Origin of the sequence: Microbacterium sp. bgisy203 (assembly GCF_965345155.1) — a bacterium.
In the GTDB taxonomy this organism is placed as follows: Bacteria; Actinomycetota; Actinomycetes; order Actinomycetales; family Microbacteriaceae; genus Microbacterium.
The window spans coordinates 1-54,915 of the sequence record NZ_CBDRLZ010000003.1; the positions used below are offsets into that span (position 1 = coordinate 1).

At 69.2% G+C, this 54,915-nt stretch carries 56 protein-coding genes and 7 pseudogenes (1 of these 63 only partly in view); 33 read left to right on the forward strand and 30 right to left on the reverse strand.

The window, feature by feature from the left end:
- Positions 1-46 precede the first annotated feature (46 nt).
- Positions 47-655, forward strand: coding sequence for an RNA polymerase sigma factor (locus tag ACRVYW_RS05770; RefSeq protein WP_431802620.1), 609 nt, complete (start codon positions 47-49; stop codon positions 653-655).
- Positions 621-1,712 carry a CU044_5270 family protein gene (locus tag ACRVYW_RS05775; protein WP_431802622.1) on the forward strand — a complete coding sequence of 364 codons (1,092 nt, stop codon included), beginning with the start codon at positions 621-623 and terminating at the stop codon, positions 1,710-1,712. The genes ACRVYW_RS05770 and ACRVYW_RS05775 overlap by 35 nt, the downstream gene beginning before the upstream one ends.
- 173 nt (positions 1,713-1,885) lie before the next feature.
- On the opposite strand, the gene ACRVYW_RS05780 is transcribed toward ACRVYW_RS05775, so the two are convergent.
- Both ACRVYW_RS05780 and ACRVYW_RS05785 read right to left on the reverse strand, forming a co-directional pair.
- Entirely contained in the window at positions 1,886-2,878 is a 993-nt protein-coding gene (locus ACRVYW_RS05780) for a Fic family protein (protein ID WP_431802624.1), read from the reverse strand.
- A 513-nt stretch (positions 2,879-3,391) separates the two neighbouring features.
- On the reverse strand, positions 3,392-3,529 hold the full coding sequence (locus ACRVYW_RS05785; RefSeq protein WP_431802626.1) for a hypothetical protein: 138 nt from the start codon (positions 3,527-3,529) through the stop codon (positions 3,392-3,394).
- A gap of 83 nt (positions 3,530-3,612) precedes the next feature.
- On the opposite strand from ACRVYW_RS05785, the gene ACRVYW_RS05790 reads away from it, so the two are divergent.
- Positions 3,613-3,825, forward strand: a complete 213-nt coding sequence (locus ACRVYW_RS05790) for a hypothetical protein (protein ID WP_431802627.1) — start codon at positions 3,613-3,615, stop codon at positions 3,823-3,825.
- A gap of 200 nt (positions 3,826-4,025) precedes the next feature.
- Here ACRVYW_RS05790 and ACRVYW_RS05795 read toward each other — a convergent pair whose 3' ends face one another.
- The 4 genes from ACRVYW_RS05795 to ACRVYW_RS05810 form a co-directional block, all read right to left on the reverse strand.
- Positions 4,026-5,255 (reverse strand): Dyp-type peroxidase, encoded by a 1,230-nt coding sequence (locus ACRVYW_RS05795; protein WP_431802629.1) that lies wholly within the window; start codon positions 5,253-5,255, stop codon positions 4,026-4,028.
- Positions 5,255-5,794 carry a copper chaperone PCu(A)C gene (locus tag ACRVYW_RS05800; RefSeq protein ID WP_247961560.1) on the reverse strand — a complete coding sequence of 180 codons (540 nt, stop codon included), beginning with the start codon at positions 5,792-5,794 and terminating at the stop codon, positions 5,255-5,257. The genes ACRVYW_RS05795 and ACRVYW_RS05800 overlap by 1 nt, the downstream gene beginning before the upstream one ends.
- Before the next feature lie 41 nt (positions 5,795-5,835).
- A complete protein-coding gene (locus ACRVYW_RS05805; RefSeq protein ID WP_431802631.1) occupies positions 5,836-6,441 on the reverse strand; it encodes a copper resistance CopC family protein in 606 nt (201 codons plus the stop codon).
- A 167-nt stretch (positions 6,442-6,608) separates the two neighbouring features.
- Entirely contained in the window at positions 6,609-7,310 is a 702-nt protein-coding gene (locus tag ACRVYW_RS05810) for a hypothetical protein (protein WP_431802633.1), read from the reverse strand.
- 105 nt (positions 7,311-7,415) lie between these two features.
- On the opposite strand from ACRVYW_RS05810, the gene ACRVYW_RS05815 reads away from it, so the two are divergent.
- From ACRVYW_RS05815 to ACRVYW_RS05860, 10 genes are all read left to right on the forward strand, one after another.
- The gene (locus tag ACRVYW_RS05815; protein ID WP_431802635.1) at positions 7,416-8,699 is read left to right on the forward strand and encodes an MFS transporter; all 1,284 of its coding nucleotides are present in this window, start codon (positions 7,416-7,418) and stop codon (positions 8,697-8,699) included.
- A complete protein-coding gene (locus ACRVYW_RS05820; RefSeq protein ID WP_247961556.1) occupies positions 8,696-8,920 on the forward strand; it encodes a YgaP-like transmembrane domain in 225 nt (74 codons plus the stop codon). The genes ACRVYW_RS05815 and ACRVYW_RS05820 overlap by 4 nt, the downstream gene beginning before the upstream one ends.
- 26 nt (positions 8,921-8,946) lie before the next feature.
- Positions 8,947-9,309 (forward strand): rhodanese-like domain-containing protein, encoded by a 363-nt coding sequence (locus ACRVYW_RS05825; RefSeq protein WP_247961555.1) that lies wholly within the window; start codon positions 8,947-8,949, stop codon positions 9,307-9,309.
- Between the two features lie 61 nt (positions 9,310-9,370).
- Positions 9,371-9,757 carry a thioredoxin family protein gene (locus tag ACRVYW_RS05830; RefSeq protein ID WP_247961554.1) on the forward strand — a complete coding sequence of 129 codons (387 nt, stop codon included), beginning with the start codon at positions 9,371-9,373 and terminating at the stop codon, positions 9,755-9,757.
- Positions 9,754-11,445, forward strand: a complete 1,692-nt coding sequence (locus ACRVYW_RS05835; RefSeq protein WP_431802638.1) for an FAD-dependent oxidoreductase — start codon at positions 9,754-9,756, stop codon at positions 11,443-11,445. The genes ACRVYW_RS05830 and ACRVYW_RS05835 overlap by 4 nt, the downstream gene beginning before the upstream one ends.
- Complete coding sequence (locus tag ACRVYW_RS05840) at positions 11,438-11,710, forward strand: YgaP family membrane protein (RefSeq protein ID WP_247961552.1); 273 nt, start codon at positions 11,438-11,440, stop codon at positions 11,708-11,710. The genes ACRVYW_RS05835 and ACRVYW_RS05840 overlap by 8 nt, the downstream gene beginning before the upstream one ends.
- 24 nt (positions 11,711-11,734) lie before the next feature.
- Positions 11,735-12,010, forward strand: a complete 276-nt coding sequence (locus ACRVYW_RS05845) for a metal-sensitive transcriptional regulator (RefSeq protein WP_247961551.1) — start codon at positions 11,735-11,737, stop codon at positions 12,008-12,010.
- A gap of 769 nt (positions 12,011-12,779) precedes the next feature.
- The gene (locus ACRVYW_RS05850; protein WP_431802641.1) at positions 12,780-13,160 is read left to right on the forward strand and encodes a hypothetical protein; all 381 of its coding nucleotides are present in this window, start codon (positions 12,780-12,782) and stop codon (positions 13,158-13,160) included.
- Positions 13,161-13,405: 245 nt separating this feature from the next.
- On the forward strand, positions 13,406-13,930 hold the full coding sequence (locus tag ACRVYW_RS05855) for a helix-turn-helix domain-containing protein (protein ID WP_431802643.1): 525 nt from the start codon (positions 13,406-13,408) through the stop codon (positions 13,928-13,930).
- Positions 13,931-13,955: 25 nt separating this feature from the next.
- Entirely contained in the window at positions 13,956-14,540 is a 585-nt protein-coding gene (locus tag ACRVYW_RS05860) for a PIN domain-containing protein (protein WP_431802644.1), read from the forward strand.
- Between the two features lie 174 nt (positions 14,541-14,714).
- Here the strand turns inward: ACRVYW_RS05860 and ACRVYW_RS05865 are convergent, their stop codons facing one another.
- The 6 genes from ACRVYW_RS05865 to ACRVYW_RS05890 form a co-directional block, all read right to left on the reverse strand.
- Positions 14,715-15,815, reverse strand: a complete 1,101-nt coding sequence (locus tag ACRVYW_RS05865; protein WP_431802646.1) for a tyrosine-type recombinase/integrase — start codon at positions 15,813-15,815, stop codon at positions 14,715-14,717.
- A 61-nt stretch (positions 15,816-15,876) separates the two neighbouring features.
- The gene (locus ACRVYW_RS05870; protein ID WP_431802648.1) at positions 15,877-16,071 is read right to left on the reverse strand and encodes a helix-turn-helix transcriptional regulator; all 195 of its coding nucleotides are present in this window, start codon (positions 16,069-16,071) and stop codon (positions 15,877-15,879) included.
- Between the two features lie 152 nt (positions 16,072-16,223).
- A complete protein-coding gene (locus ACRVYW_RS05875; RefSeq protein WP_431802650.1) occupies positions 16,224-17,045 on the reverse strand; it encodes an FtsK/SpoIIIE domain-containing protein in 822 nt (273 codons plus the stop codon).
- Positions 17,046-17,148: 103 nt separating this feature from the next.
- Positions 17,149-17,805 carry a hypothetical protein gene (locus ACRVYW_RS05880; protein WP_431802652.1) on the reverse strand — a complete coding sequence of 219 codons (657 nt, stop codon included), beginning with the start codon at positions 17,803-17,805 and terminating at the stop codon, positions 17,149-17,151.
- Positions 17,802-18,368 carry a hypothetical protein gene (locus tag ACRVYW_RS05885; protein WP_431802654.1) on the reverse strand — a complete coding sequence of 189 codons (567 nt, stop codon included), beginning with the start codon at positions 18,366-18,368 and terminating at the stop codon, positions 17,802-17,804. Before ACRVYW_RS05885 ends, ACRVYW_RS05880 begins: the two co-directional genes overlap by 4 nt.
- A 1-nt stretch (position 18,369) precedes the next feature.
- The gene (locus ACRVYW_RS05890; protein WP_431802655.1) at positions 18,370-18,768 is read right to left on the reverse strand and encodes a hypothetical protein; all 399 of its coding nucleotides are present in this window, start codon (positions 18,766-18,768) and stop codon (positions 18,370-18,372) included.
- Positions 18,769-18,876: 108 nt separating this feature from the next.
- On the opposite strand from ACRVYW_RS05890, the gene ACRVYW_RS05895 reads away from it, so the two are divergent.
- The 3 genes from ACRVYW_RS05895 (at position 18,877) to ACRVYW_RS05905 (ending at position 20,992) form a co-directional block, all read left to right on the forward strand.
- Entirely contained in the window at positions 18,877-19,281 is a 405-nt protein-coding gene (locus tag ACRVYW_RS05895; RefSeq protein ID WP_431802657.1) for a hypothetical protein, read from the forward strand.
- Between the two features lie 182 nt (positions 19,282-19,463).
- Positions 19,464-20,384, forward strand: a complete 921-nt coding sequence (locus tag ACRVYW_RS05900; RefSeq protein ID WP_431802659.1) for a hypothetical protein — start codon at positions 19,464-19,466, stop codon at positions 20,382-20,384.
- 209 nt (positions 20,385-20,593) lie between these two features.
- The gene (locus ACRVYW_RS05905; protein ID WP_431802660.1) at positions 20,594-20,992 is read left to right on the forward strand and encodes a hypothetical protein; all 399 of its coding nucleotides are present in this window, start codon (positions 20,594-20,596) and stop codon (positions 20,990-20,992) included.
- Between the two features lie 10 nt (positions 20,993-21,002).
- Here the strand turns inward: ACRVYW_RS05905 and ACRVYW_RS05910 are convergent, their stop codons facing one another.
- Together ACRVYW_RS05910 and ACRVYW_RS05915 are read right to left on the reverse strand one after the other, a co-directional pair.
- Entirely contained in the window at positions 21,003-22,322 is a 1,320-nt protein-coding gene (locus tag ACRVYW_RS05910; RefSeq protein ID WP_431802662.1) for a protein rep, read from the reverse strand.
- A 243-nt stretch (positions 22,323-22,565) separates the two neighbouring features.
- Positions 22,566-23,207 carry a TetR/AcrR family transcriptional regulator gene (locus tag ACRVYW_RS05915; RefSeq protein ID WP_431802664.1) on the reverse strand — a complete coding sequence of 214 codons (642 nt, stop codon included), beginning with the start codon at positions 23,205-23,207 and terminating at the stop codon, positions 22,566-22,568.
- Between the two features lie 128 nt (positions 23,208-23,335).
- Between ACRVYW_RS05915 and ACRVYW_RS05920 the strand changes: the two are divergent.
- Positions 23,336-23,626, forward strand: a pseudogene (locus ACRVYW_RS05920) (beta-galactosidase); the annotation flags it as partial.
- Positions 23,627-23,686: 60 nt separating this feature from the next.
- Here ACRVYW_RS05920 and ACRVYW_RS05925 read toward each other — a convergent pair.
- A pseudogene (locus ACRVYW_RS05925) lies at positions 23,687-23,857 on the reverse strand (hypothetical protein); the annotation flags it as partial.
- Between ACRVYW_RS05925 and ACRVYW_RS05930 the strand changes: the two are divergent.
- Positions 23,850-24,848, forward strand: a complete 999-nt coding sequence (locus ACRVYW_RS05930; RefSeq protein WP_431802666.1) for a LacI family DNA-binding transcriptional regulator — start codon at positions 23,850-23,852, stop codon at positions 24,846-24,848. The pseudogene ACRVYW_RS05925 and the gene ACRVYW_RS05930 overlap by 8 nt on opposite strands.
- Here ACRVYW_RS05930 and ACRVYW_RS05935 read toward each other — a convergent pair.
- Positions 24,797-26,527: a beta-galactosidase gene (locus ACRVYW_RS05935; RefSeq protein ID WP_431802668.1), complete on the reverse strand. Its 1,731-nt coding sequence runs from the start codon at positions 26,525-26,527 to the stop codon at positions 24,797-24,799. The two genes, ACRVYW_RS05930 and ACRVYW_RS05935, sit on opposite strands and share 52 nt — an antisense overlap.
- Positions 26,528-26,652: 125 nt before the next feature.
- On the opposite strand from ACRVYW_RS05935, the pseudogene ACRVYW_RS05940 reads away from it, so the two are divergent.
- The 6 genes and pseudogenes from ACRVYW_RS05940 to ACRVYW_RS05965 form a co-directional block, all read left to right on the forward strand.
- Positions 26,653-27,576 (forward strand): annotated as a pseudogene (locus ACRVYW_RS05940) (FGGY-family carbohydrate kinase); the annotation flags it as partial.
- Between the two features lie 71 nt (positions 27,577-27,647).
- A pseudogene (araA, locus tag ACRVYW_RS05945) lies at positions 27,648-29,150 on the forward strand (L-arabinose isomerase).
- Between the two features lie 137 nt (positions 29,151-29,287).
- Positions 29,288-29,857: pseudogene (locus tag ACRVYW_RS05950) on the forward strand (fatty acid desaturase); the annotation flags it as partial.
- Positions 29,858-30,046: 189 nt separating this feature from the next.
- Positions 30,047-30,589 (forward strand): Dps family protein, encoded by a 543-nt coding sequence (locus ACRVYW_RS05955; protein ID WP_431802670.1) that lies wholly within the window; start codon positions 30,047-30,049, stop codon positions 30,587-30,589.
- On the forward strand, positions 30,586-31,476 hold the full coding sequence (locus ACRVYW_RS05960) for an SDR family oxidoreductase (protein WP_431802672.1): 891 nt from the start codon (positions 30,586-30,588) through the stop codon (positions 31,474-31,476). The genes ACRVYW_RS05955 and ACRVYW_RS05960 overlap by 4 nt, the downstream gene beginning before the upstream one ends.
- A 15-nt stretch (positions 31,477-31,491) precedes the next feature.
- Positions 31,492-33,336 (forward strand): glycoside hydrolase family 15 protein, encoded by a 1,845-nt coding sequence (locus tag ACRVYW_RS05965; protein ID WP_431802674.1) that lies wholly within the window; start codon positions 31,492-31,494, stop codon positions 33,334-33,336.
- A 194-nt stretch (positions 33,337-33,530) separates the two neighbouring features.
- Here the strand turns inward: ACRVYW_RS05965 and ACRVYW_RS05970 are convergent, their stop codons facing one another.
- From ACRVYW_RS05970 to ACRVYW_RS05985, 4 genes are read right to left on the reverse strand one after another with little or no spacing between them, the layout of a single operon-like run.
- Positions 33,531-35,093 (reverse strand): GMC family oxidoreductase, encoded by a 1,563-nt coding sequence (locus ACRVYW_RS05970; protein WP_431802676.1) that lies wholly within the window; start codon positions 35,091-35,093, stop codon positions 33,531-33,533.
- Positions 35,090-36,451 (reverse strand): alpha/beta fold hydrolase, encoded by a 1,362-nt coding sequence (locus ACRVYW_RS05975; RefSeq protein WP_431802678.1) that lies wholly within the window; start codon positions 36,449-36,451, stop codon positions 35,090-35,092. The genes ACRVYW_RS05970 and ACRVYW_RS05975 overlap by 4 nt, the downstream gene beginning before the upstream one ends.
- A complete protein-coding gene (locus ACRVYW_RS05980) occupies positions 36,448-37,347 on the reverse strand; it encodes an SDR family oxidoreductase (protein WP_431802680.1) in 900 nt (299 codons plus the stop codon). The genes ACRVYW_RS05975 and ACRVYW_RS05980 overlap by 4 nt, the downstream gene beginning before the upstream one ends.
- On the reverse strand, positions 37,344-38,630 hold the full coding sequence (locus tag ACRVYW_RS05985) for an NAD(P)/FAD-dependent oxidoreductase (RefSeq protein WP_431802682.1): 1,287 nt from the start codon (positions 38,628-38,630) through the stop codon (positions 37,344-37,346). Before ACRVYW_RS05985 ends, ACRVYW_RS05980 begins: the two co-directional genes overlap by 4 nt.
- A gap of 205 nt (positions 38,631-38,835) precedes the next feature.
- On the opposite strand from ACRVYW_RS05985, the gene ACRVYW_RS05990 reads away from it, so the two are divergent.
- Positions 38,836-39,156 (forward strand): hypothetical protein, encoded by a 321-nt coding sequence (locus ACRVYW_RS05990; protein ID WP_431802684.1) that lies wholly within the window; start codon positions 38,836-38,838, stop codon positions 39,154-39,156.
- An 89-nt stretch (positions 39,157-39,245) separates the two neighbouring features.
- Here the strand turns inward: ACRVYW_RS05990 and ACRVYW_RS05995 are convergent, their stop codons facing one another.
- The 6 genes and pseudogenes from ACRVYW_RS05995 to ACRVYW_RS06020 form a co-directional block, all read right to left on the reverse strand.
- Positions 39,246-40,049: an HpcH/HpaI aldolase family protein gene (locus tag ACRVYW_RS05995; protein WP_431802686.1), complete on the reverse strand. Its 804-nt coding sequence runs from the start codon at positions 40,047-40,049 to the stop codon at positions 39,246-39,248.
- Entirely contained in the window at positions 40,034-40,819 is a 786-nt protein-coding gene (locus ACRVYW_RS06000; RefSeq protein ID WP_431802687.1) for a 2-keto-4-pentenoate hydratase, read from the reverse strand. The genes ACRVYW_RS05995 and ACRVYW_RS06000 overlap by 16 nt, the downstream gene beginning before the upstream one ends.
- 68 nt (positions 40,820-40,887) lie before the next feature.
- The gene (gene hpaD / locus ACRVYW_RS06005) at positions 40,888-42,054 is read right to left on the reverse strand and encodes a 3,4-dihydroxyphenylacetate 2,3-dioxygenase (protein ID WP_431802689.1); all 1,167 of its coding nucleotides are present in this window, start codon (positions 42,052-42,054) and stop codon (positions 40,888-40,890) included.
- Positions 42,055-42,165: 111 nt separating this feature from the next.
- Positions 42,166-43,509 (reverse strand): annotated as a pseudogene (locus ACRVYW_RS06010) (aldehyde dehydrogenase family protein); the annotation flags it as partial.
- Between the two features lie 20 nt (positions 43,510-43,529).
- Positions 43,530-43,829, reverse strand: a pseudogene (locus ACRVYW_RS06015) (thiamine pyrophosphate-binding protein); the annotation flags it as partial.
- 149 nt (positions 43,830-43,978) lie between these two features.
- Positions 43,979-44,134: a hypothetical protein gene (locus tag ACRVYW_RS06020; protein WP_431802691.1), complete on the reverse strand. Its 156-nt coding sequence runs from the start codon at positions 44,132-44,134 to the stop codon at positions 43,979-43,981.
- Positions 44,135-44,276: 142 nt separating this feature from the next.
- Here ACRVYW_RS06020 and ACRVYW_RS06025 point away from each other — a divergent pair, with 142 nt between their 5' ends.
- On the forward strand, positions 44,277-44,552 hold the full coding sequence (locus ACRVYW_RS06025) for a hypothetical protein (protein ID WP_431802692.1): 276 nt from the start codon (positions 44,277-44,279) through the stop codon (positions 44,550-44,552).
- Between the two features lie 4 nt (positions 44,553-44,556).
- Entirely contained in the window at positions 44,557-44,883 is a 327-nt protein-coding gene (locus tag ACRVYW_RS06030) for an ATP-dependent DNA ligase (RefSeq protein WP_431802694.1), read from the forward strand.
- Positions 44,884-44,889: 6 nt separating this feature from the next.
- On the opposite strand, the gene ACRVYW_RS06035 is transcribed toward ACRVYW_RS06030, so the two are convergent.
- The 3 genes from ACRVYW_RS06035 to ACRVYW_RS06045 form a co-directional block, all read right to left on the reverse strand.
- Positions 44,890-45,240: a hypothetical protein gene (locus ACRVYW_RS06035; protein WP_431802696.1), complete on the reverse strand. Its 351-nt coding sequence runs from the start codon at positions 45,238-45,240 to the stop codon at positions 44,890-44,892.
- Positions 45,241-45,280: 40 nt separating this feature from the next.
- A complete protein-coding gene (locus tag ACRVYW_RS06040; RefSeq protein ID WP_431802698.1) occupies positions 45,281-46,663 on the reverse strand; it encodes an aspartate aminotransferase family protein in 1,383 nt (460 codons plus the stop codon).
- Between the two features lie 71 nt (positions 46,664-46,734).
- Positions 46,735-47,343, reverse strand: a complete 609-nt coding sequence (locus ACRVYW_RS06045) for a flavin reductase family protein (RefSeq protein ID WP_431802700.1) — start codon at positions 47,341-47,343, stop codon at positions 46,735-46,737.
- A 142-nt stretch (positions 47,344-47,485) separates the two neighbouring features.
- Between ACRVYW_RS06045 and ACRVYW_RS06050 the strand changes: the two genes are divergently transcribed.
- From ACRVYW_RS06050 to ACRVYW_RS06075, 6 genes are all read left to right on the forward strand, one after another.
- Positions 47,486-48,349: a sulfurtransferase gene (locus ACRVYW_RS06050; RefSeq protein WP_431802702.1), complete on the forward strand. Its 864-nt coding sequence runs from the start codon at positions 47,486-47,488 to the stop codon at positions 48,347-48,349.
- A 145-nt stretch (positions 48,350-48,494) separates the two neighbouring features.
- On the forward strand, positions 48,495-49,862 hold the full coding sequence (locus ACRVYW_RS06055) for an LLM class flavin-dependent oxidoreductase (RefSeq protein ID WP_431802704.1): 1,368 nt from the start codon (positions 48,495-48,497) through the stop codon (positions 49,860-49,862).
- 15 nt (positions 49,863-49,877) lie between these two features.
- Complete coding sequence (locus ACRVYW_RS06060) at positions 49,878-50,843, forward strand: ABC transporter permease (protein WP_431802706.1); 966 nt, start codon at positions 49,878-49,880, stop codon at positions 50,841-50,843.
- 6 nt (positions 50,844-50,849) lie between these two features.
- Positions 50,850-51,761 carry an ABC transporter permease gene (locus tag ACRVYW_RS06065; protein WP_431802708.1) on the forward strand — a complete coding sequence of 304 codons (912 nt, stop codon included), beginning with the start codon at positions 50,850-50,852 and terminating at the stop codon, positions 51,759-51,761.
- Positions 51,758-52,618: an ABC transporter ATP-binding protein gene (locus ACRVYW_RS06070; protein ID WP_431802710.1), complete on the forward strand. Its 861-nt coding sequence runs from the start codon at positions 51,758-51,760 to the stop codon at positions 52,616-52,618. Before ACRVYW_RS06065 ends, ACRVYW_RS06070 begins: the two co-directional genes overlap by 4 nt.
- 88 nt (positions 52,619-52,706) lie before the next feature.
- A complete protein-coding gene (locus ACRVYW_RS06075; protein WP_431802713.1) occupies positions 52,707-53,453 on the forward strand; it encodes an ABC transporter ATP-binding protein in 747 nt (248 codons plus the stop codon).
- A gap of 198 nt (positions 53,454-53,651) precedes the next feature.
- On the opposite strand, the gene ACRVYW_RS06080 is transcribed toward ACRVYW_RS06075, so the two are convergent.
- Positions 53,652-54,915: the 3' portion of an ABC transporter substrate-binding protein gene (locus ACRVYW_RS06080; protein WP_431802715.1), read on the reverse strand. 284 nt of this gene lie beyond the right edge of the window; 1,264 of the gene's 1,548 nt are visible here — the last part of the coding sequence; the start codon falls outside the window, past its right edge; it ends in the stop codon at positions 53,652-53,654.

Here is a 54,915-nt window from a genome sequence, read left to right on the forward strand (position 1 = left end):
GCCGGCGGATCTCCGCCCAATCTTCCACTGAAATCACCCTCCAAGAGTGTCGGAGGGGTCAAGACTCAAACGTCGCCTCGGGGTCAGTCTTCACCCGTCGTCGACAGGTGCGTTCGCGTTGCTCTTCGATCGACATGCGCCGGCGATCTACCGCTACGCGGCGCAGCGGCTGGGAGAGGGCAGCGCCGAGGACGTGATGTCGGAGACGTTCCTCGTCGCCTTCGAGAAGAGAGCAGCGTACGACCTCGCGATCGTCGATGCTCGCCCCTGGCTGTTCGGGATCGCCACCCGCTTGATGCATAAGCATGTGCGGCTGGAAGCGCGGGCATGGAAGGGCATGGTCGCGGATCTCGCGGCGCAGCTCTCGCCCGACATGATCGAGCAGGCGGGCGCGCGGTTGGACGCGGCACGGCTCACGCGGCGCTTGGCTTCGGCGCTGCGTGGCCTGCCCGCGTCCGACCGCGACACCCTGCTGCTGTACGCCTGGGGCGACCTCGACTACGCGGGCATCGCACGCGCTCTCGACGTGCCGATCGGCACCGTCCGCTCACGCCTGAATCGTGCCCGCCGCATCCTGCGGACCGCGGCCGGCACCAACGATCCCGAACTGGAGAAGGAACATGGACGAGTTGACGCTGCTGCGCAACACGCGTAGCGAGACCGAACCGCCGGAGTCGACGTTGCACCGGGGCAGGGCGGCGCTCCTAGACGCAGCCTCCGGCTCCGCCCAGCCGCACATCAGCACGTCGCGCCGACCGAAACGCGCCCGACGCTTTGCGATCGGCGGACTCAGTACGGTCGGCGCCGCGGCACTGGTGGCGGGGCTCGTGCTGACGGACGTGGTCGGCCTCGCTGGCTGGCGTGGTGGGGCGGATGCCGCTGCCGCCGCCGTGCTCGACGAGGCGAGCGCCGCCGCGATCACCTCAGTCGATCCCGCGGTGCAGCCCGGCCAATATCTGAGGGTCAACACCAGGGGCGTACACCTCTCAAGCGGAGGTATCGGTGATGTTGTGGCGTCGTACCAGTACGCGTCCGATGACACTCTCTACCGCCCCGCAGATCCCTCCGATGACTGGGTGTGGGTCCGCGGTCCGCAATCCATCGCGGCGACATTCGGTCCGGAGTCCGAGCAGGTGGCGAACGCGTGGTGGGAAGCCGTGTCCTCCTCGTCAGGTTCATTCGAGGCTGGGGATCTTCTCCGGGCACCTGGGGGCGCGTTCTACGGGGGTGACGCCGGGGCGGGGTTTGCCGATCTGGACCAGCTTCCGCGTGACCCGTATCGACTGCTCAACTACATCTACCGTGTCACCCTCGGCTCCGGTCCCTCGCCCGACACCGAGGCTCTCGTGTACATGGCCGACCGTCTCCGTGCCGGGAACGTGCCCGCCGACCTGCGCGCCGCGATGTACAAGGCTGCGGCCATGATCCCGGGCGTCACGTTCATCAGCGATCAAGCCACCCTTGACGGCCGCACGGGGGTCGCGATCGGCCGCGTCGAGGACGCGTGGGGCACCCGGGTGGACATCATCATCGACCCCGATACCGGCACGTTCATCGGCGATCGCGAGGTCCTCCTCCGCGACCGGGACGGCGTACCGGCGGGCACGGCGGTGCGCTGGACGAGCGTCACCTCCTCGGTCGTCGACGAGGCGCCCGAGGGCGGATCGGTGTGCGGGAAGATGACCGTCAACCCGGAGACCGGGCAATGCTGACCGGGACAACTGTCGGAGTCGAACCGACGAGTCTCATCCTCCCTCCGACGGAGTCGCTTGTGATTCCGCTCGACCTGCACCGACCTCATGCGATGAGCGACCAGCGCTGATTGCACCACATCGATTCCCCTCGCGACCCGTGAGGGGGATCGATGTGGTGAAGCGCGTGCCGACTATTGCTTCTTCTCGCCACGTGAGTACTTTGATGCCTTGTACTCCTCGAGAGCAGACTTGCTCGACCGGTACCGGCCGTCGCTCCCGATGATGGCTTCGAGGCGCCCGCGCGATGCGGCTTGCTTTAAGGCGACGAGGCTGAAATCGTCGTCGACGAGTGCCTCGAGAGGCACGTACTTGGCAGGGCCGGCGATGTTCGGGATGAGCCGATGGAGATTGTCGACGACGGAGCGGCTGATCACCTCTGCCAGAGGCCCGTCATCCCCTTGATCCGAGCGTTCGAGTGCGCGGAGGTACTTCCGTCGCTGTTCCTTGAGGATGATCGCGGGCGGCCACCCGAGCCGGATGAGTAGAAGGTTGAGCAGGAGTCTTCCGCTGCGTCCGTTGCCATCGATGAACGGGTGGACGCACTCGAACTCGCGATGCAGCCGGGCCAGCTCCTCCGGAACCGCGGCGATGGTGAGTGATCCATCGCTGATCTGTTCTTGCAAGTGATTTGCTCGATCGACCCACGCGGTGATCTCGGACGGGATGAGCGGGAAGGTCGGGGGCTTCATGCCGCCCGCAAATTCCTGGATCTCATGCTGCCGCCAATTGCCTGGCCCTTCGGTGTCATGCGCATCCGGGTGTGGCGCCACCTCCCACACCTTCGCCATGGCGAGAGCATGGACGCGCCGAACCTCGGTGACGGTGACCAGACCGTCGTGCGACCACTCATCCGGGGCGACGGCCTGCTGGTATACCCACCGGGCGGCTTCGGCGTATCCGAGGACCTCCATGTAATCCTTCAGCTCCTTCGCCCCCACAGCGCGCCCCTGTTCGAGCAGGGTCTCGACTTCGCGGAGGACGAGAGTGTTTCCCTCGATCGCTGTCGAGTGGTGAGCTTCAAGATGCCACAGCTGATCCCACAGCGACTTGGCTTCGTAGGGCTTCGGCAGCCCGCCGTAGTTCGCCAGCTCATCGATTGCGGTCGCGAAACGCTTGTAGATCACTTCACGGCTCGGTCGTCCGCGTCCCGGCCGCCCACTCGTAGAATTTGTCATCACCGCTCCGCCCTAAATCAACATCGACAACTTAGCATGTTGTCATCGCTGACCACTGATTAGTCAACAACGACAAACTCAAGTCCGTCAGGCGTCTGAACGCACAGGACCGGGTCTTCGTGAGGAGATAGCTTCCGCCCAGAATCCTCGACCGTTTTGAGACGCGGCGCGGAGCGGTCGAAGCCCTCGAAATGATCGTCGAGCCTGAATCGGCGTAGGCTGAAATCGCGTGCTGAAAGCGGCGCGCGGCCGCGGGATCGCTCCTCAATCGCTGCCACGTTTCTGCCACGAATCGAACCGAATCGACCTGATCGAAACGGACGCCGCCGGGGTCAGAACCCGCGGAATCACGCGGTTTCAGTTGACTTCGATTGCCATCGGCGCGATTCCAAATCCCTCCGTCTCCGCCATTTTCCCCAGGTCAGGAGCCATTTTCGCGGCTCGACTGTTGGGTGCTGGCGGTCAGAGTCCGAGGCTCGGACCCTTCGAGGTGACCCCCAGGTGACCCCCGCTGCGGCCGAACTCCTCGGCGGCCGCGAGGCGGCGCACGTGGTCGCGGCGCTGGCCTTCGCCGAGGACGTGCGCGTAGACCGCGAGCACGGTGCGCGCATCGTCGCCCAGGTACTCCGATCACCGGCGGCAGGATCGTCCTGCCCTCCGGCCGCAAGGTGTCCGAGCGCGACTTGCTCAAGCCCCTTGGTGACCCGAAGAAGACGCCCGACTTCTACGAGCTAGTCGCCCTCCAGCACGGCAGGCTCGCCGCCAAGGGCGACCCGAACCCGTCAGCGACGATGGCCGACATCAGCGGTGTCGCGCTCTCCACCGCGCAGGGCTGGGTCACCCGCGCCCGCGCCCGCGGGCTGCTCCCACCGGGACGCCAGGGCCGCGCCGGATAGCCGGACTCGTCCGCTCTCCCAGAGCGCGGAAAGAGTCGGAGGCTGCAATCCGCTCGCTGTGCTCGGGCCTTGCGGTCTCCGACTCGGCCCCGCGCAGAGCATGGACCGGCTCGGGCCAGGAGCCAGGTGCGAGGGACGACTGAGCCAGCGAAATCCCTAGCGAGGAAGTAGCGTCCGAGCGGCAGTTTTCAGCGGAGCAATCATCTCAAGAGTCCTTCGCCAATGTATCCGCCGCTCTCGCAGCCAGGTGGGATGGCGAAGGTGGCGGAGCCGATGGGGATGGTCCATTGGTTGAGGAGGTCGAGTTCGTCCAGGCGGCGCTGGATGGGAACGAACTGAGCGGTCACATCGGCTTGGTAGGACGCGAAGATCAACCCTGACTCAGAGATGCCGTCGCCGCTGGGTGGGAGATCGTAGTTGTAGCTGCGTCGGTAGATGCGCTCGGTGCCGTCGCCACGGGCGCGCCGCATGTGGGCGAAGTCGGGGATGACGGGAAACCCTGCGGTGCCGGTGGCGGCGAAGTCGGGTTCATCAGTCTCGTTCGCCCCTGTGAGCGGTGCTCCGTTCGACAGGGTTCGGCCGATCGATGCCTCGCGCCCCACGCGGTCGAGCTCGTCCCAGGTGTCGAGGGTCATCCGGATGCGACGGATGACGAGGCCGGTGCCGCCGGCTAGCCAGCCGTCGGTGGCCCAGACGACGGAGTCGAAGTCCTCGGTTCCGGGGACGGGATTGACGGTGCCGTCGACCTGTCCGAACAGGTTCCGCATGGTCGTGCCGGATCGTTCGGTACCGCGGGCGCGGCGGAAGCCGTCCTGCCGCCAGCGCACGGTCGCGAAGCGGCGAGCATCCTTGAGCAGCATCCGGGCGGTGTGTGCGACGGTGACCGGGTCGTCGGAGGCGATCTCGATGAGCAGATCCCCGCCGCTCCAGGCGTCCTCGAGCTGGTCGATCGAGAACACGGGCAGCGGGGCGAGCCAGCCTGGGGCGGTTCCTCCCGCGCGGGCGACGAGACCGGGGCCGAAGCCGAAGGTGACGGTCAGGCGTGCGGGCGCGATCGCGAGCTCCGGTTCGGAGTCGGCGAGAGCGGCGACCCCCTGGGCGAGGCGCGCGGCGTCGTCGGTGAGGATGCGCATCATCCGGCGCAGCCCGTCTCGGCTCGTGCTCGGTGCGAGGTCGAGCCCGATGAACGCGGTGTGGGCCTGCGGAACGGTCGCGACGCCGGCCTGATGGGGTCCGTGGAATGGGACAGCGTCGCTCCTGGTGATCGCGTCGGCGTCGGCTGCCGATGTCGAAGAGGCGCGATCGCGGGAGGCGAGGGCGAAGTCTGCGCCGATCGCGGCGGCGGCGCCGAGGCCGGCGGCAGCCCCTCCGAGGAGGAGCTGTCGCCGGTTCACGCCGCGCCCGGAACCGGCGTCCTGGGCTTGGGGCATCAGTCGTCCCCGCCCATGTTCATGTCGTCACCTGTGTAGGTCTCGTTGGCGCCGGAGTAGTCCTTCGCCGGGGCGGTGAAGGTGTAGTCGGAGCCGTCCGAGAACGTCAGGGTGAACTCGATCTCGTCGCCTGCGACGATTGGGGCGGTCAGGCCCATGAGCATGAGGTGGTTGCCGCCCGGCTCGAGCGTGAGCGCGCCGCCGGCCGGGATGGTGAAGCCGCCGTCCTTCTCCTGCATGACCATCGAGCCGCTGCCGTTGTCTACGGTCTCGTGCAACTGCATCGAGGTCGAGGCGGTGCTGGTGGCCGAGACCAGGGTCACGTCGGCGTCGCCGTTGTTGGCGAGCTCGCCGAAGGCGGCGGACATGCCCTCGTCGGTGGCCTTGACCCAGGCGTCGGTGATCGTGACGCTCTGCCCGGCGGTTGTCGGGCCAGCGGCCTGGTCGGGCGTCGTTGTCGCGCATCCAGCGAGAGCGAGCGCAGCGGCGGCGGCCAGCGCGAAGACGACCGCCGGACGGCGGACGGTGAGTGTGTTCATCAGAATGGTTCCTTATGTCGTTCAGAAAGGGTTGGGTGTGTTCACGGAGAGCCGGGCTCGTCCGTGCCGTGTTGGGTGACGCGTCGGCGGAGGAAGCGACTGGCGATCCAGTAGCCACCGCCTGCGATGACGGCGCCGGCAAGACCGATGAGAACGATCCGTATCGCCCCCGGCACTCCCGGCTCTCGGGTGTCTGCGCTGTCCTGCCCGTTCGCTGCTCCTGGCGCCGTGGCGGCCGGTGACGGCCGTTCGCCGGCATCTCCGACGGCGAACGGGATGATCCCGCTGATGGGATGCCCGTCGCGAGAGACGACCTGCCATCGGATCTCATACCAGCCGTCGGGCATGCCGCCCTGCAGTGCGATCCGCGCCCTGGTGTCGTCGTAGGCGAGGTCGCCCTCGGTCCACGACTGCTCGGCGGCGTCGGTCACGATGATGATGCCGCCGAGCTCCATGAGTTCTCCGGAGAACTGCAGCACGACCTCCTCCGGTGGAGCCTGAAGCACTTCGCCGTCGGCCGGGGTCGATGCGACGAGCTGGTCATGAGCCTGGGCAGGCTCCGCGATCCAGAGCAGGCCACTGGTCATTGTGGCGACCGCGAGCGCGGCCGCGACGATGCGTATCCACCCGGAAACGGGTCGTAACATGGTGCGTCCAATGCTGATCGGCACGGCAGCGCCGCACCAGGGTGAGAGCCAGATCGTTACCGTCGGCGACGGTCGACCGCGAAAGAGCCGGCTGGTTGAGGTTCACGCCCCGAAGGGTCGGAACGGACGCCAGCCGCACGCTCCCGGGGCGTGTGCGACCCGGTGCGTCAGGAGAACGCGAGCAGAGTGGAGCGCGGTGGCCCTCTGCGGGAGATCGACGCCCCGAGCAGCAGATGCGCGAAGGGGCGCTGGTTCAGGAAATCGCCCACCAGCCGCGGCAGGGCGACCCGGATGGCAGCCGGACGAGGCAGTCGCGGGAACAGCGTGCGCACAAGCATTGCCGTGAGCTGCCACAGGCCGACGAGGGCGGCTTCGCCGCATCGGATCAGCAGGATGGTGACCACCGCTGCGATACCGTGCCCGACCCACATCCCGCCGTCGGGGTGATCCATGTGGGGAGCCATCTCGGTCCCGGTGTGCAGCAGTGTGATCGTCTGCGCATGATGCCCGGCGTGGCCGGCGGGGGCGTCTTCGATCAGGAACGCTCCGGGGCCGGTAGTGCCGAGCACGAACAGCCAGTGGAACAGGAGTTGGCTGGACAGTACCGAGAGCACCAGCCCCGGCAGAGACAGGACGCGCCCGGACAGCGGGAGGCATACGAACACCGAGAGCGCCAACGGCACCAGGATGCCCAGCATCTCCGGCACGGACCCTCCGGCGAGCACATGCGATATCAGCGCGATCAAGGTGGAGAACACCGCGACGAGCAGCGCCTTCCCGGCGCGCGCCTGCCGAGACAGACGCGCCCCGCGCAGCCGCGCCGGGACGGGCTCGCCGTCTCGGGCTGCTTCTGCAGTGCGAGGTCTCATCAATCTCATCCTAAGGATCGGCCGAGCCCCTCCGAGGAGCCCGCGGCGGGCGCATGGAGCACCTCCGACTATGCCCCATTATACGGTGGGGGGTATATTCGGAGCATGTCGACCCCCACGATCACGCCCGCGCGTCGCCGGGTGCAGCGGCGCACGCTGCTGTTGCTCTCCCTCGCCCAGGTGTTCAGCGGTGTCGGCACCGGCGCGGTGGTGTCGACCGGCTCCTTGCTTGCCGTCGAGCTGTCGGGGTCGGAGGCGTGGGCTGGTTCGGTGACCACGACGATGACGCTCGGCGCGGCAGTCGCCTCGGCGCTGCTGATGCGCCTGGCCCTGGCCAGGGGTCGTCGGATCGCCCTGTCGACCGGACTGCTGATCGGCGCTGCGGGAGCTGTCGGCGTCGTGCTCGCCGCCGTCAGCGGGGCCTTCTGGCTGCTGGTCGCCTCGGGGGTGCTGATCGGATTCGGGAACGCGGTGAACCTGCAGGCACGATTCGCCGCGACCGATCTGAGCGCGACCGAGCACCGAGGGCGCGACCTGTCGCTCGTGGTCTGGATGAGCACGATCGGCGCGGTCGCCGGCCCGAACCTCATCGGCGCCGGCGGGACACTCGCAGCCGGACTCGGCATTCCTGCGTTGTCCGGGCTGTTCGTGATCTCCACGGCCGGAATGCTGGTGGGCATGGCCGTCATCTGGATCGGCCTCCGACCCGACCCCTACCTCGTCCTCATCGGTCGGCAACCGCTGGCCGGAGCCGACGGAGCGGTCACGGCTGCGCCTGTGCCGGGAGGTCCGCGGCCGGGGTTGCGGCAGGGCATCCGGGCGTTGTGGTCCCACCCCGGATCGCGAGCCGGGCTGATCGGCATCGTCGCCGCGCATGCCGTGATGGTCGCGGTGATGTCGATGACGCCCGTGCACCTGACCGGGCACGGCGCCTCGATCACCATCGTCGGGCTCACCGTGAGCCTGCACATCGCGGGCATGTATGCGCTCGCCCCGGTGATGGGCGTGCTCACCGACCGGCTCGGCGGGCGCATCGTCGCCGCGGGCGGGATGGTGACGCTGCTGGTCTCGGCGCTGCTGGCCGGGTTCAGCGGCGACGCCCACATGGTGACCGTGATCGGGCTGATCCTGCTCGGCCTGGGCTGGTCGGCCGCGACCGTGGCTGGGTCGGCGATGATCGTCGCCGCCACCCCCGTCGCCGAGCGGGTTGCCGCCCAGGGCGCCTCGGACACGCTGATGAGCCTCGCCGGTGCTGCGGGCGGGTTGCTCGCCGGGGTCGCGCTCGCCGCGATCGGCTATCTCGGCCTCGGCGCTGCCAGCGCCGTGGTCATTCTCATCACCCTCGCGGTCCTGGCCTGGACCGCACGAACGAATCGGAGAACCCCATGACCATCCTCGCCTTCCTCAGCTCCACTCCCGGACGGTGGACCCGCGCCATCGTCGGTGCCGTCCTGATCGCGCTGGGCGCGATCCTCGGCGGCTGGTGGTGGCTGCTCGCCGCGCCCGGGCTCTTGTTCGTCCTCGTCGGCGCACTCGACGTGTGCCTGATCGCGCCGCTCGCGGGAAAGCCCCTGCGCGGCAAGGACTTCCGCGCCGCCCTTGGCCGCTGACCGGCCCGAACGAACGGACACGCATCATGCGCACGCTCCTCACCCTGCTCTCGCTCGCCTTCGCCGCAACCCTCACCCTGGCCGGCTGCTCCAGCCCTGCCCCCGTGACCGTGGGTGAGGATGCCGTCATCATCGACGTCCGAACTCCGGCTGAGTACGCCGAAGGGCACCTTGACGGCGCGGTGAACATCGACGTCTCCTCCCCGGCATTCGCCGACACCATCGCCGAGCTCCCCGCAGACGACGAGTATGTCGTCTACTGCCGGTCGGGCAACCGCTCCGCGCAGGCCGCCTCGATCATGCGCGACCACGGATTCGAGCATGTCATCGACGCTGGCGCCCTCAGCGATGCATCAACGGCCACCGGGATCGACATCGTCACCGAGTGAGCGTCAGCCCGCGCGACCACGCATGTTCGCATCCCGATACCCCTGGGGGTATACTCGAGCTATGGCTACCCGAGAGATCACCCTCGACAACCTCGAACCCACCATCGCCGGGAACGACATCGTGCTCCTGGACTTCTGGGCTGCGTGGTGCGGCCCGTGCCGCGCGTTCGCGCCCGTGTTCGAGACCGCCTCGACTACCCACCCGGACGTGGTGTTCGGGAAGGTCGACACCGAGGCGCAGCAGCAACTCGCCGCGGGGTTCCGGATCACCTCGATCCCGACCCTGATGGCGTTCCGCGAGAACATCCTGGTGTTCGCCCAGCCCGGCGCCCTCGCGGCCCCGCAACTGGAACAGGTGATCGCCGCCGTGCGCGACCTGGACATGGACGAGGTCCGCGCCCAGGTCGCCGCACAGGCTCAGCAGAGCCAGCAGGAGACGGCGCGATGAGGATCGTCATCGTCGGAGGCGTCGCCGGCGGCATGAGTTGCGCCGCCCGCGCACGGCGGTTGGATGAGTCGGCGGAGATCATCGTGCTCGAACGCGGCGAGCACGTCTCCTACGCGAACTGCGGACTGCCCTACTTCGTCGGCGGGGAGATCGCCGACCCCGCGAAGCTGCTCGTGCAGACCCCGCAGTCGCTTCACGCCGCGCTGAACCTGGACGTGCGCACAGGCCACGACGTCACCGGACTTGACCCCGAGCAGCGGGTCGTGACCGTGGACACCCCGGACGGGAGGACGCGGATCGGGTATGACGCGCTCGTGCTCTCGCCGGGTGCGCAGGCCGCACGACCCCCGATCCCGGGTCTGGACTCTCCGCGAGTGCGCACCCTGCGCACCGTCGATGACGCCCTTGCTCTGCGCGAGCAGGTCGAGGCCGGAGCGCGGCGCGCGGTCGTGCTCGGCGCCGGGTTCATCGGCATCGAGGCGGCCGAAGCCCTCGCCCGCCAGGGGCTGGACGTGACCGTGGTCGAGCTCGCCGAGCACGTCCTGCCCCCGCTGGAGGCCGAGCTCGCCGCGCTCGTGACGGGCGAGCTGCACGAACTCGGCATCGGCACCCGCACCGGGATCGCTGCGACCGGCATCCAGCAGGGCGCCGAGCACGACCTGGTCGCCCTCGGCGACGGCACGCTGCTGCCCGCGGACCTGATCGTCCTGTCCGTCGGGGTCCGACCCGACACCGCCGTGTTCGAGGCCGCGGGAGTGAAGTGCGAACGAGGCGCGATCGTCGTCGACGAGCACGGCCGCACCTCGATCCCCGGCGTCTGGGCTGTCGGCGATGCAACGGTCAGCGCCGACGCCGTCACCGGCATCCGCCGCCCGGTTGCACTGGCGGGACCGGCCAACCGCGCCGGACGACTCGTGGCCGACGACATCCTCCGACCCGGCACCGCCAGGCCGATCCCGCACCCGGTCGGCACCGCGATCGTCCGAATCGGGTCCGTCACCGCCGCGCTGACCGGCGCGAACCGTGCCGCGCTGGACGCGGCCGGGGTCGGTTACCGGACGATCCACCTGCATCCGAACCAGCACGCCGGCTACTTCCCCGGCGCGGCCCAGCTCCACCTGATCCTCCACTTCCGCGAGGCCGACGGGCTGCTGCTCGGCGCGCAGGCGGTCGGCGCAGAGGGGGTCGACAAGCGCATCGACGTGCTCGCCTCCGCGATCCGCGCCGGCATGAGCGTGGACGACCTGATCGACCTCGACCTGGCCTACTCGCCGCCCTACGGCCAGGCCAAAGACCCGGTGAACCTCGCCGGCATGGTCGGAGAGAACCTCCGCACTGGCACTCTGGCACTCTGGTACGCGCAGGACGTGGACCAGGTGCTCGCGCACTCGCTGGTCCTCGACACGCGCAGCAGGGCGGAGTTCGCCACCGGGCATCTGCCCGGCGCGCTGAACATCCCTCACACCGAGCTGCGCGAACGGCTCGACGAGGTCGGCACCGCGTCCGCGGGGCGTCCCGTCCGGGTGATGTGCGCCTCCGGAGTCCGCTCCGCGATCGCGCACCGCGTCCTCGCGCAGGCCGGGTTCGATTCCGCCTCCCTGTCGGGCGGCATCCTGACGCTCCGGGCGGTGCTCGGCGACCGCGCCGGCGAACTGCTGCGCTTCGAAGGGGCGATGCAGGATGCCTGAGCGTCGCACTGTCCGGGCCTGCGCGACGTCGCCCGCCGATCGGATCGTCCGGGGCATCGCCGCGCTGTTCGTCGGCGCGTTCGCGCTGAGCATGACCGGCCAGCCCTGGTGTGCGATCCCGGCCGGGGTCTGCTCGATCCTGCTCGCGGTCGGCGCGATCACCGGCTGGTGCCCCACCGACCTGCTCCGCACCCGTCAGGCTGAGACAGTCGAACAGAACACCCTCGGCTACACCGACGCCCGCCAGCACATCGACATCACCTGACCGTCTCCGACCGAGAGGAACCCCATGCGCACCACCGACCCCGACGTCCAGCGCCGCATCCTGCACCGCCTGCGCCGCGCCCGCGGCCAGCTCGACGCCGTCATCAACGCCGTCGAGCAGGAGAAGCCCTGCCGCGATATCGTCACCCAGCTCGCCGCCGTCTCCAGCGCCCTCGACCGGGCCGGCTTCGCGATCGTGTCCACCGCCATGAAGGACTGCCTCACCGACCCCGACACCGCCCTCGCCGAAGACGGCATCACCACCGAAGAGCTCGAGAAGCTCTTCATGATGCTCGCCTGACCACGGACCCCACAGACAAGACAACGGAGGAGAACGCCCATGTGCCAGCAAGTCACCTGCTCACGCTGCGGCCGACCGACCTGGACCGGCTGCGGTCAGCACATCGAGACCGCACTCGCCGGAGTGCCCGAAGCCGACCGCTGCCACTGCCAGGAGGCGTGACCATGTGCTCAGCGACGACCTGCAAGACCTGCGGAAAGACCACCTGGACCGGATGCGGCCAGCACATCAACCAGGTCCGACGAGGCGTCCCTGCGCACCAGTGGTGCAACGGACGGCATACCCCCGAGGAGATCGCCGCCGCGAAAGCGCAGCGCGGAAACATCTTCACCCGGCTCTTCGGCCGCTGACCCCAGCCGCTTCGAGTTCAGTCGCGAGACGGTGTGCCAGACGACACCGCGCCACCCTCTGATCCGCCGACCGCCTCGGGCGCCGATCCCGCTCATCAACCTGCTCGGTTGCGGCTGGACCGGGCGAAGGTTCAGTGCCGCTGCCCGTGAGACCGCGAGGGCATATCCCTCGGTCTCCAGGGGCGGGGCCATGCGAAGGCCTCCGTTCCTCCACAGCGGTGGATTCGGGCGCGTTCTCCCCATGGCGTGGGATGCGGTGATCGTGGCTGCGCCTGCGTCGGGATGCTGGCCGCATGGGAATCCGCTAATACGCTCATGCCTTCGATGCCGACCGCGCTCAGCAGGCGGTCGATGACCCGCACAGCATCCTCTCCAGCGACCCGCTCGCTGACGCATGGGGCCTGGAGCCGCACGCGAGCGTGAGTGTCGCGACGTTCGAGCAGGTCTCACCGAAGCGCGACATGCTCTATCTCGACAAGGCATGGTCCGTTTTGCAGTCCCTCACGCGCTCGGGGCCCGGAAGTCCCGCCGCCGGCTCGTGCTGCCGGATGTTCGAGAGGAACGTGACGATGCACGACATGGGCTGGGACCCGTGGGTGAGGACGATCCTGCCGGAGGAGGTGCCGGCGATTCGGGACGACCTCTGTGCGATCGACGAGGACCAGGTGCGAACGTGGGCGCGCACTTGGCGCAGCCGGCACGACGAGCTCCGCTACGTTCTCGACTACCTCACGCGGGCACAGGAATTCGTCGAGGCGCTCGCGACAGAAGGTCGCGGGATGGTCTACCTCATCGGGTGACTCAGCCCGAGCTATCCGCCGCCGCCGCGTCAACGGATGTCGGTGTGTTCCTTCAGAATGGACGCGTGCCATACGCCTTGAGCAGGAGCGCCTCCCGTGGAGTTACGCGCTCGAACGGCTCGGGGTGTCCTGACGAGGCATCTGATCGTTGCCCCAGCGCGCTCCTATTGGCCTGTCAGCGACGCGTGCTACCGTAATCGCAACAAACGCAACCTCCTGCGTTTACGTGTATTGAGGTGATTTCCGTGTCTCGCGCTGCCGTCGTTGAAGAGACGTACCTTCCCAGCAGGGAAGTCGAGCTTGCCCCTGTGCTGGACTTCCTCACCGCCCATGAGGCCGCCGGCCGGGCTCTTCCCGAGCCAAGGTACTTCCTTGCGGGCGCGCGTCCAGGCGACCAGGTCGAGCTTCCGGAAGAGGTCTACCTCGCTCTCCGCAAGATCGTGGACGCGATGCAGAGCGGGCTTGCCGTGTCAGTTGTACCCCAGGCAACACGGCTCACCACCCAGCAGGCAGCGGATCTCCTGAACGTGAGCCGCCCGACCATTGTGAAGCTCCTCGACGAGGGTGAGATCCCATTCGAGAAGGCGGGAACGCACCGACGCATTCTCCTCGCGGATCTGCTCGAGTACCGAGAGCGCCGGCGGGAGCGTCAGTACGACATGCTCGCCGCCACGCGCGACGCCGTCGACGAAGGCAACATCGAGCAGACGCTCGAGGACCTCAGAGCGGCGAGGAAGGCGGTCGCCGCAAGGCGGGCAGCCCGACTCTGACCTCGCAGACTGACAGGATGGGGTCGTGTTCACGGCGACCCTCGACACCAGCGTGCTGTGGCCGAGCCTGCAACGCGACTTCCTCCTTTCGCTCGCGGTCGAGGGCGCGTATCGACCGACCTGGAGCTCGGCGATCCTCGACGAACTCGAGTTCCACGAGGAAGTCAAGCTCGTGAAGCGGGGGATACCCGTAGCGGAGGCTGCCAGCCGCGCAGCAACCCTCATCGCCGCGATGCGGCGAGAGTTCGCCGACGCGGAGGTCGAAGGCTGGGAACCGCTCGAAGGTACCTTCGGGCTTCCCGATCCGAACGACGAGCACGTGGTCGCTACGGCCGTCATCGCGGGAGCCGGAGCGATCGTCACCGAGAACCTGAAGGACTTCCCTGCAGCCAAGATTCCGCCGGGCATCCAGGTGCTCAGCGCCAGGGAGTTCGCGAAGAACACTGTCGCGCTCAACCCCAGGCATGCGCTCGCCGCGGTGCGGGAGATCGCGAGTCGTTCCGGCCGCTACGGTGCAGCGCTCACCGTCGAGGAGATCCTGGACACGTTGCGCGACCGATACGGCATGATCGAAGCCGTCGAGATGATGGTCGAAGCTGCGTCCGCGTAGCCTCCAGTTCGCATGACTGAAGAGCGGGGTGCAGCCACCTGATTTCGCGCCGAACACCCGCCACGTTTCTGCCACGAATCGAACCGCGCTGACCTGATCGAGGAGAACGTCTGTGACCTCAGAACACGCGGAATCATGCGGTTTCAGCTGGGTCCAGTTGCCATCGGCGCGATTTCAAATCCCTCCGTCTCCGCCAGTTTTTCCCTGGGCAGAACCCGTTTTTAGGGTTCCTCCGACCTTCCCTCCTTCCCCTGACTCGGTTTCCGGCGCGGTATCAGGGGAGTGAGAGGGGAGTGAAGCGTTCAGGCGGCGCAGAGCCTCGATGTCCTGAGCTTCCCCGAGAACGTGTGCGTACACGCGCAGAACGGTGCGCGGGTCATCCCCGAGCCAGGCCGCAACCTGGTTGATCGGGATGCCCTGGCGCAGCCATGTCGATGCGGCGTAGTGCCGCAGGTCGTGGATCGTGTGATCGGGGGACGTCGTTGTCCACGCGACCGCACGGCGAAAGTAGGTGCCCCGCAGTTGCAGCCCGGTCGCGCTCGACGCGAGGTAGTCCGTTGACCCTTTGCCCGCTGCCCACACCTTCGCAATTTCGTGAGCACGAGCCACGAGCGGCACAGTACGGCGACCCCTGGCAGTCTTGGGCGACTTCTCGGCATAGCCGTCGCTGGCTGCCCGGAGCACACGCACAGCGGGGAACGGTACGTCTTGCAGATCACCGACGCGCAGTGCCCGCAACTCAGACCAGCGCAAGCCGGTGAGGCTCAGCCACTCGGTGATGAGCGCACCATGTGGCGAACGACTCCGCTGCGCATCGAGAACCACAGCGAGGATCGAGGCCGTCAGCGGCGCCCCTTCATGAGCCTGCACGGCACCAGACGGCATCCGCACACCACGAACCGGATTCGTCGGCGTTAGCCTCTCTCGCACCGCCCACGACCACAACGCCGAGAGCGTCGTGCGAACCCGCGCAACCGTCGAATGAGCGCGTGAGCCGAGCAGTTCGGTAAGCAGTGCCAACACGTCGGCCTCGGACACCGAGCCGATGGGCCGCGCGAGGAACTTGCCAGGCAATGCCGCCAGGTTGTCCCGATCCGTGCGGAGCGTGTGCGGAGCCACCTGGCCGGATCGAGCGTCGAGGAAGGCAGTGACGACCTCGGAGACAGGTGTGCGTTGTTGCTGAGGCGAGACGAAGCCGCCACCGTACAGTGCTTCTTTCTGCTGACGCTCGAACGCCTCGGCGGCACGCCGGGTCGTGAACGTCTTATCGGCCACGACCCGGCCACCCGCATGAAGCCGAACCCGCCAGCGAACACCGGAGGCTGTCTCTCGACGCTCAATGCTCAACGCTCAGCCCCGCGAGCCGGTGCACATCCGCAACCGCGTAGACCCGACGGGCACCGACCACGAGCGGCGTAATCGGGAACGTACCCGCACGCACCTTACGGCTGATTGTGGAGGGGTGCACCCGCATGAGCTCCGCGAGCTCGGCCTCGGTGTACCAGAGCGGCGTGTCAATCGTCTTACTCACCGTCGTTTCCCTTCTCGTCGTACAGACGCCTACGCTCGGCGTAGAGAGCGCCCAACTGCGTGTCATGCTCAGCCGTCCACTGCCCAGCCATCGCAAGGCCAATAGCCCGCTTCTCGAACCCGGAAATCTCGTCATCCAGTCGCCGCAACCGCTCACGCCGCTCCATCGCTGACCACCTCCCGCGAAGCATCGCCCGCACGGGCAGCCAACACCGCAGCGCGATAGTCCGCGTACTCGAGGTAGTCGGCGCGGAAGTAGCGCAGCGGTTCGCCCGCTTCGTGGATGACGCCCTGACCCGGACGCAGGCCCATGATCCGGTCAACATCCTCCGGGGTCGCCAGCTCCATGAGCAGTTCGACGCTTGCCCGGTTATCGACCCGCATCGACACGCGACGGGCGTACTGCGCACGCTCAGGGAGGTTCGCGACCTCGGCCCGCTGGATGATGGTAAAGACCCGCATACCGGCTTTCGCGGATTCCCTGAGCAGCCGCCCCATCGCCAGACGCATGCGCGGCGCGAACTTCTCGCCAGGCTTGCGCCCCTGATCTTCGCCGTCGAGCCACGACAGGATCGCAGGTAGTTCCTCGAACACGATCACGAACAGAGGGAACGCGCGACGGAGAACGTGCATCGGTACCGAATCCAACCCGCGTTCGAGCAGGAGGCGGATGCGCTTGTCCATCATCCGCACCAGCTGCTCAACCACCTCGCAGGCCGACTCCGGGTCAGCCGTCCCCAGGTGGATCAGCGCGTCATCGTCGCCCCGCCGATGCGGAGCCAGGAGCAGCCCAGATGGGTCGACACCAACGACCCGCACCGCTCGGTCACGAGCCGCAGCAGCCAAGACCGCGTATGCGAGAACTGACTTTCCCGAGCGCGTCGCCCCCTGGATCACCGAGTGCATCGCAGCGAAGTGATCCCACACGACGTTGCGCCCGTTCTCGTCGACGCCGAACGTTCCCCGGCGGCTCACAATGCCGCCGCCATTGCCTCGGGAACGCTCGCGTTCGGGTCGATCCACTCGCACCCGTCGATGGCCGCCCACGGGATGTCGTCGCCCTCGAAGTCATCGAGCATCAGACGGCCTCCGTCTCGTCGTCATCCGTCCAATCGTCCGGATTCACCGCCGCAGCAGGCGCAGCGGAAGGCGTAGCGACGCGGCGCATGCCGTCCAAAGGCGAGCGCGTCATGATGCCGACACGCACGACGGCAGGGCCGATCTTCTCCACCACGACATCCGTGCCTGTCGCCGCGCCGATTCGTTCGGCGTTCGCGTCCGAAGGCACGCGGCCACGAGGGAGCACCAGATCAACAGCCGGCCCTGTAGCGAGCAGTGAACGCCCCACGACCGCCGGCAGGTAGGTAATCGTGTCGCCCCTCCGACTCAACTTCTCGACCGAGAGGCCCACGTCCTCCGCCCAGGCCTTCACGCGCTCGACCGAACGCAGTGCGCGTTTCTCGTCCGCCGACAGCGAGGCGCGCTCTTCCTTGCTCAACTTCGGGCCACGAACGCGACCGAACCGAGCGAGCAGCCAGCCACGGAACGCCGGAACGAGCATCGCCACCACTGCGACGGCGAGCAGCAGCACGAGCAGGACGGCCACCAGGCCGCGAACGAACGACACGAGGCCGTACAGCGGATGCGACGGCGCAACACCCGTCACGGACAGTGCAAGCAGTACGGCGACCATCAGGCAAGCCATTGCCAGCGGCACGATTCGATGCAGCTTCATCGCGACAACCTCGGAATCTCGAACGTCACGCGCTGCACGTTGAAGGTCGAGGATGACGTGCGCGTCGAGACCACGAATGTGTGCGAGCCGTGATCCAGTCCGTCCACACGAACATGGGCACCGTCGAACGCTCGATCAGCCCCAGTCCCTGAGAACTGCACGGCCACCCACGAGCACGCACCATCGCTCAACCCGCCAGGTGCGACAGCATCAAGCCTGCACAGCGTCTTCCCCATGCCTCCGTCGGTGACATCAGAAATCGTGAACGATTCGCCCAGCGGCGGGAGATAGATCACTGCCGACCCATCATCGGTCTTGCCCGCACGAGGCCTCACCGCTTGCGATACCGTCACCGTCTTCTTGTCCTGTTCGGCGTAGACGTACACCGGATCCGTGCTGCCTGGAACGTACTGATAGGTGTACTCCGTAGCGTCATCAGTGATCGCCGCCGACGCAGGAGTCTCCACGACGACCCACGCCACGGCGATCAGCAACACCAGCGCGAAGCCCGCAAACCCCGCGACAGCGCCAGTAGCGCGGCGCTCGATTCCTCGCGTGTTCATGTCACGCCTCCGTCTTCTTCGGCGAGGGAGCTGTCACCGGTACGAGGCTTTCGACCGTGATCGACAGCAGCACGCGACCGTTGCTTTCGTACGGCTGCACCCATACCAGGCCGTCGGCGCGCACCTGCTCGCCCGCTTCGATCACGTCATCTGGCACCGCATTGATGACGTGCAGCGAATGTCCCTTCTGGGGGCGGAGCCGCCCCTCCTTGTCGAGCAACTGCGGGATGCAGCCTGAGGCGAGGGTCGGGCGTCCGTCGGGCGACAGCGCGTTGCTCTGTGCGCTGCCGCGATCCCCCTTCATGCGGAACCGCATCGGCTCACCGAGACCGAGTGCGGTCAACGGCCATGCATCGGAGTTGGTCAGGATCGGAAGGCTTGCCGCCTGGGTAGTGTTCATTCTCGTTCTCCTTGTCTGTGCACGCGGCGCTCGATTTGATTGGTTTGCGCGTCACATGCACGACGATACGTCTTGATTGGTTTGCGCGTCAACTGGTAGCGTCAACCTATGACGCCGAAGACTCTTCCCAGCCCATACCAGGACGATCCAGACGCCTTCCCCGTAGCGCAGATGAAAGACCCGGCGCAGATTGCTGAGTTCTTAGAGCGCGCCGGGCATGCACTACTCCGTGCGGCGAAGGCGGCGCAGCAACCTCAGCCGCCAGCGGATCCCATCGACGCCGACACTCGAACGACGAGCGCGCTGGAGGCGCTGCGGATCGGTGTTGCTCAAACCTTGCTCGCGCGCCGAATCGCTATCGAATGGGCGCTCGAACATACCTCGCTGACGCAACGGGGTGTCGCTGCTCTGCTTGGACTGAACCAGGCGACCACATACCGATACCGCCACAACGTCATCACCAACGAGGACGTTGCTGAGGCGGCGCTTGGCATCGTTCCACGAGTCGACTGAAGTGCAGCTACGGAGCCCTTCCCTGCGCTGAGCTAAGGGCTCCGTAATGTCCTAGAGGTGCCAGTTCTGGCCGACCCTGAGGTGGTTTCCCGCGCTCCTCGACCGGACACGCGGGTGTCGGCGTTCCTAAGGCCGTGCTCGGCTTATGCCAGCATGGTGCCAATACCCCAAGGAGCTTACGCATGGCCGAGATACGCAAGTTTGTCCGGTTCTCCGACACTGTCGTCATCGAACCTGACGAAACGAGGAACCCGGCTCAAGGCACCTTCTGGTTCGACCTAATTGACGGGATGCACGGTTGGTCCCACCAGCAGCGTGAGTTCCCGGTGTCGGGTGTGAAGTACTTCGGTGAACCGCAGCGCCCCGTTTCGCCACCGCTACCGCACATCCAGGTCGGCCGCGTTCGAGACCTATCGGAACAACTCAAGAAGTACAATCTGACAAGCGGGAGCGTCGATCCGCTCACCTTTGAGGATCCCGACGACCGCGTCTCCGAGCCGACGTACATCGTGCCCTTCGGTAACAATGGACGTGTCGCAATAATGAGCCCGGCGGTACGTGCCACCCGACACGAAACGCTTGCCCGCTGGGTGACGGGAGTATGCGAGTTGGCAACTCAGGGTCGCTCGATCGAGCTGATTCCTGTTGTTGACGAAGAGGTCCTCGCAAAAATCGCGAACGCCGAGGGCGCGGTGATGCTTGAGGTCCACGTCGATGCTGGAATGCCGATCCCGGACTCTGGGGGTGGGGACCTGGGTGATGCGTTCCGCGCTGCGAGACATCAGGCAACTGATGAGCTGGACCTCGTCCTGCGCTGGTCGCTGGGACGTCGTAACGGGACGCACTCGATCCGTGACGCGATTCGTGAAGCAGCTCTATGGGTTGCCAACGGTGGGTTCAGCACGAAGGCTGAGGTCAACATCGTGACGGAGAACGAGGAGGGCAGCATCTCGCGGGAGCTTCACTCCATCTTCGATGACCGCATCGCCAAGCGCGTGGAGTTCTTCGTGCCCGAAGGTCAGGTCGCGCCGGACGAGGTAGTGCTTGCCTCCATCGGCGAAGCGATCAACAATTTCCTCCGCGGGAGCGGTGTCGGAGGCTGAGCCTACACTGAACATTCGTTCGAAATGGTGGTGATGTCATGAAGGCTCTACGGAGGTTCGGAAGCTTTTTCGTCAACTACCCGGCGGCTGTCTCGGTGCTGATTTTAGTTGCGGTTGCCGCTCATTTCTGGCTGGCGCAAGAGAGACCGGAGCTCAACGTTGCTCGTGCCCTAGCAGAGAGCGCGGTTCCCGAGCCGAGGGAAACTCTGATGAGTCTCGCCCTCGGCGTTGCCGGGGTAAGTGCCATGGTCGGTGGTTTCGCGGGCGTGGTGGTGGTGTTCGGACTTGGGACCGAGCATGACCGATTCAGATTGCTCCGTCGCAACGGCGGGAGTCGGCTACGTGCAAGCTGGATTTCGGTCGTGCTTAGTTCATTTACGGGCGCCTTCGGGGCAGTCGTGTCCGCGGTCATGGTCGTTGGCTTCGGGGTGGAGCCGGGGATGTGGGTTCTCGAAGCATGCTTGCTGTTCACTGCGCATGGCGCAGTCAGACTCACGGTGCTGCTGGCGGGACTAGCGCGGATCGTTGACGAGGGTGATCGAGATGCCGACCGGCAGAAGCGCACTGTGAAGTCGACCGATCTGATCCCAAAGAAGCCGCAAGCTTAGGCCGCTGGCATCAACCAGTTTCGCCGAATTTCGGTGTACTGCGGCCGGATGGGCTGGGAGCCGTTTGCACGTACCAGGCGAGCCGGTCGAAGTCGCCGGACTCCGCGATTTCGAGCGCTTCCGCCAGACGATCAGAGTTGTTCCGGAACGCGCGATCGTAGGTCCGAGCTTCGATCACGGCGACCGGCTCGAAAGCCTCCGCCTCATCGATCAGTTCGTCGTCTGTCTTCTCTTCCTCGCCGGGGAGCAGACGGTCACGCAGTCCCTTCGTCCACGAGAACGCTCGACGGCCCCGAGTGGCTGTCACGAACTCGACCCACAGCGCTCGTGCTTGCTCTGTCCCTGGACCCTCTGCATCGAGCAGTTCGAACGGTGCGAGACTGTCGCCGCGACCTCGCTTCAGATCGCCGCGCGCAATCTCCGCCCCTACCGACGCTCGACGCTCGCCTGTGTGCTCTTGCACCTTTGACAGGTACTTGGCGAGCACCGCACCGTCACCGTCGACCGCTTGCACCTTGACGCCATGCTCTCGTGACGGGAGTCGTCCGCCCTTCTTCTCGACCGCGCGCACCCACAGCGCGTGAACCTCAGTCTCGAACGATGCGAGTTCCGCCGCCGACAGTGGATGCTCGAACACGACCAGGAAGTGCGAGTGCGGGTGCCAGCCGTTGCCCCCGTAGGTGACCTCCGTCGAGCGGATCGCGCCGACATAGCCGAGACGCACGGCCAGCCGCTTCCATGCTCGCCAGGACTGCACGGCACGCCACGCGCCCAGCAACACGTCAATCGACGGCGCTAGGCCGTCCTCGGACTTGTGGCGCAGCGTCAGCGTCATGAACGCGAGGCCCATGCCCGCATCCTGAGCGTGCAGCGCCGCCCGCTTAATCTCATCCGCCCGCGTCGCGCGAATCACGCCCGCGCACACCGGGCACGCCCACACCGACGCGCAGCGCTCCAGGCCGGAGTAGTGCGCTGGATGCTCGCCGGTTCCGTCGGCATGAACTGTCACCGCAGCGGCAGCGCGCCAGCGGCACCGAGCCGGACGCAGAGGCCGCACCCACTCGCCGGACTCATCCGCCCGAGCATCACGAGATAGCCCCACCTGCTCCCGAGCATGACCGATCAGCCACCCGCTCGACCGCTGCCGACGCCGGAACCGAACCCGCCGCCAATCCGAAGCGGCAACGCTATTCGCGATGTACCAAGACGCGTCGCTTCGCTCCGCGTGCGGAGCACCTTTCGACCCTTCGCGGGCTTCGCCCGCTCCGGGCGCGAAAGGCGCTCCCTCGGGGGCGTGCTGGCGTTGGTCATCGGAGAAGTGGCCTGGCATTCATGCCGGTCGGCCCAGGGGAGTGGCAGGGGAGCGGCACCGCCGAACACGCCTCGAATCGGCGTGCATCCGGTGCGCACGGGCGCAGAAAACAGCGGCCTATGCGGACTCTGTGGCCCTGCTAAGGTGGAGTCCCCTTACGGGGACCGAGGGTTCAAATCCCTCCGTCTCCGCAAAGAAAACCCTGGTCATAGGGATCTTTTCCGACCCGTTCGCTGCGTGCGGGTGTCGGTGGCGGCGCCGCTATGCGGTGCTCTTCGGGATCGACTCCCTGCGGGGCGGGATGAGCGGTGTCGAAGGATCGAGGGTCGCCGTCAGCAGCTCGCCCATCGCGGCGACGGGGTCGCTTCCGTCGGCAAGCCAGCGGATCTGGATGCCTTCCCACGCAGTGACGACGAGGCTCGCCGCCGCGGCGGCATCCATGCGCGGGCGCAGGCGACCGACCGCGACATCGTGCGTGATCAGCTCGGCGTAGGAAGCAGTGACGGTGGCGTAGCGACGCTGCAGCCAGTCGTGCGCCTCGTGGCGGGGATACGTCGCTTCGGCCGAGACGATCGAGAACATCCGGACGAGCTCGCGCCGGTTCAGGTTGCGCCGCACGATCGCGAGAACGGAGGGAGCGAAGCCGTCGCGGCGTGAGCGCTCGTCGAAGTCGACGTCGGCGGCATCCTCCTGCTCGAGCACGGCGGACAGGAGCGACACCTTCGTCGGGAAGTGGTGCATGAGTGTCGTGAGGCTGAGGTCGAGCTGCTTCGCGATCTGGCGCAACGACCCGCCCTGGTAACCGTGCGCGCTGAACACGGCGGTTGCGGTGGAGATGATCTCGCTGCGCCGCTCGGCCGTCTTGGCGTACGGCCCGCGGCGAAGGGGGCGCTCATCGGACATGGAGCGATCGTAGCGGGATGCCGGAGGGAAACCGTGCAACTGCACGTATTTCAGCATAGGCTGACGGCATGGCAATCGATGACACGACCTACCGGTGGGTGAAGCCCGGGGCGGCGGGCCCAGGCGCGATGCGCTACGGCGCCGACTACAACCCGGAGCAGTGGCCGCGCGAGGTGTGGGACGACGACGTGCGGCTCATGACCGAGGCGGGCGTCAACATCGTCTCCCTCGGAATCTTCTCGTGGGCGCTGCTCGAGCCGCGCGCGGGCGAGTACGACTTCTCGTGGCTCGACGACGTCATCGACTTGCTGCATGCGAACGGCATCGACGTCGCGCTCGCAACGGCGACCGCCTCGCCGCCGCCCTGGCTCGCGAAGGCACATCCGGAGATCCCGCCCGTCGCGATCGACGGCACCGTCCAGGAAGATCGAGTAGTTGCGGCGACCGGAGGCCGCGATCTCGGCCAGCATCTCCGGCCAGACGGGGCTGTGCCGCTCGATGTAGGCATCGAGCATCTCCGGCCGCACGTGCAGGGTGAAAGCGACGCGGGTCATGACACTCCTTCGTGAGGGCTCACGATCATGAATCGTTTCAACAATAGCGCTCCTGTATCGTTTCACGCAAGCACCGCGAAGGGATGCCATGTCCATCAGCGTCAAAGACGTCGCCGCCGCGGCCTCCGTCTCGGTCGGAACGGTCTCGAACGTCCTCAATCGGCCCGAGAAGGTCGCCGCCGCCACCGTCGCCCGGGTGCAGGCGGCGATCGACGACCTCGGCTTCGTGCGCAACGACGCCGCCCGCCAGCTGCGCGCCGGGCGCAGCCGCTCGATCGGCCTCATCGTGCTCGACAGCGCCAACCCCTTCTTCGCGGAGGTCGCGCGCGGCGCCGAAGAGCAGGCCGATGCCGAAGGCATGTCGGTGCTGCTCGGCAACAGCGACCAGGTGCCGAGCCGCGAGAGCGCATACCTCGATCTGTTCCGCGAGCAGCGCGTCAACGGCGTGCTGCTGACGCCCGTCGACCTCGACGAGGCACCCGTGCGGAGGCTCGCCGCTGCCGGCATCCCGCTCGTGCTGGTCGACGGGGAGCTTCCGGGCGGCGACGTGCCCTCGGTCGCGGTCGACGACGTGGAGGGCGGGCACCTCGCCGCCGCGCACCTGCTCGCGCTCGGGCGCCGCCGTATCGCGTTCGTCGGCGGCCCGCTGTCGATCCGTCAGGTGGCCGACCGACTGCGCGGTGCGCGTCGCGCGCTCGCCGCCCACCCCGACGCGCGCCTCGAGGTCATCGACACCGACGCGCTCACGGTGCTGCGGGGGCGCGAGGTGGGCGAGGCGATCGCGCGCCGCCCCGTGGGCGAGCGACCCGACGCCGTGTTCTGCGCCAACGACCTGCTCGCCGTCGGCGTCATGCAGGGGACGGCGATCCTCGGCGACATCCGCGTGCCGCACGATCTCGCCCTCATCGGCTACGACGACATCGATTTCGCCCAGGCGACCGTCGTTCCGCTGTCGTCGATCCGTCAGCCTGCGCGCGAGATCGGCGCGACCGCCGTCGCCTTGCTGTTCGAGTCGCTCGAGGGGGCGCCGGCGCGTCACGTCACCTTCCGCCCCGAGCTCGTCGTGCGGGCCTCGACCGCCGGCTGAGCCCGTCGTCCGCCGGATCGTCCGACGGGGCGCCAGCGCCCGCGGACGCGCAGCGTCACCGCGCCGACGACGCCGAGCGTGTCCGCGATTTGCGCGGCGGCCTCAAGGCGCGCCCGGGCGGCGGCGGGCAATCCGATCGTGGTGTCGACGCGGAGCGGCAGGACGTGCAGCGTCACCTCGTCGCCCGGCCGAATACCGGCATCCCGCACCGACACCGTCCAGCGCTCGCCGTCCCAGAACCGGTCGTCGACGACGCGGCCCCCGACGCGCAGCTGCGCGACGTCGCCCGCCCAGTCGATGTCGAGCACCGCGTCGGCGGCGGTGTCGCTCGCCGAGGCGGGGAGGTCGAGCCGGAAGACGGCGGCGAGATCGTCGACGACGTCGGCGTCGGGAGCGCGATGGCGTGCGCGGCCGAACCCGTAGTCGGCGGGGACAGCGCGAACCGCGGCTTCCGCGAGCACCACGGGTGTCAGCGGCGTCGGCCCACCGGGGTCGGCGGCTGCGGGTTCGCGGTCGAGCGAGCGCCAGGCCCCGCCGAACTCGTCGAACACCTCGACGACGCCCGGGCCGCGCGCCCACAGCACGGCGTCGTCCCACGAAAGCTCCGCGGCCGTGCGCAGCAGAGCGCGCCCGGCAGCCGTTTCGCGCACCCACAGCCGGTCGGCGTCCGATGCAGGCAGGACGAGCACCCGGCCGGCGCCGACGGAGACCGGCTCGCCCGGCGTCACCGGCAGTTCGCGGCCGTCCACGCGAAGACGGGGCTCCACCCCGGCATCCGCGAGCAGCACGAGCACGGGCGACGCGCCCGGCAGCTCGGTGAGAAGCGACGCCGTCGCCCCGTCGATCCGGGCGCCGGCGAACGGCCACGCGACGGGCCAGCGCGCGAGCGTGCCCGCCGGGATGTCGGTCGCGGGAAGCTCGATGACCTCGTCGTCGAGCGTGATCCGCACGCGCGCACCCGTCACGTCGGCGACGGGTTCGTGCGGCTGATGGTGCGAGATCACGACGATGCCCCGCTCCCCGTCCGAACGCAGCGCCCAGCGCAGGGTCGTGCGGTCGTCGAGCCCGGTGGGAGAGGCATCCGGCAGCGTCGAGGTCATCTCGGCGAGACGATCGCCGAATGCCGCGAGGAACGAATGCTGCAGGCGCAGCGGCGCCGCCGAGGCGTGCAGGTCGCCCGACTGCCCGATCGGCGCATGGAAGTCGTACCCGATCTCGGGGAGGTCGTTCGGGTAGCCGGTGGCGATGGTCTCCTGCAGCCTGGGTGCGGGGTTCGCGCCGCCGACGTACATGAAGTATCCCTGCCACGCCGAGCCGCTGCCGATCTTGCCGTGCGCGAGCGCCGCGATGTCGTGCGCCGTGAGCACGGGGCGCCGATGGTAGGCCGTCGCCATACCCGATCCGAGCTCGCACGTCGCCGGGGGGAACCCGTGCAGATCGGTGGGGCGACCGGTATCCGACGGGTCGGCGGCGAACCCCTGCGCCTCGCGCACGTCGGCGCCCACGCCCGGATCGTCCCACTCGTGCGAGGGGAAGAAGTGCGCCCGGAACGACGGATCCCAGCCGTCCTCCGGATCGACCCAGAACCCGTCGGCATAGCCGCTGAACACCGGGAAGACCTCGCCGCCCGGCAACTGCGCGCCGCCCCACGCGGTGGCCGTCCACAGCGGAGCGGACATGCCCGACTCCCGCGCGAGGCGCTTGAGCGTGACGAGGTGCTCGGGCCGGTCATACAGCTCGTTCTCCAGCTGGATGCCGACGACGGCACCCCCGGGTCGTGCGCGTCCGTCGAGCGCGTGGGCGAGCCGGGGCCGACGCGGGCGCGCTCACCGCGGCGGGCGCCGCGTTCCTCGACCCGTCGGGACTACTGCGCCCCGGCATCCCGTTCTGCCCGCCGGGAGGCGACGCGGGGACCGGCATGGTCGCGACGAACGCGGTGGCACCACGCTCCGGCAACGTCAGCGCAGGAACGAGCGTGTTCGCGATGGTCGTCCTCGAGCGCCCGCTCGTCCACGCGCATCACGAGATCGACCTCGTGTCGACGCCCGCAGGTGAGCCGGTCGCGATGGTGCACTGCAACAACGGCGCCAGCGAACTCGCGGCGTGGGCGGAGTTGTTCGGGCGTTTTGCCGCGGCATCCGGCAGCCCGCTCGACGACGACGCCGTCTTCGAGGTGCTGCTCCGCGAAGCGCTCGAGGGCGCGCCGGATGCCGGGGGCCTGCTCGCCTACAACCATCTCGCGGGGGAGCCGATCGCGGGGCTCGCGGACGGACGCCCGCTCTTCGTGCGCACCCCCGAATCGAGCTTCACCCTCGCGAATACGATGCGCGCCCAGCTGTACGGGGTCTTCGCGACGCTGGCCCTCGGCATGCGGGTGCTGCACGAAGAGGGCGTCGCGCTCGACCGGATGCATGCGCACGGCGGCTTGTTCCGCACGGCCGGGGTCGCGCAACGGCTCCTCGCCGCCGCACTGGACACACCGGTCGAGATCGGGGCCACGGCGTCGGAGGGTGGGGCGTGGGGCATGGCGGTCCTCGCCGCGTTCCGCCGGGTTGCGGCAGCCGACTCGGCCTCCGACCTGGGTGCCTACCTGGACGGGACCGTGTTCGCGGGTGCCGACGCATCCGTCGCCGTTCCCGACCCCGCCGATGCGGCGGGGTTCGCCGCGTACCTCGATCGCTATCGCGCGGGTCTCGCCGTCGAAGCCGCTGCGGTGGCCGCCCTCTGAGCGGTGCGCGCCGTGTCGACTCGTCGCCTCTCTCCTCGCTCAATGACCGGAATCTCGGGAAAAGGAAGACCATGACCCTCACCGCCACGCTCGACAGCTCCACCGTCTGGTTCGTCACCGGCAGCCAGGGCCTCTACGGCGAGGAGACGTTGCGGCAGGTCGCCGAGCAGTCCCAGCAGGTCGCCGAGGGCCTGGCCGGGTTGCCCGTGAAGGTCGAATGGAAGCCCGTGCTGACCGACTCCGACGCGATTCGCCGGCTCGCGCTCGACGCCAACTCGGATGACTCCGTGATCGGGATCATCGCGTGGATGCACACGTTCAGCCCCGCGAAGATGTGGGTCCAGGGGCTCGACGCGCTGCGCAAGCCGCTGCTGCACCTGCACACGCAGGCGAACGTCGAGCTGCCGTGGGCGGAGATCGACTTCGACTTCATGAACCTGAACCAGGCCGCGCACGGCGACCGCGAGTTCGGGTACATCCAGACCCGCCTCGGCGTTGCCCGAAAGACGGTCGTCGGTCACGTCTCACACCCCGCCGTCACGGCGCAGATCGAGGACTGGCAGCGCGCCGCCGCCGGCTGGTAGGCCCTGCGCACTCTCAAGTTGGCCCGCTTCGGTGACAACATGCGGTACGTCGCGGTCACCGAGGGCGACAAGGTCGAGGCCGAGCTGCGCTTCGGGGTGCAGGTGAACACATGGGGAGTGAACGAGCTCTCGGATGCGGTGGCCGCGGCATCCGACGCCGACATCGACGCGCTGGTGCAGGTCTACCTCGCGGAGTACGACGTCGCCGACGAGCTCCGACCGGGCGCCGAGCGACACCAGTCCCTCCGCGACGGCGCGGCCATCGAGATCGGCCTCCGGTCGTTCCTGGAGGCGGGCGGGTTCGGAGCGTTCACCACGAGCTTCGAGGACCTCGGTGCTCTGAAGCAGCTCCCCGGACTCGCCGTCCAGCGGCTCATGGCGGAGGGGTACGGCTTCGGTGCCGAGGGTGACTGGAAGACCGCGATCCTCGTCCGGATCGCCAACGTCATGGGCGCAGGTCTGCCCGGCGGGGCCTCGCTCATGGAGGACTACACGTACGACCTCACCCCGGGCGACGAGAAGATCCTGGGCGCGCACATGCTCGAAGTCTCCCCGTCGCTGACGACCCGCAAGCCGAGGCTCGAGGTCCACCCGCTCGGCATCGGCGGCAAGGATGACCCCGTGCGCCTCGTGTTCACCGCCGATCCCGGCCCCGCGCTCGTCGTCGCGATGAGCGACATGCGCGACCGTTTCCGTCTCACCGCCAACGTCGTCGGGAACGTCGAGGCGCCCGACCTGCCGCGCCTCCCCGTGGGGCGCGCGATCTGGAAGCCCGCCCCCGACTTCGCGACATCCGCTGCGTGCTGGCTCGCTGCCGGCGCCGCGCACCACACCGTCATGACGAGCGCGGTCGGCATCGACGTGTTCCGCGACTTCGCCGACATGGCGCAGACCGAGCTCCTCGTCATCGACGAGGACACAACCGTCCGCGGCTTCCAGAAGGAGCTTCGCTGGAACCAGGCGTACTACCGTCTCGCCCAGAGCCTGTGAGCATCGCTCAGCAACGTCGATCCGATGCGCATATGCCGGGGACGCCATACTCGCGGGCATAGCCTGGCCCCAGCGATCGGCACCCGCCTTTGGCTCCGCAACGGCCACGCGGTCACGATCGAATCCCGAGTTATACCATCTCCGCCACCGCACTCGAGCCGCGGCTCGGACCCGTCCGTCAGACTTACGCGGGAACCGACCAGTTCCCGCCGCTCGCTCGCGCGTACACCGACGTCGCGCAGGTCGTGCGGGAGACCGGACTCATGCGCCGGGCGTCCGTCTTCTACATCTGCGTCGGTCTTGCCCTCGCGGCCGGATTCGGCGGCGTCGTGACCGGCTTCGTGCTGCTCGGCGACAGCTGGTTCCAGCTCCTGATGGCCGCCGCGCTCGGCATCCTGCTGACGCAGGTGGCCTTCCTCGGACACGAAGCGGCGCACCGCCAGATCCTCTCCTCGGGGCCGGCGAACGACCGACTCGCCCGGGTGCTCGTCAACGGCATCGTGGGGATGAGCGCGTCGTGGTGGGCGGGTAAGCACACGCGGCACCACGCCAACCCGAACCGCGTCGGAAAAGACCCCGACATCGAGATCGACACCATCTCGTTCCTCGACGTGGACGCCGCCTCAGCGCGAGGCATCCGTCGGATGATCACGCGTCGGCAGGGCTGGCTCTTCTTCCCTCTCCTCACCCTTGAGGGGGTGAGCCTGTGGCGCTCGTACGGCATCGTGATCGCCTACCTCAATCGCGTCGGCCTCGCCGCCCGCGATCCGTTCGACTGTCCCCTCGTCGCGACATACCGCCCGGCCTAGCATCCGGTCTGGCATCCGGCCTAGCATCCGGTCCAGGCCCGCGCAATCCCCGTCGCGGCGACGCGAGTCCCCCGTAGCGTCGAAGACATGGCAACCACGACAGCGACGAAGAACAAGCGCAAGGCCGCCCACGGCGCGCGCCTGACCGGCGAGCAGAATGCCGAGAACGGATTCACCGCCTCCGAGACCCTGAGTGAGAACCTCCAGAAGGTGCTCGTCGACCTCATTGAGCTCGCGTCGCAGGGCAAGCAGGCGCACTGGAACGTCGTCGGCACGAACTTCCGCGACACCCACCTGCAGCTCGACGAGATCATCGAGGCGGCGCGCGAGTTCAGCGACACGATCGCCGAGCGCATGCGGGCCCTGCACGCCCTGCCCGACGGACGCAGCGACACGGTCGCCGAGACGACGACGCTCCCCGAGTTCCCCCAGGGCGAGATCGCGACCACCGAGGTCATCGATCTCATCACCGTACGGCTCGAGGACGCGGTATCGACCTGCCGTGAGGTCCACGACGCCGTCGACGACGAAGACCCGACGAGCGCCGACATCCTGCACGAGATCATCGAGAAGCTCGAACAGTACGCGTGGATGATCAGCGCCGAGAACCGGAAGGCACGCACCTCATGACCGACATGTACACCCGTCAGGACCCGACGACCCAGTACCCGCGTCCGCCGTTTCCGCCCCAGCAGCAGGATGCCCCGGGCGACATCCACGAGATGACACCCGCGCCCGATCACGGCGAGACGACCTACATCGGTTTCGGGCGCCTGCCCGGTCGGAAGGCCCTCGTCACGGGCGCCGATTCCGGCATCGGCCGCGCCGTCGCGATCGCCTACGCCCGCGAGGGCGCCGACGTCGCCCTGTCCTACCTGCCTGAAGAGCAGGAGCAGGCCGAAGAGGTCGCGGAGCTCATCCGCGCCGAGGGGAGGACCGCCGTCCTTCTCCCGGGCGACCTGCAGGACGAGCAGACGAGCATCGACGTCGTCGAGAAGGCCGTGAAGGACCTCGGCGGTCTCGACATCCTGGTCCTCAACGCGGGCACCATGCCGACCGTCGACTCGATCGACGACTTCGAGACGAAGACCCTCGACCACGTCGTCAAGGTCAACATCTATCCGCTCTTCTGGATGACGAAGGCGGCGTCGCCGCACCTCGAGCCCGGCGCGGCGATCATCACGACCTCGTCGATCCAGGGGTTCGACCCGTCGCCGTCGCTCGCCGAGTACGCGGTGTCGAAGGCGGGCATCGCCAACTGGACGCGTGCGACGGCTCAGCAGCTCATCGAACGCGGCATCCGCGTCAACGGTGTCGCGCCGGGGCCGATCTGGACGCCGCTCCAGCCCGCCTTCGTGCCGAACGAGAAGATTGAGTCGTTCGGCGAGCAGACGCCCATCGGCCGCGCCGGTCAGCCGGTCGAACTCGCCCCGGCGTACGTGTTTCTCGCGTCGCAGGAGTCGAGCTATGTCGTCGGCGAGACGATCGCCGTCACCGGCGGCATGCCCGTCACCTGATCGTCGGCGCCGCGAATGACGATCACGGACCGCTCCGATCTCGCGACGTATGCGCCGATCGGCGACGGGCGCACGATCGCGCTCGTCGCCGGTGACGGCGGTATCGACTGGATGCCGATGCCGAACCTCGACTCGACGCCCGTCTTCGCGCGGCTCGTCGACGACGAGAACGGCGGGTGCATCGAACTGGGACCCGAGGGGGAGCCCGGGGTCGACTACACCGTGCGCCGCCGCTACCTCGCCGGCACGAACGTGCTGCAGACGACGTTCACGACGGCATCCGGGTCGGCACGGGTGACCGACGCCCTGGTGACGGGCGTCGCCGGACGCCTCCCGTGGGCGCAGCTCGTGCGGCGCATCGAGGGCGTCGACGGAAATGTGCGCTTCCGCTGGAAGGTGCGCCCCGGCACGCGACTGGGCACGGCATCCCCGTGGATCGTCCGACACGACATCGCCGGAGACGGCGCCGCGCACCTGCTCCGTGTCGGGCGGACGACGCTTGCGGTCCTCGGCGACGGGATCGGACGCGCCCGGTCGGAGGACGGCGGCGCGCCGTTCCCCGCCGTCCGCGGCACCTTCACGACGAAGCCGGGCGACCGTCATCTGCTCGCGATCGTCGCCACCGACGACGAGCCGCTGCACCTTCCCGACCCGGCGACGCTGGATGACAGCCTCGAGCGCTCGATCGGGGGCTGGCGTGCCTGGTCGCGCGAGTTCTCCTACGACGGACCGTGGCGGGATGCCGTGCAGCGCAGCGCCCTGGCGATGAAGCTTCTCGTGTACGCGCCGACCGGGGCGATCGCCGCGGCTGCGACGACCTCGCTACCCGAGAACCCGGCGGGCGGGAAGAACTGGGACTATCGCTTCGCGTGGGTGCGCGACCTCGCGTACACGGCGTACGCGCTCGTCCGATTCGGGCTTCGCGAAGAGACGCATGCGGCCCTGTCGTGGCTGCTGAAGACGATCCGCAGCCACGGGTCCGTCCCGCACGTGATGTATACGCTGCGCGGGGATCTCGTTGAGGGGGCTCGCGAGTTCGACGTTCCGGGGTGGCAGGGCATCGGCCCGGTCGTGGAGGGAAATCCCGCGAACGACCAGTTGCAGCTCGGCGTCTACGGCGACCTGTTCGCGATCTGCCGCACCTACGTCGACGCCGGGAACATCCTCGACGTCGAGACCGGTCGCCTCCTCGCGCGCGTCGCCGACCGCACGTGCGACCTGTGGCGCGAACGCGACTCGGGCATGTGGGAGCTTCCCGAGCTCGCTCACTACACCTCGTCGAAGATGGGGTGCTGGCAGGCGCTCCGCGACGCGGTGCACCTCTCCGAGGCGCACGCGATCCCCGGCCCCGCCGAGCGGTGGGCGGCCGAGCGCGACCGCATCCGCGCATGGATCGAGGAGAACTGCTGGTCCGAAGACCTCGGTGCGTACACGATGGCGCCCGGTTCCACGGCGCTCGACACCTCGGTGCTCCTCCACGCCGAGAGCGGCTTCGACCGCGGTGAGCGGATGTCGCGCACGATCGACGCGCTGACCGCGGAGCTGGGCTCGACGGTGCAGGGCCGTGAGGCGCTGCTGTACCGCTACAGCGGGATGCCGCGTGAGGAGCACACCTTCGTCGCCTCCGCGTTCTGGCGCGCGGGCGCTCTCGCGTGCGTCGGGCGGCACGACGAGGCGATCGCGGCGATGGATGAGCTCGTCGCCCTCGCGAACGACGTCGGCATCTACAGCGAGATGATCTCCGAGCGCGACGGGTCGTTCTGGGGCAACCTTCCCCAGGCGCTCAGCCACCTCGCGGTCGTGACGGCGGCGCTCACTATCCGCGACGTCGTGCCGGAGAAGAAGCTGCCGAAGCGCTGATCGGGCGCGGGTGCGGGTGCGGGCGCACACGGGACGATGAATCCGCCGTGGCGGCTCAGTCGTATGGAGCGTGGGGCTCGAGTGCGCCCGTGTGAAGGATGAGGTGTGAAACCGGGCGGTCGCCATACGACTCAGCCGCCACGTCGGGCACGCGCCGACGGTCAGCGCGACGCGAGAGCGCGCACGGGAGAGGCTCAGGGGGCCTTCGCGAGCAGCTTTTCCGCCGTGCGGAGCGACAGCGCGACCTGCGTCAGCGCGGGGTTCGCGGCCAGTGCGCTCGGGAAGGTCGAGTTGTCGACGATCCAGAGGTTCGCGATCTCGTGGCTGCGGCCGTCGGCATCCACCACCCCGTCGTCCGGGTCGACGCTCATGCGGCACGTGCCGAGGGTATGTGCGGTGCGCTGCAACACGCGCGTCTCACTCGCGCCGGCCGCCTCGAGAATCCGGACCATGACGTCCGTCGCATGCGCGATCAGGGCTTTCTCGTTCGTGCCGAGGGAGAAGGTCACCTCCGCCCGGGGGAGGCCGTACTCGTCCGGCTCGCCCGTGAGCGTCAGGGCGTTCTCGGCGCTCGGCAGGCACTCGCCGTTGATGCCGACGCCCGTGGTGAAGCTCGTCGCGTCGAGCGCCGCCATGAGCTCTCGCCCCCACAGCCCGCCTCCTCGGACGAGACTCGTCGCGAAGGTGAGCGGCATGACGCCGAGACTCTGGATGAGGTAGCCGCCGGCGAAGTCCGCATCTGCCGGGGCCGAGAAGTCCTCGGTGATGAGCGCCGAGGGATACCCCCGGTACGCGCGCTGGAGCGTGTCGAAGGTTCCCCACACCTGCGTCGCGGGGTGGGCGAGGAAGTTCCGGCCCACCTGTCCGCTGGCATTGGCGAGGTCGTTCGCGAGCAGGAGTCGCGGCGTCTCCACCCCGCCCCCGGCGAGCACGAGCGTGCGGCAGCGCTGCCGCACGTCGATGTCGCCCTGCCGGTAGACGACGGCGCGCACGAGTCCCGCGGCATCCGTCTCGATCGTGTGCACCATCGCGTCCGCACGGATCTCCGCCCCCGCGGCGATCGCCGCGGGCAGGTACGTCGTCCCCATGGTCGCCTTCGACCCCGTGCGGCACCCCTGGTGGCACGCGCCGCACGCAATGCAGGCCTGACGCGGGATGCCGTGCTGCTCGCGGTCGCGTGTGAGGACGGCGGCGGGGGCGTCCGTGGCCCGGATGCCGAGCTCCCGGCATCCCGCCGCCATACGCTCCGCGGCCGCGTTCCGTCCGGGGGGTGCGTACTCGTAGGCGCGCGACGGATCCCACGGGTAGTCGGCGGGCCCGCTCACGCCGAGATCGCGCTCCGCGCGCAGAAGATGGGGGAGGAGCTCGTCGAACCCGAACGGCCAATCGCGCCCCATGCCGGTCTCGGTGCGCAGACGCATCTGCCCCGCAGCGGGCCGCGGCGTGAAGGCGCCCCAGTGCAGCGTCGAGCCGCCGACGCCCCGCCCGGAGTTGTTCGGTCCGAACGCGACGGGGTCGGCTCCGCCGGAGAGGCGCTCGCTCATCCAGTTGATCTCGACCGCCTCGGTCTCGTCGGGCGTGTGCGCGGCGGGATCGAAGAACGGGCCCGCCTCGAGCGCGACCGCGCGCAGTCCCGCCGCGGCCAGCTCGGCGAGGACAGGGGCGCCGCCCGCGCCGGTGCCCACGACGACGACATCGACCTCCTCCGACGGGTCGAACCGGCGCATCGCGGCGACGTCGAGAGCGAGCGCGCTCATCCGGCGACGCCGAGGTCGGACGGCTCCCACCGGTCGCGCCGGCCCGCCGCGAGCACCGCGAATCCGCGCGGGTCCGCACCGCCCCGGGTGGCGAACGAGTCATTGCGTGCACGGGCGAGCGATGCGGGGTGGGCGAGCCACTGGCGCGTGAGTTCCACCCGCACGTCATCGAACCAGGCCTGCAGCTGCGCGGCGGTGAGCGCGGATGCCGCCGGCTCGAGCTCTCCCGCGACAAGCGCCGCGACGGCGTCGTCATCGAGATCGACACCCGCCAGCGCGTCGAGGGCGAGGCCGGTCGCGACGGCATCGGGCGGGAGGATCGCGGGGCGCCACCCATCGCCCACACCGGCGGCGAGCTGCCGGTCGAACCGGGCCGCGAGGTCGATGCGTCCGCCCGGCTGCGGCTGCGGGACGACGAGCGCGGCGAGCGCGCGGAGAGTGTCGAGCTGCGCCGGTGTCATGGCCCGAGGACGGTAACCCGGGTCGTCCGCGATCGCTCTCGCGGCAAGGGCGGCACGCACGCGCGGCTCGACCTGCGGCGACGCGATCAGATCCGCCCATTCGGAGGGGACGGCGGGAGCGTGCTCGGCGATCTTGGTGCAGACGGCCACGACCGCGGACGCCACCGCGCGGGGCCGCTCCTGCGGCAGGAGGTGCCCGGTCTCACGCAGCCGCACGAACCGCGCCCGCGGGTAGACGCCGCGGTGCAGGCGCGGCTGCGCATCGGCGCCGAGGTCGTCGTCGTCCTCGCCCCCGAGGATGAGAGCCGGCACGTCCAGCTCGCCCACGAACGCCGCGAGATCCTCGCGGCTGCCCTGTGCGAGCCAGTGCACCCAGGCATCCGGCGCCGCGCGACGCAGATCGTCGATCGTGCGCTCATCGCACTCGTGCGAGAGCGGAAGCGCCGTGTTCGCCTCGACGAAGGTGCGCGCCGCCGTCTCGTCGAGGGCGCCGTCCGACGCCCACCCGATCATCTCGGCTCGGCGCTGCTCGCTCATCGGCTCGGGGGTCGGGGGTGAGCCGGCGAGCAGCACCACCCCTGCGAAGCCGAAGACCAGGTCGTCGCCGGCGAGCGCCCGGCGCGCGACCACCGAGGCGACCTTGCCGCCCATGCTGTGCCCGAGAAGAACCCAGCGGGCTGCGCCGTCGCTGCGGATCCGCGCGAGGACATGGTCGGCCATGCCGCGAGCGCCGCGCTGGCGCGCATCCCCCGCTTCGCCGAAACCCGGAAGATCGATCGTCACCAGCCGGATGCCGGGGGTGAGGTGCGCCGCGACCGCGCGGAACGACGCCCCGCTTCCGCCGAGGGCGTGAAGGGCGTAGACGGTCGTCTGGGCGTCGTCGGGGCCGGCCGTCACGGCGTCACCATCCCGCCGTTGACGTTGAGCGTCTCGCCCGAGACGTAGCCCGACTCGGCCGAGGCGAGGAACACGAACGCGGGCGCGATCTCGGCGGGCTGGCCGGCCCGCTGGTACTCGTTCTCATCGTCGAAGTGGGTCATCTGCTCGTCGGAGACCCCGTCCGAGACCTGCAGCGCCGTCCACGTCGGCCCCGGCGCGACCACGTTGACCCGGATGCCGCGGGGTGCGAGCTGCTGTGCGAGCCCCTTCGACAGGTTGTTGATCGCCGCCTTCGTCGCGGCGTAGTCGAGCCGGTCGGGCGCGGGCTTGTACGCCTCGAGCGAGGCCGTGTTGATGATCGTCGACCCCGCGTCGAGATGCGGGAGCGTCGCCTTGATGAGCCAGAACGGGGCGAACACGTTGGTGCGGAACGTCGTCTCGAACTGCTCGTCGGAGAGGTCCTCGACAGCAGCGACAGCCGTCTGCTTGCCGGCGTTGTTGACGAGGATGTCGAGGCCGCCGAGTGCCTCGACGGCCTCGGCGACGACCTCGCGGCAGCGCGCCGGGTCGGTGATGTCGGCGACGATCGCGACGCCGCGCCGCCCGGCATCCGCGATGAGGGCGAGGATGTGCGCGGCATCCGCCTCTTCGCCCGCGCGGTGCACGATCGCGACATCCGCGCCCTCGCGCGCGAAGGCGATCGCCGTCGCCCCGCCGATGCCCGAATCGCCGCCCGTGATCAGCGCGCGCCGGTTCTCGAGGCGACCGGTGCCGCGGTAGGTCTGCTCGCCGAGGTCGGGGACGGGGTTCATCCGTCCCTGCACCGCCGGCTCGTCCTGATGCTGCAGCGGAGGCTCGACCCGGTCGTAGCGGGTGACCGGGTTCTCGAACGTGTACTGGTCGCGTCCGCTCATGAGATGCGTCCCTTCAGAGCTGTGTGGTCGACGGGTCCGTCTTCGGCGAGGACGGCGCGCGCGGCATCCGTCGACTCCGTCGACTCCGTCGAGTCGGAGATGTTCCACAGGAGCACGCCGACGACGCGGTCATCGTCGAGGTAGTAGACGACGCCCTTCTCGTACTCCGTCGTCCAGTCCTCGACGGTGTCGAGACTCGCATCGAGCGTGCCGACCGCCTCGTAGCGCGTGCCGAAGACGGCGGAGTAGTAGTACGGCGTGTGGGTGTAGTCCTCGTCGGCGCCGGCGAGATTCCGCCCCGCCTGCCGGCCCATCTGCTCGGCGTTGTCGACGTGCTCGACGCGGCGACGCCCGAGGATGCGGTCGGGGTAGTCGGCCACGTCGCCCGCCGCGAACACGTCGTCGGACGAGGTGCGCAGGCGCGCGTCGACGACGATGCCGTCGTCGACGGTCAGCTCCGCGGCCTCGGCGAGGTCGGTCGTCACCTCGATGCCGAGGCCCGACACCACGGCATCCGCCGTGATGGTCTCGCCGCCTTCGAGGTCGAGGCGCACGCCCGCGTCGCCGGCGACGCCGCCGACCACCTCGCGGCCGCCGACCAGCTCGACGCCTGCGCCCAGGAACATCTCGGCGAAGTGGTCGGCGAGGCCGGGCGGGAAGATGTCGCCGCCGAGCGTGTCGGTGCTGTGGATGAGGACCGTGTCGACGCCGTTCTGCACGAGGGCCGCTGCGAGTTCGCTGCCGATGTAGCCTCCGCCGACGACGGCGATGCGGTCGACGTGGTCGGCGAGGGCGCGCAGGTGCCAATAGTCCTCGGCGGTGCGGAACGTGAGCACCCGGTCGCTCGGCGCGGCGCCCTCGATCGGGAGCGGCACGGGGCGGCCCCCGGTCGCGATGAGGAGTGTGCCGTAGGCGAGCGTGCCGTCCGCGCTCTCGGGGTTGACCGTGCTCTCGGTGTCGACCGTGCTCTGGATGTCGACGGTGTGCGCCGCCGGGTCGATCGCTGTGGCGCGCGTCCGCAGGAGGACCGTCGCACCCGTGTCCGCGGGTGTGCCCAGGGGCACGTCGTCGCCCGTGAAATCGGGATCGGTCCAGAGCTTCTTGCTGAGTGCGGGGCGCGTGTACGGTGCGTCGATGTCGTCGCTGATGATCGCGATCGTCGCATCGGGGTCGAGCTCGCGGATGCCGCGGGCCGCCGCATCGGCGACCATGCCGCCGCCGACGATCACGTGGTCGTACCGGCGCGGCGATGCGGACTTCGGCTCAGGAGTCGTGGAAGTCATGCATCGAGTCGATCAGGCGTTCGGAGTGCACGCCATCCGCTTGCGCCAAGGCCCCGTCCGCGCTAGCGACCTCGGCGCCTACGGCGACGCGCTGCGGGATGGCGGGCGTATCGCGCGAACAGGTGCGCGTCAACCACCCCCCCCCGATCGCGCGGGCGGTGAGACCCTCGAAGAGACGGACCGGGATCAGGACGGAGGCGCGGCTGTGAGCACGACGACGGGACTCGGGGCCTCGGGGCGGCGACGCGTTGCGGCCTGCGACAGCGCACCCGAGTCCGCCGCCCGCGCCGCCTCACTCGGTTTCCCCGATGCGCCCGTGTGCCCCGATGCGCCCGTGTGCCCCGATGCGCTCGTGTGCCTCCCCGTCGCGGTCGACCGCTTCGAGGTGTCGCGCCCGGGCGTCGTCGTCGGCTTCATCGACCGCGTCGGGCACGTCTTCGTGGTCCTCACCGGCCAGTGGTACGCGGTCGCGGTCGAGTCGCGCCAGGTCCTCACCTTGGACGAGGCGGTCGCGGCCTTCCGCTGATGCCGCGAGACCGCGCGAATGCACGGTTCCCGCTCCGGGATCGTGACATTCGCGCGGTCTCGCGGTCGGGGTGACGGCGCGGAGCCGGGTCAGTAGCCGGCGCGCTGCGTGTCGTCGGCGTGCGGGATCCAGCGCGCCGCGAGGGCCTCCGACCCGCGCGCGAGAAGGGCGACGTCGGCGCCGACGGCGATGAACGCGGCGCCCGCGTCGAGGTAGGTCTGTGCCACGGCGGGGTCGAACGCGTTCACGCCGACGGGCTTGCCCGCACCCTGCACGGCGGCGAAGGCGCGGTGGACGGCGTCGACCACGTCGGGGTGCGTCTGCTGACCGAGCAGGCCCAGGGATGCCGCGAGGTCGCTCGGTCCGACGAAGACGCCGTCGATGCCGTCGACCGCGGCGATCTCGGCGGCGGCGTCGACGGCATCCGCCGTCTCGATCTGCACGAACAGCGACACATACGCGTCGGTGTTTGCGAGGTAGTCGTCCACGCGATTCCAGCGCGCCGAGCGGGCGAGCGCCGAGCCGACGCCGCGCCGGCCGCGCGGCGGATACCGCACCGCCTCGACGACCGCGCGCGCCTCGTCGGCGGACGAGACCATCGGCACGAGGAGGTTCTGGGCGCCGAGGTCGAGCACCTGCTTGATCGTCACGACATCACCCGACGGCACGCGCACCACCGGCGTCGTCCCCGACCCGTCGATCGCCTGCAGCTGCGCGAGGACCGTGTCGAGGGTGTTCGGACCGTGCTCACCGTCGATGAGCAGCCAGTCGAGCCCCGCGCCGGCCATGATCTCCGCGACCAGCGGCGAGCCCGACGACACCCAGCCGCCCACGAGCGGGCGAGGCGCCGCAGCGAGTCGGTCGCGGAAGGTCGCGCTCAGTCGAAACGACATGTGATGACTCCCATCGGACCGTAGTCGCAACGGATCTCGTCACCCGCCGCGACCCACATCGGCCGGGTGAACGACCCGGCGAGGATGATCTCGCCCGCCTCGAGTCTGTCACCGTGGGCCGCCACCTTGTTCGCGAGCCACGCGACGCCGGTGGCGGGATGCCCGAGCACGCCCATCGCGACGCCGGTCTCCTCGATCTCGCCGTTGCGGCTGAGGACTCCCGGCACCCAGCGCAGGTCGATCTCGTCGGGGCGGCGGTGCACGTCGCCGAGGACCATCGCGCCGTAGGCGGCGTTGTCGCTGATCGTGTCGACGATCGTGCGGCCCTCGAGCTCGATGTGCGAGTTCAGCACCTCGAGCGCGGGCACGGCATAGTCGATCGCAGCGAGGGCGTCGTCGAGGGTGCAGCCCGGGCCCGCGAGCGGGGCCTTCAGCACGAACGCGAGCTCGACCTCGATGCGGACGTTCGAGAACTCCGCCGCCCGGATCGTCGCACCCGTCGGATAGACGGTGTCGTCGAACATCACGCCGTAGTCGGGCTCGGTGATGCCCGTCGCCTGCTGCATCGCCTTCGAGGTGAGACCGATCTTCCGACCGACGAGCGTGCGCCCCGACGCCGTCATCCGGTCGCGCCAGACGCCCTGGATCGCGTAGGCATCCTCCACCGTCGCGTCGGGGTAGCGGGCCGTGATCCGCGGGATGACGGTGTGCGCGCGGTCGGCGACGGCGAGCTCGTCGGCGATCTCGGCGATCTGGGTGGGCGTGAGCATGGGGCCTCCGGTCGGTGAGGGGTGCGCGACCCTCCGGTCGTTGAGCGAGCGCAGCGAGTCGAAACGGGTCAGAGCTGGTGGCCGAGCTTGTACTCGCCGCGCTTCCACTCGGGCATCGACGCCTCGCCCTCGTCGCGGCGCGTGTACGAGAAGCCGTCGGCGCCGATCGTCACCGCCATCTCGGAGTCGTCGGTCCGGGCGACGACCGGCTGCGGGTTGCCGTCGAGGTCGAGGACGAGCGAGCCCTCGGTGTACCAGGACGGGACGACGGGATTCCCCCACCAGTCGCGGCGCTGGTTGTCGTGCACGTCCCACGTGACGACCGGGTTGTCGGGGTCGCCCGTGTAGTAGTCCTGCGTGTAGATCTCGACGCGGTGGCCGTCGGGGTCGCGCAGGTACAGGTAGAACGCGTTCGAGACGCCGTGGCGGCCGGGGCCGCGCTCGATGGCATCCGACCGGCGGAGCGCGCCGAGCTTGTCGCAGATCGCGAGGATGTTGTGCTTCTCGTGCGTCGCGAAGGCGACGTGGTGCATGCGCGGGCCGTCACCGCCGGTCGCGGCGGTGTCGTGGACGGTGGGCTTCCGCCGCATCCACGCGGCGTACACGGTGCCCGCCTCGTCCTGGATGTCCTCGGTCACACGGAACCCGAGGTCCTGGTAATGGCGGACCGCGCGCGGCACGTCGGGGGTGATCTGGTTGAAGTGATCGAGGCGGACGAGCTCGCCGGGAGTGTGGAGGTCGTAGCGCCAGCTGAGCCGCTCGACGTGGGTCGTCTCGAAGAAGAACTCGTACGGGAACCCGAGCGGGTCCTCGACGCGCACGGAGTCCCCGATGCCCTTCACGAATCCCTCGGCGCGGCGCTCGACGCGGCATCCGAGCTCCGTGTAAAAGGCGACGGCCCGGTCGAGGTCTTCGGCCGACCGCACGCGGTAGCTGAAGGCGGCGACGGCGGCGATGGGTCCGCGGCGGAGCACGAGGTTGTGGTGGATGAACTCCTCCGTCGAGCGCAGGTAGATGGCCTCGTCGTCCTCGGCGGTGACGTAGAGGCCCAGCACGTCGACGTAGAACCAGCGGGATGCCGCGAGGTCGGTGACGACGAGCTCCATGTAGGCGCAGCGCAGGATGTCGGGCGGGAGCGCCGTCGGCGTCGCGATCGGGTTGTCGGAGTGGATCGGGGCCTCCTGGCTCACGAAGTAGCCCGAGGAGGTGGGGGTGAGGGTGTCACGGTGGGTCATGTCGCGTCCTTGCGTCGGGTGGGTCGTTGCGGATCGTCGTGTTCCGCGAGACCGCGCGAATGTCACGTTTCGGGGCCCAAAAGCGTACATACGCGCGGTCTCGCGGCGGGTTCAGGCCTTGCCGAAGGTGGGGTTGTGGGGTTCGGAGGCGAGCGTGATGTGCACGGCCTGCTGATCGGTGTAGACGTCGATCGAGCGGTAGCCGCCCTCGTGCCCGAGGCCCGACGCCTTCACGCCGCCGAACGGGGTGCGCAGGTCACGCACGTTGTTGGAGTTGAGCCAGACCATGCCGGCCTCGAGCGACTGCGCGAAGGTGTGTGCGCGCTTCAGGTCGTTCGTCCAGACATACGCGGCGAGCCCGTACTTCGTGTCGTTCGAGAGGGCGAGCGCGTCCTCTTCCGTGTCGAACGGGGTGATCGCGACGACCGGGCCGAAGATCTCCTCCTGGAAGATCCGGGCGTCAGGGGAGACGTCGGCGAAGGCCGTCGGGGCGACGAAGTTGCCGAATTCGAATCCCTCGGGCTGCCCGCCGCCGGCGACGAGGCGGCCCTCGGTCTTGCCGATCTCGACGTAGCTCATCACCTTCGCGAAGTGCTCGGGGTGCACGAGCGCGCCGACCTCGGTGGCCGGGTCGTGCGGGTAGCCGACCTTCACGCGCTTCGCCTGCGCGGCGTAGCGCTCGACGAACTCGTCGTAGATCGAGCGCTGCACGAGGATGCGCGAACCCGCGGTGCAGCGCTCGCCGTTGAGCGAGAAGACCCCGAAGATCGTCGCGTCGATCCCTCGTCGCCCCGCACCCGCGCGACGTCGTCCGCGAGCGCCTCCGCCACCAGGCGCGCGTCGCCGCGGATGAACCCGCCCACGTGCGGGTGCGTCGCCGCCGGCGCGATGTCGACCTGCACGACGCGGGTGCCGGGCGAGAACAGCGCGCCGAAACGCATGGTGAACTGGTTCAGTCCCGCACCGAAGACGACCGCGACGTCGGCCTCGCCGATGAGCTCCATCGCGCCCTCGGCGCCGAATCCGCCCGTGACACCGAGGTCGTACTCGCCACGCGGGAAGATCCCGCGCCCGAGGGCGGTGGTCGCGGTGAGAGCCCCCGTCGCGTCGGCGAGCCGGCCGAGCACGTCGCCGGCGCCGGCGAGGAACGCCCCGCGTCCGGCCAACAGCACGGGACGCTCGGCCCCCGCGAGGGCGCGGGCGAGGTCCGCGATCGCGGCCTGCGTGAACGGTGAGGTCGGGGCGAGAGGCGCGGGCAGCCGCGGCGCGGGCGCTTCGGGCACGGGTCCCGCGTCGACCTTCGCGACGTCGTACGGGATCGCGAGCACGGTCGGGACACGGTAGGCGAGGGCATGCTCGACGGCGATGACCGTCGTGGCCGCGGCATCCGCCCGCCCGACCGTATAGGTGCGCGCGCCGACGGCGGCGGCGAGGGCGATCTGGTCGACGTCCCAGGGGCGTGGCCCGGAGGTCGGTTCGTCGCCGACGACGAGGATGAGCGGCACGTGCGCCTGCACCGCCTCGGCGAGGGCCGTCAGGGTGTTGGTGAACCCCGCGCCGTAGGTCGCCGTCGCCGCCGCGAGACCGCCGCCGGCGCGGAAGTGCGCGTCGGCCGCGACGACGCCGCCGGCCTCGTGGCGCATAGCGGTGTAGTGGACGTTCTCACCGCGCACGAGCGCGTCGAGGAAGTGGACATTGCCGTTGCCCATGACCCCGAAGACGTGGTCGATGTGGCGGGCGAGGGTCTGGGCGACGTGCGCGGAGACGGTGGGCATGGAAGCTCCTGAGACGAAGAGCGGTGAAGGATGCCGTATATGTCTCGCGTGCCCCTTTTTCGAGCACCGGGCGCGTCGTCGCGTCCGGACAGTCACGAGTATAGGGGCGCCGGGCGACTGCGGTGCCCGGCGCCCTCCGCGCACGCGCGTCAGGCGTTGCGCTTGACGACGTTCATCAACCAGGCGATCACGGCGACGATCAGGATGACGATGCCGATCCAGAGGAGGAACTGCGCCGCCTGGACGAAGACGCCGAGAAGGATGAGGACGATGCCGACGATGATGAGGATGAGTGCGAGGGTCATGGGTCGAGTCTCCCGCGCCGGGTCGTCCCATGCGTAAGGCTTGACAGCCCGCCCCGCGTCTGTCAACCCCCTGCGTGGCGCCCAGCCGATCCGGTTCAGTAGAGGCACACGGAACCAGTACGCATCCAGAGGGACACGCACCATGAAGGACATCCTGATCGAGGGCCACCGCATCCTGACGACGGACGAGATCGCCGATGCCGTGCTGTCCTATGCCCGGGCCTTGCGTGAGCGCGGCGGCACCGACATCGTCGAGTTCCCGAGCTTCCACGAAGGAAACGCCGCGCTGTGCTCGCTGCTGCTGGGCGGATCGGGGATCATGGCGGTCGTGGACGCGCCGCTGGAGCTGGCTGCCCCCGTCGGCGGAGCCGACCTCGCCCTCGATGAGATCACCCGCCGCGTCGACGCATTACGGTAGAGGCGTGGGCAGGTTCAATTACGACGGCAGCGTGAAGGTCGACTTCGACGACCGCGTGCTGGCGCACCTCCAGGTCGTCATCACCCAGAAGCTCCGCCGCGGCGAACCCTTCCCGTTCACGTGGCGCAACGACGCGAGCCTCGGCGACGGCCGCACCACCGTGTGGCTCCACCCGAACGCCTCACTCGTGTACAAGTACCACGGCAGCCGTCAGCCGGCCCTCAACCGGGCGTGGCTGGAGGCTCTGACGCATGCCGCCAACTCAACGGCGGGTCTGTACATCGTGCCTGAGCCGGAGGGTTCCGTCGCCGGCGAGGTCATGACCGGCTGAGCCGGGTCAGTCCGAGACCTCCACGGTCTGCGGCGCGTCGTCCGCCGTGCCGTTCGTATCAATCTGCTCGGCCACCAGCTGGATGCCGCCGGACGAGTTCGCCGATTGGGCGAGGTCCTCGATCCACGCGCGGCTGAGCTCGGCCGGCTCGGGGTCGTCGAAGACGAAGCGCATCGGGATGGACGGGTGCAACCAGATCGTGCTGCGGCCGCGGGGCTCGCCGTCAGGGTGGCGCCACGACACCGTGAAGCTCTCACCGCGGCGGAGCTTCGTCGAGATCACGACCTTCAGATGCGCGAGCGCCCGGTCGTCGATGTGGATCGGCGTCGCCGACCCCCCGTAATAGATGGTTCCCACGGGAACGATTGTAAGTCGGATGCCGCTCTTCGTCGGCTATTCACAGCCGTGACCATGCCTCCGTCAGCACGCCGCGCAGGATCTGCTCGATCTCGTCGAACTCCGCCGGGCCGATCGTCAGCGGCGGCGCGAGCTGGATGACCGGGTCGCCGCGGTCGTCGGCGCGGCAGTAGAGCCCTGCCTCATACAGTGCCTGCGAGAGGAAGCCGCGCAGCAGCCGCTCGGACTCGTCCTCGTTGAAGGTCTCCCTCGTCGCCGTGTCTTTCACCAGTTCGATGCCGAAGAAGTACCCGTCGCCGCGGACGTCGCCGACGATCGGCAGATCCAGAAGCCTCTCGAGCGTCGAGCGGAAGACGGGGGAGTTCTCCCGCACGTTCTCGAGCAGCCCCTCCTCCTCGAACAGGTCGAGGTTCTCGAGGGCGACCGCCGCCGAGACGGGGTGACCGCCGAACGTGTAGCCGTGGGCGAAAGATGCCTGCCCGTGCGCGAACGGCTCGTAGATGCGGTCCGAGACGATCGTGCCGCCGAGCGGCGCGTACCCGCTCGTGACGGCCTTGGCGAACGTGATCATGTCGGGCTGGTAGCCGTAGGCATCCGCGCCGAAGTACGTGCCGAGCCGCCCGAACGCGCAGATGACCTCGTCGGAGACGAGGAGGACGTCGTGCCGGTCGCAGATCTCGCGGACCCGCTGGAAGTACCCGGGCGGGGGAGGGAAGCATCCGCCCGAGTTCTGCACCGGCTCGAGGAAGACGGCGGCGACGGTCTCGGGGCCTTCGAAGACGATCATCTCCTCGATGCGGTCGGCGGCCCAGACGCCGAACTCCTCCTCCGTGCCGCCGGCGAAGCCCGCCTCGGCGGCGCGATAGTAGTTGGTGTTCGGCACGCGGAAGCCGCCTGGGGTGACCGGCTCGAACATCGCCTTCATGCCCGGAAGGCCCGTGATCGCGAGCGCGCCCTGCGGGGTGCCGTGGTAGGCGATCGCGCGGGAGATCACCTTGTGCTTGAGGGGCTTGCCGACGAGCTTGAAGTACTGCTTCGCGAGCTTGAACGCCGTCTCGACGGCCTCGCCGCCGCCGGTCGAGAAGAAGACGTGGTTGAGGTCGCCCGGAGCGAGCGACCCGATCCGGTCGGCGAGCTCGATCGCGGCGGGGTGCGCGTAGGACCACAGCGGGAAGAAGGCGAGGGTCTCGGCCTGGTTCGCGGCGGCCTGGGCGAGGCGCTGACGCCCATGCCCCGCGTTGACGACGAACAGCCCCGCGAGACCGTCGAAGTACTTCTTGCCCTGCGCGTCCCAGATGTGGTGTCCGTCGCCCTTGACGATGATCGGGACCCCGGGCCCCTCGGTCATGACGGACTGGCGGGCGAAGTGCATCCACAGGTGGTCGCGCGCCATCTGCTGCAGTTCCGGTTCGGTGCGGGTCACGGCATCCTCCGATCGACGTGACCCCACGCTACTGCGGGGCGGTGACGTCGTGGGGTGTGACGGGCGGAACTTCAGCCGTCGATGCGGGAGTGGTCTCCGAGTCGGTGCCAGGAGCGGTTGTGGTAGACGAGGGCGTCGCCGTGCTCTCCGGCGGCGACGTCGCGGGAGACGTCGGCCTGCAGAGCGTGCGCGGCGATGACGGTGGAGGTGCCGGCATCCATGCGTCCGATCACGGCGCAGCGCGCCCACGCGCGCACGCCGTCGTACACGGGCTCGCCGGTGACCAGGCGTGACCAGCGGTGCGTCTGCGCGAACCGGTCGACACCGCTTGTCGCACCGAGCCGCGCGAGGTCGATGTCGTGCGCGTCGAGGAGGTGCACGACGACCGTCTCGGCGCGCGAGAGAACGTCGGATGCCGACGACAGCGACGACACCGAGAAGATGAGGAGCGGCGGTTCGGCGCTGACGCTCGAGACGCTCGTCGCGGTGAGCGCGACCGGGCCGTCGCCGGCATCCGCCGTGACGACGGCGACGCCGCCGGGGTGTCCGCGGAAGAGCGTCTTGAATTCGTCGGGGGACAGCGACGACGAGAATTCGTGCGTGGGGGCGTCCGCGGAGGAGAACGGCGCAGCGGACGGGAACGGCGCGGCGGAGGGATCGGGGGCGTGGGGCGTGCTCATGACAGTCGAGTCAACCGCGCGGGGTGCCGTCTTATGCCCGACTGTGTGCATGTGTGACCCTGCGTGACGGAATGTGACGACGCTGTGTCGCCGTGTTGCGGCGCTTCTGTCGCGTGCGCCGCGCGCTCGGAACCATGGGGTCATGTCCTCTCCGCTGGTGAGCGCGCCCGAACTGGCCGCCGAGATCGCGCACGGTGCGCGCCCTCGGCTGCTCGACGTGCGCTGGCGACTCGACCGACCCGAGGGCCGTCCGGACTACCTCGAGGGACACCTTCCGGGGGCCGTGTACGTCGACCTCGAGCGGGAGCTCGCCGCCCCCGGGCACCCGGAGGCGGGCCGCCATCCGCTGCCGACGGATGCCGATCTCCACGAGGCCGTGCGCCGGTGGGGTGTCAACGTCGGCGATCGTGTCGTCGTCTACGACGACAACGAGGGCGTTCCCGCCGCTCGGGCGTGGTGGCTTCTGCGGCGCAACGGCATCGACGTGCGTCTGCTCGACGGCGGGTTGCGCGCGTGGTTCCGGCACGGGCTGCGGCTGGAGCGCGGCGACACCGCGGTGCGTCGGGGCACGTGGAGCGGAGAGTCCGACTACCGCGACGCGGTCGCCGACATCGACGACGCGGCTCTCGCCCCCCACCACGGCGTGCTCGTCGACGTGCGCGCGCCGCAGCACTATCGCGGGGCGGTCGCCGGGCTCGACCCCGCCGCCGGCCACATCCCCGGCGCCGTGAACATCCCGACCGTCACGCACATCGGGCCGGACGGGCTGCTGCGCGGCCCGTCCGAGATCCGCGCGACCCTCGCGGTGCACGGCATCGTGCCCGGCACGCGCGTGGTGCTCTCGTGCGCGTCCGGCATCCCCTCGATGCACTCCGCGCTCGCCTTCGAGACCGCCGGGGTCACCGCGCGCGTCTTCGTGGGGTCGTGGAGCCTCTGGTCGCGGAGCGCAGGGCGCCCGATCGCGATCGGCGCGAGCCCGTTCGACGTGGTGGTCGCCGGGTACTGAGCGCGCACGGGCGGCACCGCGGCGTCACACGGCGAAACGTTGGTACACGCGGCGAAACGGTCCGCGCGCCAGAGGCATCCCGCCGGGCAGTATTCCCGGAGCGCCGCTCGCAACCCGCGAAGCGCCCGACGTCACAGGAGGACCCATGACTCGCCACATCGTGTTCGGAGCGATTCTCACCGGCACCGGAGGCCCCGGCGAGCACAACCGCTGGCTCGATCCCGAGATTCCGGGAGACGCGAGCGTGGACATCGATTGGTACATCGCGCAGGCACAGCTCGCCGAGAGCGCCGCGCTCGACCTCGTCTTCATCGTCGACAGCCAGTTCATCACCCCCGACTCGCCCCCGCACTACCTCAGCCGGCTCGAGCCTCTCACCCTCCTGTCCGCCCTCGCGGCACGCACGAAGCGGATCGGCCTCGTCGGCACGGCGACCACGTCCTACAACGCGCCCTACAACCTCGCGCGCCGCTTCTCCTCGCTCGATCACATCAGCCGCGGGCGCGCGGGATGGAACGTCGTCACGAGCGGCGACGGGGGGACGGCGGGGAACTACGGGCTCGACGAGCACTACGACTACGCCACCCGGTACTCGCGCGCCGCCGAGCACATCGAGGTCGCGCGCAAGCTCTGGGATTCGTACGAGGACGACGCCTTCCCGCGCGACCGCGAGAGCGGCCGCTTCCTCGACCCGGCGCGACTGCACCGGACCGATCACCGCGGCGAGCACTTCTCGATCGTGGGCCCGCTCAACATCGAGCGCTCGCCGCAGGGTCATCCCGTCGTGTTCCAGGCCGGCGATTCGGCGCCCGGGCGCGACCTCGGCGCGCGCCACGCCGACGGAATCTTTACGCATGCGTCGACGATCGCCGCGAACCAGGAGTTCGCCCGCGACATCCGCACGCGCGCGGCGGCGTTCGGGCGCGATCCGGAGAGCATCCTCATCCTCCCCGGCGCGCGGATCGTCGTCGGCGACACCGACGAGCAGGCGCGCGAGATCGAACTCGCTCAGCACCGCCTCTCGAACACGTTCGAGCAGGCCCTCGCCGAGCTTGGCCGCCCGTTCGGCTGGCACGACTTCCGGCAATACGACCTCGACGCGCCCTTCCCCGCCGAGACGCTCGCCTTCGCCGAGCGCAGCTTCAAGACCCAGGCGGCGCAGATCGTCGATCGTGCCGTCTCCGAGGCGCTGACCCTGCGACAGGTCGTGGAGCAGCTGTCGCAACCGCGACGTTCGCCGTTCGTCGGCTCGGCCGAGACCGTGGCGAACGTCCTCGAGGAGTGGTTCCGCGCGGGCGCCGCCGACGGCTTCAACATCTATGTGTCGGCGCCGAGCCAGTTCCGCCGCTTCCTCGACGAGGTGCTGCCGATCCTCCGCAGCCGCGGGCTGGCGCGCGACGGCTATGAGGGCACCACGCTCCGAGAGCACCTCGGACTCGTCCGTCCGGAGAACGTCCACACCGCACGACGGGGCACGGAGCCGCTCGGCGTTCCCGCGCTGCTGGATGCCTGAGCAGGCTCGCCGCCCATGACCGTCCGGAGCATCGCGGCATCCGTCATCCGCCCCGTCGCCGTCTTCGTCCCCGTCTTCCTCCTCGCCACCTTCCTCACGTATCTCCTGCGCGACCTGTCGGGGGTGAGCCCGGCGCACCTGCAGCTCGGCGAGAACGCGACGCCCGAGCTGGTCGCGCAGATCGAGAAGGACTGGGGTCTCGACAGGCCGTTCTTCGCGCAGTACGCCGACTGGATGGGCGGGGTGCTGCGCGGCGACCTGGGCAACAGCTGGTGGAACGGCACCGAGATCTCCCGCATCCTGTTCGACAAAGCGCTCGTGAGCCTGTCGGTCGCGGGGCTCGCCCTCGTCATCGGAATCGTCGTCGGAGCGATCCTCGGACTGATCGCGGCCCTCCGCCGTGGCGGCGTCGTCGACCGCGGCATCACGGTCGTCACGACGGCGTTGTCGGTCATGCCCCCTTTCGTCGTCGGAGTCGCGCTGGTCGCGGTGTTCGCCGTCGGGCTGCGCTGGTTCCCGTCTGCCGGGTACGTCTCTCCGGCCGAGGGGGGTGTCGGTCTCTGGCTCTGGTACATCACGCTCCCCGCTGTCGCGCTGAGCTTCGACACCGTCGCCGACGTCGCCCGACAACTGCGCACGGGACTCACCTCCGCGCTCGACGAGAACTACATCGTGGGGGCGCGCGTGCGGGGGCTGAGCCCGCAGCGCGTCTTCTTCGGACACGCGCTCCGCGGCGGCGCCGGACCGGCCGTCGCCGTGCTCGGCATGAAATTCCCGGCTCTGCTCGGCGGGGCGATCGTCACCGAGGCGATCTTCGGGCTCTCCGGCTACGGGCAGTTCGCCGCAGACTCCGCGCTTCGCGGCGACGTGCCGGCCGTGCAGGGAGCGCTCGTCGTCTCGATCGTGCTCGTCGTGGTGTTCAATCTGCTCGTCAACATCGTGCTGGCCCGGCTCTCGCCCGCCGCCGGCCGGGGAGTGTGAGCCGCCGTGCCCGACCTCCTGAGGATCCGCACCGGCCTCGTTGCCGCCATCCTCCTCGCCGTCATCGTCGCACTGGCCGTGTTCGGGCCGCTCCTCGCCTCGTTCGACCCGCTGCAGGGGAGCGACGACATCCTCGCCGGGCCCTCCGCGGCGCACCTGCTCGGCACCGACTACCTCGGGCGTGACGTGCTGTCACGCCTCCTTCACGGGGCCCCGCTCAGCGTCTTCGGCACGGCGCTCCTCGGGGTGATCGCTCTCGTCGTCGGCGCGGTCCCCGGCATCCTCTCGGTCTTCCTGGGGCGCTCCTTCGAGTGGGTGTCGCTGCGCGTCGTCGACACACTCATCTCCCTGCCGTTCCTCGTCTTCGCCGTCGCGGTCACGGCGCTTCTCGGCAACGGACTTCTGCAGGCGCTCGTCGCTGTCGGGGTGCTCATCTCGCCCCTCTTCTTCCGCGTCGCCCGCGCCGCGACGCTCCAGGTCTTCGGCTCGCAGTACGTGGAGTCGGCCGTGCTGTCGGGCGCGACCACGGGGTTCATCGTCCGCCATCACGTCGTGAAGAAGGTGCTCCCCGTCATCGGCGTCGCCCTCGCGGGGGCGCTCGGGGCCGGTCTCGTCGTCGTCGCGAGCCTCAGCTTCCTCGGCATCGGCGTGCAGCCGCCGACGCCGACGTGGGGCGGCGACCTCGCCGCCGACCTCCGCTATCTGCCACTGAAGCCGTTCGCGCCCGTCTTCCCCGCGGTGCTCATCATGGCGACGGTGCTGAGCCTCAACCTGCTCGCCGACGCCCTGCGCGATGTCTCGGGCCAGAGCGGGCGTGCGCTGCTGGCGCGCGCGAGCCGCTCGGCCGGGGCTCGGCCGCCGCGCGCCGCGCGCGATCACGACAGACGCGATCCCGAGAAGCAGGAGGTCCTCCTATGACCACGACCGAACAGACCGGTGTCGTCTCGATCGACGGACTCACCATCGTCTCCTCGCTGACGGGTGAGACCCTCGTCGACGACGTCACGCTCGCACTTCGCCGCGGGGGCGTGACCGGGATCGTCGGGGAGTCGGGGAGCGGCAAGACGCTCACGTGCCGATCGATGCTCGGCGTTCTCCCTGACGGTGTCGAGATCGCGGCGGGGCGGATCGTCGTCGACGGACAGGACGTGACGGGCTTCCGGGAGCGGGAGTGGTCGCGCCTGCGCGGCGGGGTGATCTCCGCCGTGTTCCAGGATCCGGGGTCGTACCTGCATCCCTCCCTCACCATCGGTGCGCAGCTGCGCGAGGTGCTGCGCGTGAAGCGCGGGCTGCGACGGCGGGCGGCTCGGGTCGAGAGTGCGCGCCTGCTCGACGCGGTGCGCCTCGGCGACACGGGCCGCGTCGCACGCTCCTACCCGCACGAACTGTCCGGCGGCATGCTGCAGCGCGTGCTCATCGCGATCGCGATCGCCCTCGAACCGCGTGTGCTGATCGCGGATGAGGCCACCACCGCGCTCGATGTGACGGTGCAGGCCGAGATCCTGGACCTGCTCACCGACCTGCGCGAGAGGATCGGACTGACCCTCCTCGTCGTCTCGCACGATCTGTCGGTCATCGCCCAGCTGTGCGACGAGGTCGTCGTGCTGCGCGACGGTCGGGTGGTCGAGGCAGGACGCACCGCGCAGGTGATCGGTGCGCCGAGGCATCCGTACACCCGCCTGCTCATCGAGGAGCATGAGAAGTACGGTATCGAGCGTTTCGTCGCGCTCCCGGCGTCGGAGCCCGATGCTGCGGCGGTGACCCGTGTCGGCTGAGTCGGGCGCGTCTGTACCGGCGCTGCGTCTGCGTGGCGTCGAAGCCGTGCGGGGACGCGGACGACACCGCAGACGGGTCCTCCACGACGTGTCACTCGACGTCGCCGCCGGCGAGATCGTCGGGCTCGTGGGCGAGTCCGGATCCGGGAAGACGACCCTCGCGCGCACGGTGCTCGGACTCGTCCCCATCCGTGCGGGCGAGATCTTCGTCGACGGTGCGGCGGTGCACGGGCTCGCCGGGGCCCGGCGGCGGGCGTTCCGACGGTCGGGCGCTGTCCAGTACGTCTTCCAGGACCCGCTCCGAAGCTTCGACCCCGACCGCACGATCGGAGACTCGATCGCCGAACCGCTCACCGTGCGCGGCGGGCGTGAGCGTGCCGGGGCGGCGGATGCCGTGAGCGCGCGCCTCGTCGACGTCGAGCTCGACCCCGCGCTCGCGGGCCGCCTTCCGGGTGAGCTCTCCGGCGGGCAGCGGCAGCGTGCCGCCATTGCGCGCGCCCTCATCACCGACCCCGCCGTCATCGTCCTCGACGAGCCTGTCAGTGCGCTCGACGCCGCCAACCGGGTGAAGATCCTCGAGCTTCTCACGAGGCTCCGTGGACAGGGCGTGGCGCTCCTCTACATCTCGCACGATCTGGGATCGGTCGCGGGCGTCACCGATCGCACCGCCGTCCTCTACGACGGCACGATCGTGGAGACCGCCACGAGCGAGAGCGTCGTACGCCGCCCCGAGCACGCCTACACGCGGCTGCTCGTGGGTTCGGCGCCGACCCTCGCCGGGGCGGGCATGCCCCGCGCTGAACGCGAGCGCTTGCGCCGCGAACTCGCCGGCTGACCCGGTCAGCGCCCCCCGGTCGGCTGAACCCGCCCGGCACGCCGTTCGGTTCGCAGGACATTTGCTGCTCGCGGCACGATTCGAGGCGCGAAAAGCCCCCGCATGGACAGAATCTCCTGCGAACCGAACACGAAGCGGCGAGCCGAACACGCAACGGCGGCGACTCCCGAGGGAGCCGCCGCCGCCGCATGTTTGGGGTCAGTCGTCGGACGTGATCCGCACGCCCTTCCAGCCGAGTCGGCCCTCGATGTGCTCGTCGCTGTCGGAGATCGACGGGTCCTTCGCCCAGATATACGTGCCCGTCGCCAGCGCGACCGTCGAGCCGTTGCGGTAGCCCGCGGCGGCGGCCTGCGTGAGCGCCTCGCCGTACGCCTCGGTGTCGTCCGTCGGTGTGGCGCGGACCTTGGCGAGCGCCTCGGCGAACTCCGGCGACGTATACGGCGAGCTCAGATTCAGCACGCCGCCGTCGGAGAAGTGCTCGGTGAGCGCTTGCACGTACGAGTCTCGGCCGACGTACCCGTAGAGCGCGAGAGCGTACTCCTTGCCGAAGTATCCCTTCGCCCAGTTCGGATCGATCTCGATGTCCACCGTGATGCCGACGGCGCCGAGCTGTGACTGGATGATCTCCGCATTCGGATCGGAAGCAGTAAAGGGATAGAGCGTGAGAGACAGGTCACCGGGCTCGTATCCGGCATCCTTCAGCAGCTGCTTCGCCTTCGCAGGGTCGTAGGCGTATTCGTCCTCGAGCGACGGGTCGTAGCCGAGGTGACCTTCGGGGAAGACCTGGTTCACGGCGTCCGCGTACCCGAGGTACCCCTTCTTCACGATCTCGTCGCGGTCGATCGCGTAGCGCACCGCTTCGACCACTCTCGGATCGGTGAACGGCTCCTTGTTGAGATTCAGACTGAGGAACGAGATCACCCAGTTCGTCTTCGGGTCGCGGATGACGTCGAAGCCGGCCGTCTCGGCCTGCTCGATGAGCGCGGGCGTGATCGTCGCGAAGTTGTACACGCCGGTCTGCAGCGACGACACGAGCGTCGACGGGTCGTTGCCGCCGTCTATCTCGATGCGGTCGATGTGGATCTCGTCCGCGTCCCAGTAGTCCGGGTTCTTCTCGAGGACGATCTTGTCTTCGGGGACGAGGGAGACGACCTTGAACGGCCCCGCACCCACCGGCAGGCTCGTATTGAGCGCCTGCGGATCCTTCTGCGCCGCCACCTTGCTCGTGATGAGACCGGCTCGGTTGCTCAGGAGGTACGGCAGTTGGTAGTCGACCGTCTTCAGATGGACGACGAAGGTGAGGTCGTCGATCACCTCGACGGTGTCGATGTTCTCGTAGGAGCCCGCCAGGGCGGAGTTCTCCTGCCTTTTGGCGCGCTCGATGAAGTACTTCACCGCCTCCGCGTCGACGGGGGAGTCGTCGTGGAAGGTGAGACCCTCGCGGAGAGTGAAGGTCACGGCG

Bases quoted from the DNA above. Each gene is read 5' to 3' on its own strand.
- ACRVYW_RS05775 (WP_431802622.1), top strand. From the start codon at position 621: ATGGACGAGTTGACGCTGCTGCGCAACACGCGTAGCGAGACCGAACCG.
- ACRVYW_RS05795 (WP_431802629.1), bottom strand. From the start codon at position 5,255: ATGCCCCAAGCCCAGGACGCCGGTTCCGGGCGCGGCGTGAACCGGCGA.
- ACRVYW_RS05800 (WP_247961560.1), bottom strand. From the start codon at position 5,794: ATGAACACACTCACCGTCCGCCGTCCGGCGGTCGTCTTCGCGCTGGCC.
- ACRVYW_RS05805 (WP_431802631.1), bottom strand. From the start codon at position 6,441: ATGTTACGACCCGTTTCCGGGTGGATACGCATCGTCGCGGCCGCGCTC.
- ACRVYW_RS05810 (WP_431802633.1), bottom strand. From the start codon at position 7,310: ATGAGACCTCGCACTGCAGAAGCAGCCCGAGACGGCGAGCCCGTCCCG.
- ACRVYW_RS05815 (WP_431802635.1), top strand. From the start codon at position 7,416: ATGTCGACCCCCACGATCACGCCCGCGCGTCGCCGGGTGCAGCGGCGC.
- ACRVYW_RS05820 (WP_247961556.1), top strand. From the start codon at position 8,696: ATGACCATCCTCGCCTTCCTCAGCTCCACTCCCGGACGGTGGACCCGC.
- ACRVYW_RS05825 (WP_247961555.1), top strand. From the start codon at position 8,947: ATGCGCACGCTCCTCACCCTGCTCTCGCTCGCCTTCGCCGCAACCCTC.
- ACRVYW_RS05830 (WP_247961554.1), top strand. From the start codon at position 9,371: ATGGCTACCCGAGAGATCACCCTCGACAACCTCGAACCCACCATCGCC.
- ACRVYW_RS05835 (WP_431802638.1), top strand. From the start codon at position 9,754: ATGAGGATCGTCATCGTCGGAGGCGTCGCCGGCGGCATGAGTTGCGCC.
- ACRVYW_RS05840 (WP_247961552.1), top strand. From the start codon at position 11,438: ATGCCTGAGCGTCGCACTGTCCGGGCCTGCGCGACGTCGCCCGCCGAT.
- ACRVYW_RS05845 (WP_247961551.1), top strand. From the start codon at position 11,735: ATGCGCACCACCGACCCCGACGTCCAGCGCCGCATCCTGCACCGCCTG.
- ACRVYW_RS05880 (WP_431802652.1), bottom strand. From the start codon at position 17,805: ATGAAGCTGCATCGAATCGTGCCGCTGGCAATGGCTTGCCTGATGGTC.
- ACRVYW_RS05885 (WP_431802654.1), bottom strand. From the start codon at position 18,368: ATGAACACGCGAGGAATCGAGCGCCGCGCTACTGGCGCTGTCGCGGGG.
- ACRVYW_RS05890 (WP_431802655.1), bottom strand. From the start codon at position 18,768: ATGAACACTACCCAGGCGGCAAGCCTTCCGATCCTGACCAACTCCGAT.
- ACRVYW_RS05895 (WP_431802657.1), top strand. From the start codon at position 18,877: ATGACGCCGAAGACTCTTCCCAGCCCATACCAGGACGATCCAGACGCC.
- ACRVYW_RS05900 (WP_431802659.1), top strand. From the start codon at position 19,464: ATGGCCGAGATACGCAAGTTTGTCCGGTTCTCCGACACTGTCGTCATC.
- ACRVYW_RS05905 (WP_431802660.1), top strand. From the start codon at position 20,594: ATGAGTCTCGCCCTCGGCGTTGCCGGGGTAAGTGCCATGGTCGGTGGT.
- ACRVYW_RS05910 (WP_431802662.1), bottom strand. From the start codon at position 22,322: ATGCCAGGCCACTTCTCCGATGACCAACGCCAGCACGCCCCCGAGGGA.
- ACRVYW_RS05915 (WP_431802664.1), bottom strand. From the start codon at position 23,207: ATGTCCGATGAGCGCCCCCTTCGCCGCGGGCCGTACGCCAAGACGGCC.
- ACRVYW_RS05930 (WP_431802666.1), top strand. From the start codon at position 23,850: ATGTCCATCAGCGTCAAAGACGTCGCCGCCGCGGCCTCCGTCTCGGTC.
- ACRVYW_RS05935 (WP_431802668.1), bottom strand. From the start codon at position 26,527: ATGTCCGCTCCGCTGTGGACGGCCACCGCGTGGGGCGGCGCGCAGTTG.
- ACRVYW_RS05955 (WP_431802670.1), top strand. From the start codon at position 30,047: ATGGCAACCACGACAGCGACGAAGAACAAGCGCAAGGCCGCCCACGGC.
- ACRVYW_RS05960 (WP_431802672.1), top strand. From the start codon at position 30,586: ATGACCGACATGTACACCCGTCAGGACCCGACGACCCAGTACCCGCGT.
- ACRVYW_RS05965 (WP_431802674.1), top strand. From the start codon at position 31,492: ATGACGATCACGGACCGCTCCGATCTCGCGACGTATGCGCCGATCGGC.
- ACRVYW_RS05970 (WP_431802676.1), bottom strand. From the start codon at position 35,093: ATGAGCGCGCTCGCTCTCGACGTCGCCGCGATGCGCCGGTTCGACCCG.
- ACRVYW_RS05980 (WP_431802680.1), bottom strand. From the start codon at position 37,347: ATGAGCGGACGCGACCAGTACACGTTCGAGAACCCGGTCACCCGCTAC.
- ACRVYW_RS05985 (WP_431802682.1), bottom strand. From the start codon at position 38,630: ATGACTTCCACGACTCCTGAGCCGAAGTCCGCATCGCCGCGCCGGTAC.
- ACRVYW_RS05995 (WP_431802686.1), bottom strand. From the start codon at position 40,049: ATGTCGTTTCGACTGAGCGCGACCTTCCGCGACCGACTCGCTGCGGCG.
- ACRVYW_RS06000 (WP_431802687.1), bottom strand. From the start codon at position 40,819: ATGCTCACGCCCACCCAGATCGCCGAGATCGCCGACGAGCTCGCCGTC.
- hpaD (WP_431802689.1), bottom strand. From the start codon at position 42,054: ATGACCCACCGTGACACCCTCACCCCCACCTCCTCGGGCTACTTCGTG.
- ACRVYW_RS06020 (WP_431802691.1), bottom strand. From the start codon at position 44,134: ATGACCCTCGCACTCATCCTCATCATCGTCGGCATCGTCCTCATCCTT.
- ACRVYW_RS06025 (WP_431802692.1), top strand. From the start codon at position 44,277: ATGAAGGACATCCTGATCGAGGGCCACCGCATCCTGACGACGGACGAG.
- ACRVYW_RS06045 (WP_431802700.1), bottom strand. From the start codon at position 47,343: ATGAGCACGCCCCACGCCCCCGATCCCTCCGCCGCGCCGTTCCCGTCC.
- ACRVYW_RS06050 (WP_431802702.1), top strand. From the start codon at position 47,486: ATGTCCTCTCCGCTGGTGAGCGCGCCCGAACTGGCCGCCGAGATCGCG.
- ACRVYW_RS06055 (WP_431802704.1), top strand. From the start codon at position 48,495: ATGACTCGCCACATCGTGTTCGGAGCGATTCTCACCGGCACCGGAGGC.
- ACRVYW_RS06060 (WP_431802706.1), top strand. From the start codon at position 49,878: ATGACCGTCCGGAGCATCGCGGCATCCGTCATCCGCCCCGTCGCCGTC.
- ACRVYW_RS06070 (WP_431802710.1), top strand. From the start codon at position 51,758: ATGACCACGACCGAACAGACCGGTGTCGTCTCGATCGACGGACTCACC.